This window comes from Actinopolymorpha cephalotaxi, assembly GCF_013408535.1.
Classification (GTDB): Bacteria; Actinomycetota; Actinomycetes; order Propionibacteriales; family Actinopolymorphaceae; genus Actinopolymorpha; species Actinopolymorpha cephalotaxi.
This window is the reverse complement of the sequence record NZ_JACBZA010000001.1, coordinates 2,808,604-2,866,274: the sequence shown is the minus strand read 5'-3', so window position 1 is coordinate 2,866,274 and position 57,671 is coordinate 2,808,604. Positions and strand designations below refer to the sequence as shown.

Sequence of the window (57,671 nt, the reverse complement as noted above, 5' to 3'; positions counted from 1 at the left end):
TCGCCAGGCTGATCGGGCGGTGGTCGGGCGTCCTGTCACCGAATTTGATCCGGCCGATCGCGTTGACGAAGGTCGTGATGCCACGTGGGTTCGCGGTGACCTCGCTGTGGTCCGCGGTGGAGGTGATGGCGACGTCCTCGGTGCCGCACGGCAGACCGGTCGTGCCGCCGGGATCGCACTCGGGGTCGATGCCATAGCCGTCGAGTGGACCCCGGGCTCGCCAGACCAGGGCTTCGTCGTTGTCGGGCAGGCCGCCGGGTCGGGTCGCGGTCTGCCGGGCGGTCGCGGGGCTGGCGGCAGCGAGCGCGCCGGTGCCCGACGCCAGGATCAGCCCGCCCGCGGTGAGGACGGTGCGGCGCGGGAACTGTCTGGTGTTCGGCCCTGGGTTCGACTCGGATGGACGCATCGCCGCCTCCTAACGGCCTGGCGCGACTTTCGCGCGGTGTTCCGCCGCGTCACGCTCCCACTAGCACTTCCAGCGGCCGCAGGCGGTCCGATCCTGCCGCAGGCTACTTCGGCCGGGTGGTCGGTCGAGTTCCTCGTGTCCGCGACTGCCCTACCAAGACCGGCCATCGTCGGCGCAGCCGCCGGCGTGGGTGGACTAACCGACCTGCGTGTTGGCCGTCGATCCCCGGGGCACGATCTCGCACGGCAGCCGGACGACGGTGGGTGGGACGGCCGGCTCGGCGATGCGACGGCGAAGCAGGTCGATGCCCGTCTCGACGATGGCCTGGACGGGCTGGTTCACCGTGGTCAGGTCGAAGGACTCCCAGGACGCCATGTCGGTGTTGTCGTAGCCCACCACCCACAGGTCGCCGGGAACGCCGACGCCGAGGGACCGTGCGCCGTCGAGGAGCCCGAACGCCAGGATGTCGGTGATGGCGAAGATCGCCGAGGGCGGCTTCCTCCGGGCGAGCAGCCGCTGCGCGGCGCGATGACCGTCGCTGTGGGAGAAGCCGCCGACGACGGTGTTGCGCCGGCTGACCGTGAGGCCGGCCTCGGTGAGCGCGGCGCGAAATCCCAGCTCGCGGTCCCGCGCCGTCGACACCACCAGGGGAGAGGTGACCAGCCCGACGGAGGTGTGACCGGCGTCGACGAGGTACCTGCCCACGTCGAAGGCGCCCTGCCAGTTGTCGCCGATCACCTGGTCGCAGGCGAGATCGTCGATTCCACGGTGCAGGAGGACCGTGGGCAGTCCCGACGCGACCGCGACCGAGTGCAGCGGGGAGTCGAAGGTGGCGCAGGTCAGAACCAGACCGTCGACGAGCCGCTGCTGGATGAACCGGCTGGACGCCGCGATGTCGTCGTGCTCGACGTCCCAGAGGGTCATGTGGAGCCCGAGGCTGCGCAGGCGCCGGGCGATCGCGTCGAGCAGGGTGGCGTGGAAGGGGCTGGTCACCCGGGACATGAAGACGCCGATGGAGTCCGTACGCCCGGTCTTCATCGCCCGCGCGAGCGCATGTGGGGTGTAGTTGGTCTCGGCCAGGACTTTCAGGACCCTGGCCCGCGTCTCGGCGCTGACCCGCGGATGGTTGGTGAGTACGCGGGACACCGTGGACTGGGAGACACCGGCCAGCCGGGCCAGGTCCCTGCTCGTACCCACTCGTTCCACACTCGCCATGGCAACCTCCGCCTGCGCTCGTCCTCGGAGCACAAGGAAATCACCTCACCGTCGGTGCCGTCCTAGTCCGGACGTGATCCACGCGGAACTGTTGACCACCTTGCGGGGCAAGCGTAGATACGTATTCACAACCCGATCCATCCGATGCCGAAGTCCGCCGACCACGCGGCGACAGGCACCGGCGCCAGACACCTGGCGAGGGGGACCCTTCGAGCGCGGCGCCTGCCCGCGCGACGGTCGACGATCGGAGATTCCGGTGAATCAGACGGCCTCAGCGGTGAGCCGCCGCGCCTTCGTGGCAGGGACGCTCGGCCTTGCGGGCGGGAGTCTCGTGTCCGGATGTGGCGGCAAGGCGTCGTCCTCCTCCGACGAGGTGACCTTCCTGAACTGGGACACGTTGAAGGGCACGCCCCTGGAGAAGGCGATCAGGGCGTGGGAGAAGAAGAGCGGCACCAAGGTCGTCGTCCAGCCGACGCCGACGGCGGACTACGACACCAAGATGCGGACGCTGCTGGCCGGCGGTCAGCCGCCGGACATCATGCGGATCAACGACGACTTCGTCCGGGGCTTCTCCGCACGCGGCGCCCTGCTCGACCTGAACAAGTACATCAGGAAGGACAAGCTCGACGTCACCGCGTACGCCAAGGAGTCGTTCGAGTTCGCCCGGCAGCCCAACGGGCAGCACACGGCCTGGGTCCTCGGATACCAACCCCGCTTGATGTTCTACAACGTCGACGCCTTCAAGGAGGCGAACGTCGAACTGCCGCCGACGACGTGGACCATGGACGGCTGGAAGTGGGACGACTTCGCCGACCGGGCGAAGAAGCTGACCGTGCCCGGCAAACGCTGGGGAGCGCTCGTCTACTACGACACCGGGTACGAGCAGACCTTCACCATCAACCACGGAAGCCCCACTGGCATCTTCTCCGACGACGGCACGAAGTTCACCCTCGCGGGCAGCACCGAGAGCGAGGCCCTGCAGTGGGCGACCGACCTCACCTGCAAGGAGAAGGCCCAGCCGCCCTGGTCGCAGCTGCAGCAGGACGGCATCGACAACCAGCTGTTCGCGCAGGGCAAGGTCGCGATGTACTTCGCCACCTTCGGCGCGGTGCCCTACCTGCGCAGCACCATCAAGGACTTCACCTGGGACGTCGCACCGCCGCCCGGTGACGTACAGCAGCGAACCGAGTCCAGCGTCATCGTCTTCACGATCCCGAAGGCGGCGAAGAACCCGGACAAGGCATGGGAGCTGCTGAAGTTCCTGGCGAGTGAGGAGGGCGGGAAGATCCTCCTCGAGGGCGGGCAGTTCACCCCGATCAACAACGCGGTGGCCGCCCAGCTCGGCGCGGGCGACAAGAGCCCCGCGCACCTCAACCTCTTCGGCGTGGCCGCGAAGCATCTCACCGCGCCGAACCAGACGAAGAACACGCTGGGCGCGCGGGACCTGTACCGCCCGGCCCTGGACGACGCCTACAACTGCGAGAAGCCGGTGCGCGACGTGCTGACCGGGGTCAAGGCACAGGTGGAGAAGGCCCTGCAGGGTTGAGGTTTCGCAGTATCTGCCGCGCGAACGACCGAGCCGGAACCCAGAGGTCAGGTGGAGCCCAGGATGCAGTCACTGGTGACAGCCGAGACGACACGCGAAACACCCGGCGCCACACCCGACCCTTCCCGGGTGGCGCGGCGACGGACCAACCTCACCGGCTGGCTGTTCATCAGTCCCATCGTCGTCGGCGTGGTGGCGTTCCAGTTCTTCCCGATCCTCGTGTCGATGGCGGCGTCGCTGACGAAGTGGGACGGGATCTCACCGCCGGAGTTCGTCGGGCTGTCGAACTTCACCGACATCTTCACCGACGACCCGTTGTTCTACACGACGTTGTGGAACACGACGTACTTCACGCTGGCCAGCATCCCGCTGACCGTGGGCATCGGCTTCCTCCTCGCCGTGCTCTGTGCCCAGCGGGTCCGCGGAGTCTCGTTCTTCCGGACGGCCTTCTTCGCTCCGTACGTGACGAACGTCGTCGCGATCGGCTTCGTGTGGTTCTGGTTCTTCCACCCCAGCGACGGAGTGGTCAACGGCCTGCTCCAGCAGGTCGGTATCCATGGCCCGGAGTGGCTCTCGAGTTCGACCTGGGCGATGCCGGCGGTGATCCTGGTCAGCGTCTGGCAGGGAGTCGGCTACCCGATGATCATCCTGCTGGCCGGCCTGCAGGGGATCCCGGAGATGCTGTACGAGTCGGCGAAGATCGACGGTGCGAGTTCGTTCGCCCGGGTCAGGTACGTCACCCTGCCGCTGCTGACCCCGCACTTCCTCTTCCTGCTGATCACGCAGTTCATCAGCTCGTTCCAGGTCTTCGGCCTGATCTACGTCATGACCAAGGGCGGACCCGGGCACTCCACCAGCGTCTACATCTACAACCTGTACGAGAACGCCTTTGCGTACGGGAAGATGGGCTACGCCTGTGCACTGGCGTGGATCCTCTTCGCGGTGATCGCGAGCGTGACCTACGCGCAGTGGAAGCTCCAGAACAGGTGGGTGTTCTACGCATGAGCATCGGCAGACTCAGCGTCAAGGCAGTCCTCTACGTGGTGATGCTCGTGCTCGCGGCGGCGTTCCTGCTGCCGCTGGTGTGGATGCTGTCCAGCTCCCTCAAGCCCGAGGCGCAGGTGCTGACGATCCCACCGGACTTCTTCCCGAACCACCCGCTGTGGAGCAACTACGCGGATGTCTTCGGCCGCATCCCGGTCTTCTTGTTCAACAGCGTCAAGCTCGCGGCGTACAACGTGGTCGGGATCCTGGTGGTCTCCTCGATGGCGGGGTACGCGTTCGCACGGTTGCGGTTCGCCGGCAGGGACGTGGCGTTCATGGTCCTGCTGGCCACCTCGATCATCCCCGGCATCGCCTACCTGATTCCGCAGTACATCGTCTTCCGGCAGATCGGCTGGATCGACACGCACTACCCGCTGTGGGTGCCGCGGGTGCTGACACCGGTGTTCGCGACCTTCCTGATGCGGCAGGCCTTCAAGACCGTGCCGAACGAGCTGGAGGATGCCGCGAAGATCGACGGCGCGTCGACGTTCGGGATCTACTGGCGGATCATGCTGCCCCAGACCAAGCCGGTGCTCGCGGCGATCGCAGTGTTCACCTTCCTCGACTCCTGGAACGACCTGTTCGGGCCGCTGATCTACCTGAACTCCGAGAACCTCCAGACCCTGCCGGTCGCGCTGGCGCAGTTCCAGGGCGAGTACTTCAGCCAGCTCAGCCTCCTGATGGCGGGTGCGACGGTCTCGGTCGTGCCGGTGATCATCGTGTTCCTGCTGGCCCAGCGGTACTTCATCCAGGGCATCACCATGACCGGGCTGAAATGACTTCAAGAACGAACGACGCCAACGAAGAAGGAGCAGTTCGGTGAACGATCCTGTGGTGGCAATCCAGATCGGGGCGGTGTCGTTCGTCGACGAGGGTGTCGACGCCACGCTCGACGTGCTGGCCGAACGCGGGGGTGTCAACGCGCTGTTTCTCGCGACACCGACGTGGACCCGCGGGACCGGGGGCCGCCAGGTGCCCGGCTACCCGCTGCCCGACCACGGCGTGCAGTCGTACGACCTCGGCTGGCGCGGCGGCAACTACGCCACGCCGCACCCGGAGTACTACGGCAACACCGTCCTCGGCGCGGCCGGACGGGCACCGGAGCATCCCGACCTCGACCTGCTGGCGACGCTGGTGCCTCGGGCCCGGGCACGCGGGATGAAGTCGTACGCCTGGATGGAGGAGAGTGGATCCGCCAGGGAGCTGCGCACCTACCCGAACTTCGCCAAGGTGCTCGAGGTGGACGCGTGGTCGCGGCCCGGCCTGCGGCCCTGCTTCAACAACCCCGACTACCGCAACTGGCACCTGGGTTTCGTCGAGGACTACGTGCACAGCTACGAGCTCGACGGCCTCGCCTGGTGTTCGGAACGCCCCGGACCGCTCAACCTCCTTCTGCAGGGGCCGGTCCAGGTCGGCGACGTCGGCTGCTTCTGCCCGCACTGTGCGCGGATCGGCCGGGAGCGCGGCATCGACGTGGCCCGTGCGCAGGAGGGATACCGCGCCCTGGTGGAGTGGAACGCGAAGGTCGGTGCGGGGGAGCGGCCCGCGGACGGCGCGTTCGTGACGTTCTGGCGGATCCTCCTCACCTACCCGGAGATCCTTGCCTGGCAGACGTTGTGGACCGAGAGCCAGCGCCAGCTCTACCGCGACATCTACGGTGCGGCGAAGGCGGGAGCGCCCGAGATCGAGGTCGGGTGGCACGTTTACCACAACATCTCGTTCAGCCCGTTCTACCGTGCCGACCAGAACTACGAGGAGATGGCGAAGTTCTCCGACTTCATCAAGGTGGTGATCTACAACAACTGCGCGGGCCCCCGCTTCTACACCTGGGTGAAGAACATCTGTGCGGGTCTCTTCGCCGACGCCGAGCCCGAGGACGTCTACCCGCTGATGCTCAAGCTTCTGCAGCTGGACGAGGGTGCGTACGAGAAACTACCGCAGACCGGCTTCTCGGCCGACTACGTGCGCCGGGAGACCGAGCGCGCGGTCCGGGGAGTGGCCGGCAGGGCCGCGATCTACCCTGGGATCGACATCGACATCCCGGTCGGCCAGCCCAGCGAGAACCTCGAGCCGTCCACCCATGTCGGCAAGGCCAACTGGGACACGACGCGGGGCGACCTGACGCAGTGCTCGCGGGAGTCGGTGCGAGACGCCGTGCTCGCCGCGTTCGAGGGTGGTGCGCAGGGAGTCGTGCTGTCCAGGAAGTACTCCGAGATGCGGCTGGACAACCTGTCCGGCGCGGGCGACGCGGTGCGGGCGCTGGACGCGTGATGGCCGCCTCGCAGAGGGAGCCGGCACGCAAGGACCCGTGGTATCGCCGCACCGTCCGGTGGGGGCAGACGAACCTCACCGAGAAGGATCCGGTGCGCTACGACGCACAGTGGTGGCGGGACTACTGGCGCCGGACGCGGGTGCAGGGCGTGATCGTCAACGCCGGTGGGATCGTCGCCTACTACCCGAGCACCCATCGGCTCCAGCACCGTGCGGCCTTCCTCGGGGAGAAGGACCTCTACGGCGACGTGGTGCGGGCCGCGCGGGAGGAGGGGCTCACCGTCCTCGCCCGGATGGACTCCAACCGCGCGGCCGAGGACTTCTACCTGGAGCACCCGGACTGGTTCGCCGTCGACGCCGGCAGCCGGCCGTACCGGGCCGGCGACCTCTACGTGGCGTGCGTCAACGGCCCGTACTACCGGTCGTACCTGCCGTCGGTGCTGGAGGAGATCATCGCCCGCAGTGCTCCGGACGGGATCACCGACAACAGCTGGAGCGGCCTGGACCGGGACCACATCTGCTACTGCGAGAGCTGCCGGGAAGCGTTCGGCCGCGATGTCAACCTCGCCTTGCCCGGCTCGGTGGACTGGGCCGACCACGCCTACCGGCGCTGGGTCGAGTGGAGCTACCGGCAGCGACTCGCCGTCTGGGACCTCAACAACGAGGTGACCACCCGCGCAGGGGGTCCGGACTGCCTGTGGATCGGCATGAACGGCGGCGACCTGGTGTCGCAGAGCCGCAGGTTCCGCGACCACAAGGCGATCTGTGAGCGGACCCCGATCCTCATGCTGGACTCGCAGTACAGACACGAGCAGTCCGGCTTCCAGGCCAACGGCGACAGCGGCAAGGTGCTGCACGGTCTGCTCGGCTGGGACGCGCTGGTCCCGGAGAGCACGGCGATGTACGACGCGGGAACGCCGACCTTCCGGCTGGGCAGCAAGCCCGAGCCGGAAGCCCGGATGTGGGCGGTCGAGGGCTTCGCCGCGGGCATCCAGCCGTGGTGGCACCACATCGGATCGGTGCACGAAGACCGCCGGCAGTACGCCACCGCGCCGCGGTTGTTCGGCTGGCACGAGCGGCACGAGGACGTCCTGCTCGACCGCACGCCGGTGGCCACGGTCGGGGTCGTGTGGAGCCAGCGCAGCATCGACTTCCACGGCCGCGACGATCCGGAGAGCCGCAGCCTGCTGCCCTACCGCGGGTTCACCGACGCGATGGTCCGTGCCCGGATTCCGTACCTGCCGGTGCACGCCGACCACGTGGCCAGGGACGGCGCCGGCTTCGCGGTGCTGGTCGTGCCGGACGTCGGCGTGCTCACCGAGGCACAGTGCGACGCGATCCGGGCGTACGCCGAGGCGGGCGGCGGACTGGTGGTGAGCGGGGAGTCCGGCGGATACGACGAGTGGGGAGACCGGCGCGCCGACCTCGGCCTGGCCGACCTGCTCGGTGTGCACCAGACCTGGACCCACCACGGCGACTCGGGCGTCTCGCCGGCGAACTGGGAGGCCTATCCGGCCCACACCTACCTCCGGCTTGGCCCCGGGACCTCACAGGCGGGCGATCTCGGCGACCTCGGCGCGGGCTTCGAGGACACCGAGGTGCTGCCGTTCGGCGGCAGGCTGGAGGTCGTGCGGGTGGACCCCGATGTCGCCGATGTCAACGTTGCCTTGACATGGGTTCCGCCGTTCCCGATCTACCCGCCGGAGAAGTCCTGGATGGCCACGCCGCGTACGGACCTGCCGGCGGTCGTGACCCGCTCACGCGCCAACGGGAGCAGGGTGGCCTACCTCGCGGCCGATGTCGACCGCTGCTACGCGAGGCATCACCACCCCGACCACGGAAGGTTGCTCGCCAACATCGTGCGCTGGGCGGCCCGCGACGACGTGCCGCTCGCGGTCGAGGGAGCGGGCGTACTGGACTGCCATCTCTACCGCAAGGGCGCGTCGCTGGTGCTCCACCTGGTCAACCTCGACCAGGGCGGCGCCTGGCGGGGCCGGCTCCAGGAGCTCACCCCGTCGGGCCCGTTCGAGGTGCGCGTACGGCCGCCGGAGGGTGTGTCCCTCACGCAGGCGGAGTTGCTCGTCGCCGGGGGCGAGGTCCCGCTCGGACACGACGGCGGATGGGTGTCGTTCCGAGCCGAGCGGGTCACCGATCACGAGGTGGTGGTCCTGAGCTGACGGTGCCCGAACGACGACGCCGACGGTGGCGCGTCATCCGGGCAACGCGGTCAGGCTGTCCTACTGGCCGGTGACGGCGAACCAGGCGCCGTCGGGGGAGGTGACGAAGACGATCGGGGCGAGGCAGGGGGAGGGGAGGTCGATCCTGTCCTTGATCACGGCGTCGCCGTCCGGCGTAGCCGGTGCGGTGGCTGTCGCCACGTTCACGGTGGTGGCGGCACCCTGGCTGGTGGACATGCAGCTGACGACGGCCTTGAACGCCGGGACCGGGTTGGTGCCCTGACGGCCGGAGGGTACGGGGGCGCGGCGGGCCAGGACCAGTCCTTCGACGGTGACCTGCACCCTGCCGTCGCTTCGCAGCTCGCCATGGGCGGACTCGATCTCCCACGGCAGGCCACCTCCGGGTACGGCTCGAACGGCGTTGGCGGCCCCGGTGTACGGCTCGGTGACGGGAGCCATCTCGTCGAAGGACAGAAGTTTCCGGCCGCCGCCCGCGCTCGCGGCGGCCACGGGAAGAACCAGGAACCCGGCGAGCACGCTCGCGACCAGTTGGGCCAGGCGCCGTTTCATCGTTGTCTCCGTTCCTCGGCACAGTGCTGATGTGCCCGTATCACGAGTCGCGTGGCGCAACGGTTCATACCGTTCGGGGACAGCCGGAGGAGAGCGAAGGTGCCGGATGCCGGACGTCGGCGCCCTCGGCCCGTCGGGTCCTGAGAGGGTTCGCCCATGACAACTGCGAGCACACGCCGCCGGGTGCTGGTCACCGGCGCATCAGGCAACGCCGGAAGTGCGGTCGTCCGGCTGGCCCGGGAGGCCGGTTTCGACGTACGCATGGCCGACGTCGCGCCGCCGGCGGATCACGACCTTCGTGACGTGGAGTTCGTCCGGTGTGACACACGGACGCCGGCCGACGTGGACCGGGCCGTGCGCGGCTGTGACGCGGTGGTTCACCTGGCGGCCTGGCACTGTGCGCACGAGCCGCCGGTCAGTGACGAGACGATCTTCGCCGTCAACGTGGACGGCACGTTCAACGTCGTCCAGGCCTGTCGCGACCATGGGGTCTCGTCGGTGGTCTTCGCGTCGTCGATGGCCTACGGGTGGGGCGGTGTCTACGGCGTTACGAAGGTGATCGGCGAGGACCTGTGGCGCATGCACCACGAGACCACCGGAGCGTCCGTCGCGCTGCTTCGCTACCACGACTTCGTACCCAAGCCCTACCTCGCCTGGGGTGCGATGTTGCTGCGCAACGGTGTGGACCGGCGTGACGTGGCGTCGGCCACGGTCGCCGCCCTGCACGGCGTCGTGGAGCACAAGGTGGACGTGTTCCGCACGATCGTGCACACCGCCCACGGCATGCCGGCGGCCGTCGCCGGCGACTTCGCCAACCGTGGCAGGGCATGGTGCGACGAGCAGGTCCCCGGCTCGGGTGCACTGCTGGAGCGGTACGGGATCGCGTTGCCCGCCCAGGTGGAACAGCACGACCTGACCGAGGCCGGCGAGGTGCTCGGCTGGCGGCCCGCGTACGGCATCGTCGACTTCTTGACCGACCTGCGCCAGCGCGACGCCCGCGGCGAGGACGTGACCACGTTGTGGGCACCGGGACAGACCCCCGACTGAGGGATTCAGCAGGATGGCCGCTCGGGCCGAGCAGGGCTGGCTATTGGACATCCCCGATCCGGCCCGGCCAGGCTGGGTGGCCGGCCGCGGCGCCACGGTGGATCATGCGCCGGCGACGCACCGGCAACGACCGACGACAGTGAGCGAAGGAGAGTCGATGACCGGCACGCTTGCCACTCGGAAGCTGGGCTCCACGGGCCTGGAGGTCACCAGGCTGGGGTTCGGCGCCATGGAGGTTCGCGGCGAACGGATCTGGGGTGGTCGGCCGGTCCGCGACGAGCAGGCCCGCGACATTCTCGGAGCGGTCCTGGACGCCGGGATCACGTTCGTCGACACCGCGAACGACTACGGGAAGAGCGAGGCCTACATCGGCCGCTACATCTCCGAGCGGCGTAACGAGTACGTCCTCGCGACGAAGTGCGGTTGTTCGATGATCCCGGCCGGTGACCACGACGAGACCCCGCACCAGTGGGACCGCAAGCACCTGCTGGGCAACATCGACGACAGCCTGTACAAGCTCGGCACGGACCAGGTTGACCTGCTGCAGTTGCACAATCCCTCGGTCGCGCTCGCCGAGGAACACAAGCTGGTCGACACCCTGCGCGAGATCCAGGCCTCGGGCAAGGCGAGGTTCATCGGCGCCTCGTCGACCTCGCCCGACCTTGGCACCTACATCGACTGGGGCGTCTTCGACGCCTTCCAGATCCCTTATTCCGCACTCGAACGACGCCACGAGGATCTCATCACGAAGGCGCACGCGGCAGGTGCCGGCACGATCATCCGCGGCGGTGTGGCGCGGGGCGAGCCCGGCGCCGGACTGGGCGCGGCGGACCGGTGGGACATCTGGGAGCGGGCGAAACTGGACGAGTTCCTCGACGAGGGCGAGAGCCGTACGCAGTGGCAGCTGAGGTTCACCCTCAGCCACCCCGGCGTCGACACGATCATCGTCGGCACCCTGAACCCCGCGCACCTCGCGGAGAACGTCCGGGCGGCCGCGGCGGGTGCGCTCGCCGACGACGTGTACGCAGAGGCCAAGCGCAGGCTCGACGAAGCCGGCGAATCCCCGGAGAAGGGCTGACGATGATGACCGAGAACACCGTGCCGGCACAGCGCCGGCCACTCGGGCGGTCCGGGCTCGAGGTCAGCGCGATCGGATTCGGCTGCTGGGCGATCGGCGGGCCGCACAGCCGCAACGGCGATCCGATCGGCTGGGGCGAGGTCGACGACGAGGAGTCGGTCGCCGCGATCCACGCCGCGCTCGACGAGGGCGTCACCTTCTTCGACACCGCCGACGTGTACGGCTGTGGGCACAGCGAGCGGGTGCTTGCCCGCGCCCTGCGCGGCCGGCGCGACGGTGTGGTGGTGGCCACGAAGTTCGGGTTCACCTACGACGAGGAACGCCGGGAGTCGCCGGGCACCGACGACTCTCCGGCGTACGTCCGCACCGCGTGCGAGGCGAGCCTGCGCCGGCTGGAGACGGACGTCATCGACCTGCTGCAGTTCCACCTCGGTGGTTGTGACCCGGCCGCGGCGCAGGACGTGCTGGGCGTCCTGGAGGACCTGGTCGACGAGGGCAAGATCCGTTCGTTCGGCTGGAGCACCGACGATCCCGAACGCGCCGCGATGTTCGCCGCCAGCCCGCACTGCGCGGCGATCCAGCAGGCGTTCAACGTGCTCGGCGGCAACGCCGAGACGCTCGCGATCTGCGAGGCCGCCGGGCTGGCGAGCATCGTCCGCGGCCCGCTCGGCATGGGTGTGCTGTCGGGAAAGATGAGCGGGGACACGCGATTCGCCGCCGACGACGTACGCCACGGCTGGGACTTCCGCGGAAGCCAGGCCGACACGCTCGCCGCGGTCGACCGGGTCCGTGAGGTCCTCACGTCCGACGGGCGCACCCTCGCCCAGGGCGCGCTGTGCTGGCTGCTGGCCCGCAGTCCGGCGTTCGTGCCGATCCCCGGCTGCCGTACGGTCGCGCAGGCCCGGGAGAACGCCGGCGCGCTGCGGCACGGCCCGTTGTCGGCCGACGAAATGGCGGCGGTGGAGTCCGCACTCGGACGTTAGGTCCAGGCGACAAGCCCCTGCAGGAAAGGAACCAAGCATGCGGATTCTGGTCACCGGTGCGGGCAGCAACGTCGGGAAGGGGATCGTGCCCAGGCTGCGGGCCGCCGGGCACAGCCTCGTGCTGTCCGACCTCGAGGTCCTTCCGGACACGCACCCCGGCGCGGACCTGCCGTTCGTGCAGTGCGACCTCCAGGCCGGGTTCGGGCTCGAGGGGGCCGCGCAGGGCTGCGACGTACTCCTGCACCTGCCTGCCTGGCACGGCATCCACTCACGCACCAAGACCGAGGCCGACTTCTGGCGGCTGAACGTCGACGGCACGTTCTGGGCTTTGCAGGCGGCGCGTTCGGCCGGCATTCACAGGCTGGTCTTCCTGTCCTCGCAGTCCTGGCACGCCCACTACGACAAGTACGGCTTCACCAAGCAGGTCGGTGAGGAGCTGTGCGAGTACCACCGGCGCAACCACGGGTTGCGGTACGTCGCGATCCGTCCGCACGACTTCACGCCCTGGGGAGGCGACTACCTCAACCGCTACGGCGCACGGCTGCTGTACGGCGGGGTCGACCGGGAGGACGTCCTCGGGTACGTCGAGGCGGCGGTCGAACACCTCGGGCCGGACCTCCCCGGCGGTGCGGATCCCGAAGGCCTCGTCGTGGACGCCGTACGACGGAACGCCTACGCCGAGGAGCAGGTGCGCGACTGGGAGGACGACCCGCTCGCCGCGTGTGAGCGGGTGTTCCCGGGCTCGCGTGACCTCCTCGAGCGGTACGCGATCGACGTGCGCCGCCGGCCCTCGGTCGTGGCCGGGGGCGACGAAGGCGCCGGCGCCGCGATCGGCTTCACGCCGGCGCACCACTTCGGCACGTTCCTCGACGAGCTGCGGAAGCTGGACAGCGCCGGCGGTCCGGACGCGGTGCACGCCCTCACCTGCCCCTACTGACCTCGCGAACGACCCGTCCAGGAGGTGTTGCTGCCGTCGCCGAGTCCGGCGGGACCGCCACGGCAATACCGGCCGACCTGTCCGACCTCGCCTCCACGACGGCCGCTGTGGAGCGGGTGTCGTCGGAGATCGGAGCCCCACGCGTTCTGGTGAACGCCGCGGCCACCGACGCCCCCGGACCGGCTGAGGACCTTGCCGTCGAGGACTGGGAGCGGGTCGTCCGCGTCAACCTGACCGCACCGTTCCTGCTGGCCAAGCTCGCCTTCCCGTACATGCGACAGGCCGGTGGCGGCACGATCGTCAACGTGGCCTCGGTCGCCGGGCGACGTGGATGGCCGAACGCGACCGCCTACTGCGCAACGAAGTTCGGGTTGACCGGCCTCACCCAGGCGCTGGCCGCCGAAGGTGCGCCGCACGGCATCCGGGTCATGTCCATGTATCCCGGTTCGATGGCCACGCACTGGGGCTCGTTCGAGCCGTCGGACCGTATGCGGCGCGAGCCGAGACCGGCCGAGGAGTCGCTGCCCGCACGTGAGGTCGCGGACTACATCGCGTGGCTGGTGACCGCTCCCGACCACCTCGTCGTGACCGAAGCCGTCGTGGCGCCGATCAGGGAACGAGGCTGGCCCTAGGGCTGTTGCAGCCGACCGGCCGGGTCCAAACACCGCATAGCGCACGATTACCGCCAGCTGTGTTTCTGGGCCACACTGTGAGAGATGCCGGCGGCGAGGCCGGGGTGGAACGGCCGCGCCCGCCGGTGATGTGAGGTCGCCGGGACTCCGCGGCCCAAGCAGTGTTGTCCTTCCACGGCACCTGCTCTTCCGCCCTGTGCCGGTTGAGGGATCGTCCCCCGAACGACTGTCAACGCGGGCTTGCCCGGTGAGCGACAGGACGACGGTCAGCCCGCGAGTCTGCGAGAACGCCTCGTGTGAGGTCGCGCGATTCGGGGGTGACGCCATGGCCAGGGCCAGGTCCGAGCACGTCGACGCGGTGGTGGTCGGTTCCGGATTCGGCGGGTCGGTTTCTGCTTTCAGGCTTGCCGAGGCGGGACTGCGGGTCATCGTACTCGAACGCGGCAAGGCGTATCCGCCCGGCTCGTTCCCACGCTCGCCGGCCGACTTCTCCCGCGCCTTCTGGGATCCCAGCGAGGGACTGCAGGGGCTGTTCGACGTGTGGACGTTCCGGGGGATCGAGGCGGTGGTGTCCGCGGGCCTCGGCGGCGGTTCGCTCATCTACGCGAACGTGCTGCTCCGCAAGGACGAGCGCTGGTTCGTGCACGAGTCCCCGATCCCCGGCGGCGGCTACGAGTCGTGGCCGGTCACCCGCACCGAGCTCGACCCCCACTACGACAGCGTGGAGCGGATGCTCGCGCCGCAGCGCTTCCCGCTCGACGCCCAGGGCTACGACGGGACAGGCAAGACGATCGCCATGCGCCGTGCCGCGAAACGCCTCGATCTCGACTGGCAGTTGCCGCCCCTGGCGGTGTCCTTCGCACCCGTTCCAGGCCAGGCACCTGTGGTGGGCGCGCCCATTCCCACTCCGGAGTACGGCAACCTGCACGGTCTGCCACGGCGTACCTGCCGGCTGTGCGGGGAGTGCGACATCGGCTGCAACGACGGCGCGAAGAACACTCTCGACCACACCTTCCTGTCCGCCGCGCAGCATCACGGCGCCGACCTGCGCACCCGGTGCGAGGTACGCACCCTGTCCCCGCGTGCGGAGGGAGGGTACGAGGTCCGGTACGTCGTACACGAGCCGGATCGGGAGGGGCGGCGCACCCGCACCAGCAGGCTGCCGCTGCACACCCTCACCTGCGACAAGCTCGTACTCGCCGCCGGGACGTTCGGGACCACCTACCTGCTGCTGCGCAACCGCGCGGCGTTCCCCGGGCTGAGCGGCGCGCTCGGCACCCGGTTCTCGGGCAACGGCGACCTGCTCACGTTCGTGAAGCACGCGCGCGAGGGCGGGCGTCCGGAGCGCCTGGAAGGCAGTCGTGGCCCGGTCATCACCAGCGCCATCCGGGTGCCGGACGCCGTGGACGGCGGCGGTGGCCGCGGCTACTACGTGGAGGACGCCGGCTATCCGGGCTTCGCCGACTGGCTGGTCGAGACCACCCGGGCGGATCGTTCGCTGGGACGGACGATCCGGTTCGGGCTCCAGCGGCTGCGGGCGCGGCTGGAGCACTCGCCGAAGACCGGGATCAGCGCCGAGGTCGCCGCACTGCTCGGGGCCGGTGACACCTCCGCGGCGACCCTGCCGCTGATCGGCATGGGACGGGACGTGCCCGACGGGAAACTGTTCCTGGACCGCGGCTACCTGGAGTCGACGTGGACGCTCGCCACGTCCGAGGAGTACTTCACCCGCATGCGGGACACCATGCGCGCCATCGCCGACGCCGCGGGCGGAGGCTTCGCGGACAACCCGCTGTGGTGGGGCAAGCGCGTCATCACCGTGCATCCGGTCGGAGGGGCGCCGATGGCGGACCACCCGGGCGCTGGGGTGTGCGACGCGACCGGGCAGGTGTTCGGCTATCCGGGGATGGCGGTCGCGGACGGCTCGCTGATGCCCGGTCCGGTCGGGCCCAACCCCTCCTTCACGATCGCCGCCCTCGCCGACCGTGCCTGTGACCGGCTGCTGTCCGGGCGGGTTTCGCGTGGCGTCAGCGCACCCGGCCCGGCGCCGCGGGTGCCCGCGCAACGACGTACCACCGCGGACGTCACGTCGCTGTCGTTCACCGAGGAGATGAAGGGGTTCGCCGCGCTCGGCGTGACCGATCCGGAGCAGGGCGCACGACTGGGCCGCGCCCGCGGCGACCGGCTGGCGTTCCGCCTCACCATCACCGCGGACGACGTACAACGGTTCGTCGCCGACCCCGCCCACGAGGGCCGGGCGGAGGGCTGGATCGAGTGCGACCTGCTCGGCGGGAGGCGTCCGGTGAGCCGGGGAGTGTTCAACCTGTTCACCACCGACGGCGACCACACCCGCCGGGCGATGCGCTACCGGCTGTGGTTCACCGACGGCGGCGGCAACCCGGTGACCCTCGTCGGGCGGAAGGACGTGCACGACGATGCCGGCGCCGACCTGTGGCCGGACACGACGACGTTGTACGTCCGGCTGCTCGGCGGCCACGTCGATCCGGCGGCGGACGACCGTGCCGACGTGCTCGGCGCCGCGGTCATCACCATCGCGCCGCTGGACTTCCTGCACCAGTTGACGACGTTCCGCACCCGCGGGCCGGACGGGCCGACGGCGCTGGCGGCGTTCGGCCGGTTGTTCCTCGGCGAGCTGTGGTCGGTGTACGGGTCGAGGACGCAGGCCGCCGAGCCGGAAGGCGCTGTGCACGAAGGTGCTCTGCGGGAGAACGCTGTGCGGGAAGGGTCGGAGGAGCGCCGATGAGGCCGGGCGACCTCACCGAGTCCGCGCTCGGGTTCGCCAGGAGACAACCGGTGCGGTGGCTGTCGCCGGGACAGTTGCGGCACACCGCGACCAAGCTGGTGATCTCGGAGATGTTCGGTGCGTACGCCGACAAGCGCGAGTTGCAGGGCACCTTCGACCAGCCGTTGCTGACCTGTCAACCCGAGGCTGACGAGCTGTGGCTGGACTTCGTCGCCGACCTCGGCGACGGCTTCGACGCGACGTACACGATCGCCTGGCTGCTCGCCCACGACAAGCTCGAGGTCGCACCCGCCCACCGGAACGGCAACGGCAGCGGCAGCGGCAACGGCAGGTTGACGCTGCCGCGTTCCGCGCTCCTGCTGATGGGCGGCGACGAGGTGTACCCGACGGCGTCCACCCGCGAGTACGAGGACCGTACGAAGGGCCGCTACCGCGCGGCGCTGCCCGAGCCGGCCGGCCCGGGTGAGGACTCATCGATGCTGCTCGCCCTGCCCGGCAACCACGACTGGTACGACGGGCTGACCTCGTTCCTGCGGGTGTTCTGCCAGGGCCGGGCGATCGGCGGCTGGCAGACCGGCCAGCCCCGTTCGTACTTCGCCGTCCGGCTGCCGCGGCGGTGGTGGCTGGTGGGCGTCGACATCCAGCTCGAGGGGTACGTGGACGAGCCACAGTTGCGGTTCTTCGCCGAACAGGTCCGGCCGCGGCTGCGGCCAGGCGACGGCGTCATCGTGGCCACCGGCAAGCCGAGCTGGGTGGACACCGCCACCGACCCGGACGCGTTCGGCACCCTCGACTACCTGCAGCGCCGGCTGCTCGAGGACTCGGGTGCGCAGGTGCGGCTGTGGGTGTCGGGCGACAGCCACCACTACGTGCGGTACGCCGAGCGGGACGGGTCGCGGCAGATGGTGACGTGCGGGCTGGGTGGCGCCTACCTGTCGGCGACCCACGCGATGCCCGCGTCGCTGGAGGTTCCGCCGGTGCGGTCCAGAGCGCGGGAGAAGTCCGAGCCGCTGACCGTGGACCTGGCGGACTCGGCGTACCCGGACCAGCAGACCTCGCGCCGCCTCGGCCGGCAGGTGTGGGGCATCCCGTGGCGCAACAGCGGCCTGGCCGGGCTCGCGACCCTCCTGCAGGGTGGGCTGCTGGTGCTGCTCGTCGCCGCCCTGGCCCTGACGACGCGACGGCCACCGGTGGCGGCTTTGCGTACCGGCGACGTCGGCGACGTGCTCGGTCTCGGCCTGCGGATCGGGCTCGTCGTCGCGGCCGCGGTGGTGGTCGACGTGGCGTTCGCCCTGGTACGCAGGCGGCGCCCGGTCCTCGCCCGAGCGCCGGCGACGCTCGTCGCGGCCGAGGTCGTCCTCGCCCTCGTCGTACTCGCCGGGCTCGCGGCGGTCCCGTTGCCCGCAGGGGTGCCGGGGCTGGTCGCGGCGGTGGCCGCCTTCGCCGCGGCCGTGGTGGTGGCCGGGATCGCCGGCGTCGAACTGTTCGCCGGCTGGCTGTTCGCCTACCGGGACCTGCCCGTCGTCCGTGGCTGGATCTTCTCCGGGCGGGGCATCGAGGACCACAAGGGCTTCCTGCGCATGTACATCGGCCGCGACGGCTCGCTCACCGTTCATCCGGTGGTCGTCGACACGGTCTGCCGGACGTGGAGGGCGACCCCCGACGCCGAGCCGAACGCGGCCTGGATCGCGCCCGCCGGCGAGCCGCCCGTCCCCAGGCTCGCCGAGCCGCCGTTCCGCGTTCCCCGGAGTGGCCCCCGGTGTGCTCCCGGGCAGGCTCCCCGGAAGGAACCTCGATGACGGTCACCGCGGCGACGGATGCCGCCGCGCGCCACCACACCACCATCCACCCGTTCCGGGCGCTGGACGGCGTGCCGCTGACCCTCGTGCACGTGGAGAATTCGGAGGGTACGGGGCGCACCGCACGGCGCGGGCCCGTACTCGTCGTGCACGGCTCGGGAGTGCGCGCGGAGCTCTTCCGCCCACCGCTGGAACACACCTTCGTCGACGCGCTCCTGGCCGCGGGCTGGGACGTGTGGCTGCTCAACTGGCGCGCGTCCATCGACCTTCCCCCGCTGTCCTGGACGCTGGACGACGCCGCCGCCTACGACCATCCGGCCGCGGTACGGGAGGTGTGCCGGCTCACCGGGCGGGACCGGATGAAGGCCGTCGTCCACTGCCAGGGCTCGACGTCGTTCACGATCTCGGCGGTGTCCGGTCTGGTGCCCGAGGTCGACACGATCGTCTCCAACGCGGTGTCGCTGCACCCGGTGATCCCGGACTGGTCCCGCTTCAAGATCGGGTTCGTGGCGCCGGTCGTGTCCCGGTTCGTGAGCCACGTGTCGCCGGCCTGGGGTGACCGGCCCGTCGGCCTGTTCGCCCACCTGATGCGTGATCTCGTACGCGCCACCCACCGGGAGTGCCGCAACACGGTCTGCCGGATGGTGTCCTTCGTGTACGGGGCGGGCTTTCCCGCGCTGTGGTCGCACCGGAACCTCGACGAGACGACTCACCAGTGGATCCGCGGGGAGTTCGGCGACGTGCCGCTCACCTTCTTCGCCCAGATGCGCCGATCGGTGAACGCCGGCCACCTCGTGCCGGTGCGAAACCTGCCCGGCCTTCCGGCGTCGTACGTGGCCGGGGCACCCAGGACGGAGGCGCGCTTCGTGTTCGTCGCGGGGGAGGACAACCGCTGCTTCCTGCCCGCGAGCCAGCAACGCTCCTTCGACTTCTTCGCCGGGCACCGTCCCGGCAGGGATGCCCTGCACCTCCTGCCCGGCTACGGGCACCTGGACGTGTTCATCGGTCAGAACGCGGCCCGGGACACCTACCCACTCATCCTCGAGGAGCTGGCCCGATGAACGGTTCTGCGAACGGTCGCGTGCTCGGCAACGTACTCGGCAACGCACTCGGTACTGTCAACGGCTCGTTGCTTCGCGCCGCCGGCCTGGCGTTCCGGCTCGCGCCCTCACCCGTGCCGCGCCGCCAGCGGCGCGAGGCCGGTCGGCACGCACTCGTGGACGGCGTGCCGTTCGTGATGCCGGTCGACTCCCGGGGCACCCCGGCCATGATGGCGGCGTTCAGCATCGACGGCGACGCCGCGGCGGCGAAACTGCCCGGGGACGAGCTGCACCCGTTGCGGCTGGCCAACGGCCGCGGCGTGCTCCTCGTCACGGTCCTCAGCTACCAGCACACCGACATCGGACGCTACATCGAGTACTCCATCGGCATCATGTGCACGCACGGCGTCCGCCCGGCGCCGCGGCTGCTGCCCGGTCTGCTGCGCGGGAGGTTCGGCACCGGGCTCTACCTCCTCGACCTGCCGGTGTCGACCGAGATCTCGGTCAAGGGCGGCAAGGGCATCTGGGGCATGCCCAAGCACCGGGCGCCGCTGAGCTTCGACGTCACCGACCGCAGGGTCGCCGCGCAGTACGACAGCGACGGGCTGCTCGCCGCCCGGGCGGAGATCGACCGGCCGTCGTTCGGGCCGCTTCCGCTGCGGGCGGCGGCGGTCGCCTACGCGTCGTTCCGCGGCATGCTGATGCGGTCCACGATCTACTTCACCGGCGACGCCTACGTCGCGGTGGCGCCGCGCGCGACCGGGCGCCTCGTGCTCGGGGATGCGCCGGAGGTCCGGTCGCTGCACGACCTGGATCTCGGCGAGTTCCCGATGTTCACGGCGTACCTGCCCGCGGTCAGCGGGTTGCTCGACGACCACGTGGAGTCGTGGTTCCTCACCTCGGACCGTCGCATCCGTGAGCGGCCCGAGGGACTGGAGAGCGTCGTCGACCTCGGGCTGTCGGAGGAGTGGCCGCCGGCGCCGGTGGCGAAGGTCTGACGCGCGACCCGCCCCGGGGTGACCCGCCCGAGGTGACCAGGCCCGGTCGTATCGCCCGGATCCCACCCGAACGGGGTTGACCCGGTGCGGAGGGGACGCCTAGTCTCTAATTAGGTAACCGGGTTTCATAATCCTTTCCCCTCATGTGTACGGAGTTCTCCTGACCACTCAGGATCCGGCCGGGGCGGCTGTGCGCCGCGCCAACGCCGCGGCGTGTCTGGCGGTGCTGCGCGACCAGCAGCGACCGCTGACCATCGCCGAGCTCGCCACCGCGACCGGGCTCGCCCGCCCGACCGTCGACGCGGTCGTGGGTGACCTGCTCCGGACGGGACCGATCCGCCCGGCCCAGCCGCAGCGCGGTGCGGGAGCCGGCCGGCCCGCGCGGGCCTACGCGTTCACCGCCGGCGCCGGACGGGTGGCCGGGATCGACATCGGCAGCGACAGCGTGCGGGTCCGGATCGCCGACCTGGCCGGCGACATCGTGGGCCGTACGGAGGCGGAGGTGCCCGCCGGGATCGACGGCGCCGGCCGGCTCCGGATCGTCCGAAGTGCCGTACGCCAGGCGGTCCGCGCCTCGGGTGCGGACCTCACCGACTTGCGCGCCGCCGGGCTCGGCGTACCCGGAATCCTCGACCGCGACGGCCGGATCACCCAGAGCCTCGCGGTGCCGGACTGGATCGGTGTCGACCCCGCGAGCCGGCTCTCGGCGTCCTGGGACTGCCCGGTGCTGGTCGAGAACGACATCAAGCTGGCCGCGCTCGCCGAGCAGCGGCTTCGGGCCGCGCCCGCGGGCGGCGCCGAACCGGACTCCGGCGCCGCCGAGACCGAGCCCGGCTCCGGCCACGACGACGACCTGATCTTTCTGCAGATCGGCCACCGGATCTCGACGGCGCTGATCATGAACGGCGCGATCCTGCAGGGCCGGCACCGGCTGGCCGGCGAGCTGGGAAGCCTGCGCGGGATGCGCTGGACCGAGTCCTCCCGGCGCGGCCGGCTGCAGTGGCGTTCGGGGCGTACGGGGGAGCAGGTGTTCGCCAGGGCACGGGACGGCGACCCGCAGGCGGCCGCCGAGATCGCCGGGTTCTGTGCGGAGATCGCGCCGATGATCGCCACCATCGCGCTGACCGTCGACCCCGCGCTGATCGTCATCGGCGGCGGACTGTCCCGGGCCGGCGACGACCTGCTCGCTCCGCTGACCGAGGCCGTCCACCACATGCTGATGACCGACGAGAAGCCGATGATCACCACCTCGCTGCTGAGGTCCGGTGGAACCCTCTGCGGCGCCCTCGGTTCCACCTTCGAGACCCACTCCGCCCAGATCCTCGGGGTTCCCCGCGTGCCCACCCGTTGGCATCGCTGGCCGGGCACCCTCGACGGCCCGCCGTCCGAGGCAGTCCCGCCGGCCGACGCCCTCTCCGACGTACTCCTGTCCCACCCACCGGCAGTACCCGCCATACCCGCAACACCCGAAGTACCCGCCGCCCGATCGACGAGAAGGATGTCCAGATGAAGTTCGGATTCAGCTCCTACAGCTTCCACCAGCGGCTCAGCACGGGGGAGATGACCCTCTTCGACGTCATCGACTGGATCGCCGACAGCGAGGGCGAACACCTCGAGCTCGCGTCGATCTACGCAGGGGCCGACAGCCCGATCCCCAACACCGACTCCGACCCGGCGTTCGTCGACAAGATCGTCGAGCACGCGGCCAATCGCGGCGTCACCCTGTCCAACATGGCGATCGGCGCGAGCTTCATCGGCGACGACGCCGAGACCGCGGCCGAGGTGAAGCGGGTCAAGGCCCACGTCGACCTGATCGAACGGCTGGGCATCAAGCTGATGCGCCACGACGTGGTCGCGCATGCCGGGATCCAGGGCGACGACACGCCCGCCTTCGAGGCCGCGCTGCCGAAGATCGTCAAGGCGGCAAAGGAGATCGCGCAGTACGCCGCGACGAAGGGCGTCACCACCAGCCTGGAGAACCACGGCTTCTTCGTCCAGAGCAGCGACCGCGTACGCCGGATCGTGCACGCCGTCGACGAGCCCAACTTCAAGACCACGTTGGACATCGGGAACTTCCTCTGTGTCGACGAGGACCCGACGGTCGCGGTCCCGTCCAACCTGCCGTACGCCATGATCGTGCACTTCAAGGACTTCTACGTCCGTCCGGCCGGCCGCAACCCCGGCGAGGGCTGGTTCCGCAGCAGGGGCGGCAAGTACCTCCGCGGCGCGATCGTCGGCAACGGCGACCTGGACACGTGGAGCGTCGCGAAGTCGATCAAGGAGTCCGGCTACGACGGCTTCGCCTCGATCGAGTTCGAGGGCCACGAGGACTGCCTGATCGGCTGCAGCCGGGGCATCGCCAACGCCAAGCGCATCTACGCCGAGGCCTGAGCCGGCCCGCCGGTCACGCCCAGAATCGTTCCCCACAAGGAGAGTCATGCAGAAGGTAAGGATCGGCGTCGTCGGCGTCGGTAGCATCGCGGCCCTTCACCTGAAGGCCTACCAGGCCAACCCGCGCGTCGAACTCGTCGCGGTCGCCGACATCAACGCCGACCGGGCGAAGTCGGTCGCCAAGCAGTGGGGTGCCGCCAGGGCCTACAGCGACGCGGCCGAGCTGTTCGCCGACCCCGACGTCGACGCGGTGAGCATCTGCACCTGGAACAACACCCACGCAGAGCTGGCGATCGCGGCGGTCGAGGCCGGCAAGCACGTGCTGGTGGAGAAGCCGATGAGCCGTACCTACGCCGAGGCGCAGCGGCTCGAGGACGTGACGAACGCGCACGACCGCGTTGTCCAGGTGGGTTTCGTCCGGCGGCACTCCGCGAACTGCCGGGTGCTGAAGTCGTTCATCGAGGCCGGCGACCTCGGTGACATCTACTACGCCAAGGCCAGCTGCATCCGCCGGATGGGCAACCCCGGTGGATGGTTCGCCAACAAGGCGATCTCCGGCGGCGGCCCGCTGATCGACATCGGCGTGCACGTGATCGACCTGTGCTGGTACCTCATGGGGACCCCGCGGGTGACGTCGGTCAGTGCGAACACCTACGAGAAGCTGGGCAACCGGTCCAACATCACCACCCTGCCGCGGTACCAGGTGGCCGACTACGACCCGACGAAGAACGACGTCGAGGACATGGCCAACGCCCTGATCCGGTTCGAGAACGGCGCGTCGCTGATCATGGACACGTCGTTCTCGCTGCACGCGACGAGCGACTCGCTGAACGTCTCGGTGTACGGCGACAAGGGTGGCGCGGACCTCGAGCCCAAGCTGCAGATCGCCTCGGAGAAGCACGAGACGCTGCTGAAGGTGACGCCGCAGATCGGGTTCGAGTCCTTCGACCTCGACGACGGTTTCGGCAACGAGATCGAGAACTTCGTCGCCGCCTGCCTGGGCGAGGCCGAGAGCGTCGCGCCGGCGTGGCAGGGCGCGGAGATGATGAAGATCCTGGACGGCGTCTACACCTCCGCCGCCCAGGGCAAGGAAGTCCAGCTCTAGTCACGAGATCCACCTCTGTCGCCCCCGGCCGGGGTCAGCGCCTGGCCGGGGGCGACGGCGTCAGAGGTGCTCGCCGGCGACCTCGGCGAGGATTCCGGCCGCTCGGACGAGATCGTCGGAGTGCGCGGTGAACGGCAGCCGCAACCGGGCTCCCCAGCCGTGCCCTCCGGGCGAGAAGACGTGCCCGGTGGCCAGGAGAAGCCCTCGGCTGCCCGCCGCCCTCACCAGTTGCTCGGACTTCGGGGCAGGTAGGCGGCACCAGAGGTTGAGGCCGCCGTCGACCGGATCGATCCGCCAGGTCCGAAGGCGGGTGCGCAGCTCCCGGAGCAGCAGGTCATGGTTGTCGGCCACCCGCTTCCATCGCTGGTGCGGCAGGGGGCGAGCAAGCAGGTCCGCGGCCAGCACCTGAGCGTGCAGGGGTGCCCCGAGGTCCGCGCCGAGACGCTGGTGGGAGATCAGGTCGACCACCCGTCGCGGCGCTCGTACCCAGCCGATGCGCAGCCCTGCCCAGTGGGACTTGCTCATGGACCCGACGAGCACGGTGGTCACCCCCCGGGCGGTCAGGGGGGACGGCATCTCCAGCTCGCGCCAGTTGGTCGCCACCAACGTCTCGTCTACCACCAACGCGACGCCGCGCCGGCGCGCGGCGCGCAGCACGCGGGACCGCGCCTGCTCGCCCATCAGGCGCCCGGTGGGATTCTGGAACTCGGGAATGAGGAGCGCACAGGGAGCATCCGAATTCGTCAGGGCGTGCGCCATCGCGTGTCCGGCGTCGTCGTCCTCGGTGTCGACGGGCGACGAACGAGATCCGGCGAACGCGATGGTGCGGACCGTGTTCGGGTAGCAGGGGTTCTCGACCACGACGCGGCGGCCCGGGCCGGCCAGCGCCCGGACGGCGAGGTGCACGCCGTTGACCGCGCCGGTCGTCACCAGCACCTGATCCGGCGTGGTGGGCAGTCCCCGTGATGCGTAGTGAGCGCAGATCGCCTCGCGCAGTTCGGGGATGCCGGCGGTGTGGTAGCCGCCCGGCGTCAGCCGGGCGAGCGTCGACTCGGTGGCGTGTCTCATCGCCTCGCCGATGCCGTCCACCGGTGGCATCTGACTGGAGCGCAGGTCGAGCTGATCACCTTCCGGACCGCCGAGTCCGGGCTCGAGTGGCTCGAACGCCGAGGATCGGCGCCTGGGAGACCTCACCGTGCGGCCCGCCCCACGGCGAGCCGCCACGATGCCCTGCGCCTCCGCGAGGGCCAGACCTCGTACGACCGTCGTCCGGGACAGTCCCAGTGCCGTGGCCATGGCCCGTTCGGCGGGCAGCGTGGCGCCGGGTGTCAGCCGCCCCTCCGCCACCAGCAGGTTCAGCCGGTCGGCGAGCCAGACGTACGCCGGCATCCGCGAGGCGGGAACACCCAGCTGACGGACCAGGTGATCGAGGCTCACGGGGTTCTGCACCGGTCCACGACATCAGAATTGGCCCTCTGCGGCAAGTCCAATCCGCGGCACCCTCGAAGACGTGCACCTGAAGTTGGAGAATCTTGGACCCCGCGCCCAGCTCGGGCTCGACCGGCTGCCTCTGCGCCTGATGGTGCTGTTCGCCGGGCTGTGCGGCTACGGAGCCTCGCTGGCGCTGCTCATCCGGTCAGGACTGGGGGTGAGCCCGTGGGGCGTGCTCCAGGTCGCCATCGCCCGGACGGCGGGGCTCAGCGTCGGCACGGTTGTCGTCGTCGTGTCCTTCGCCGTACTCGCTCTCTGGTGGCCGCTGCGGCAGAAACCCGGCATCGGCACGCTCGCCAACTGCGTGTGCGTCGGGGTGGCGTGCGACGTCACCCTCGCCGTCGTGACCCGGCCCGGCGACCTGATTCTGCGAGCCGTTCTGCTGCCTGCGGGAATCCTCCTCAACGGACTCAGCAGCGCCCTCTACATCGGCTCACAGCTCGGTCCCGGGCCACGTGACGGACTGATGACCGGGCTGCACCGAGTGACCGGACGGCCCATCGGTCTGCTGCGACCGGGCATCGAGGTGGTCGTACTGGGGAGCGGATGGCTGCTCGGTGGTCCGGTAGGCATCGGTACAGCTCTCTACGCACTGTGCATCGGGCCCGTAGTCCAATGGGTACTGCCCAGGGTGCAGATCACCACCCAGCGGTACCCGATCACTGCGCCACCCGACCGAAGCGACCACCGGACCACCCCGACGAAAGGCCGCCCGTGCTGACCATCGGCAAACTCACTGATGCAGACCGGCCCGCATGGCAGGAGTTGTTCGTCGCCTACAACACCTTCTACGAGCACACCTTGCCGGACGAGGCGTACGACCGCGCCTGGGACGAGTTTCGCCGCGACACCGCGCTGCACGCACTGGGCGCGAAGCTCGACGGCCGGCTCGTCGGCATCACGCACTTCCTCGTCCATCCCAGTACCACCGCGGCGGACGTCTGCTACCTGCAGGACCTGTTCACCGCACCCGACGCTCGCGGGCAGGGCGTGGCCCGGGCGCTCATCCGCGAGGTGACCGTGTGGGCCGGGTCCCGGGGGTGCAGCCGGGTGTACTGGTCGACCCACGAGTCGAACGCGCGGGCGCGTCGCCTCTACGATCGGGTGGCTGTCAACCGCGGGTTTCTTCGTTACCAGATCGATCTGTGAGGGCCGTCCCGGCCGCGGTGAGCGGCGCCCCTGGCCGGGTTATTACCTGGCCAGGGCCGGCCGCGACGATGTTTACTTCGGTCATGCCCGAGTTGCAGCTGCTGCGCGCCGACCACGCGCCGGCGATCCTGTCCTTCGAGACGGTGAACCGGGCCTACTTCGCCGGCTTCATCTCCGACCGCGGCGACGACTACTTCGAGCACTTCGCCGACCGGCTCCGGGATCTGCTGACGGATCAGGACGCGGGAGCCGGGGCGTTCTACGTTCTCGTGGCCGAGGACGGGTCGGTCCTCGGCCGGTTCAACCTCGAGTTCACCGGGAACGGTGTCGCGAAGCTGGGTTACCGGGTCGCCGAGCACGCCGCCGGCCGTGGCGTGGCGACCGCGACGGTGCTCGACCTGTGCCGCGTCGCAGCCGCCGACCACGGGATCCGCGTCATCCGGGCCGCGGCGGCCGATGCCAACGCGGCATCGCAGAAGGTTCTCGCGAAGGCCGGTTTCGCGGAGGTCGGCCCGGCCGATCCGGCCGACATCGGCGGCAAGCAGGGCAGCTGGTACCAGCGCGACACCGTCGCCGGGTGAGTTCCCAGGAGGTCGGGGCGGCTCGGCAGCTGCCCGAGCGCTCGGACCTGGCCGACTCCCCGGCCGCTACATTGTGCGGGTGGCGAACCAACGTGATCAGATCCGTGCCGAGCTGGGCGTCCGGGCGACCATCGAGCCCAGGGCAGAGATCCGCCGGCGGATCGACTTCCTCAAGGACTACCTGCGGACGACCCCGGCCAGGGGATACGTGCTGGGGATCAGCGGCGGCCAGGACAGCACCCTCACCGGCCGGCTGTGCCAGCTGGCGGGTGAGGAGCTGCGGGCCGAGGGAGGCGACGCGACGTTCGTCGCGGTGCGGCTTCCCTACGGCACCCAGGCCGACGAGGACGACGCGCAGGTCGCACTGAAGTTCGTCCGGCCGGACCATTCGATCACCGTGAACGTCAAGCCCGGTGCGGATGCCGTGGCCGCGGAGTCCGCAGCAGGCCTGCGTGAACTGCTCGGCCCCGAGCCCGGGCTGCGGGACTTCGTTCGCGGCAACATCAAGGCCCGCGAGCGGATGGTGATCCAGTACTCCCTCGCCGGGCAGCTGAACCTCCTCGTCGTCGGCACCGACCACGCGGCCGAGGCGGTCACCGGCTTCTTCACGAAGTACGGCGACGGCGGGGTCGACCTCACCCCGCTGACGGGGCTGACCAAGCGCCAGGGCGCAGCACTCCTGCAGGAGCTGGGCGCCCCGGAGAGTGTGTGGCAGAAGGTGCCGACCGCGGACCTGGAGGACGACCGGCCGGCGCTGCCCGACGAGGTGGCCCTCGGTCTGACGTACGCCCAGATCGACGACTACCTGGAAGGTGCGGATGTCACCCCCGAGGTGGCGGCGCGGGTGGAGTCGGTCTACCTCGCGACCCGGCACAAGCGGACCGTCCCGGTCACCCCCCTCGACGACTGGTGGCGCGCCTGACCATAAGGCGGAAAGGGAGACACGGATGGCGTATCGATGGAGCGGGGTCACCGTCGACTGCCTGGACCCGCGGCGGGTGGCGCGGTTCTGGAGTGCGCTGCTCGGGCGGGAGGAAGGGCCGTCCGAGCCCGGCTGGGTCTATCTCGGTGGACGATCCGAGGACCTTCCCAGGCTGGTGTTCCAGCCCGTGTCCGAACCGAAGCGGGGCAAGACCCGAATCCACCTGGATGTCACCGTCGACGACATCGAGACCGGCATCTATCACGTGGTCTCACTCGGCGGATCCTTCACCGGGGAACGCCACGACTACGACGAGGGCGTCGTGGTCGTGATGGCCGACCCGGAAGGAAACGAGTTCTGCCTGTGTCAGTACCACTGATCGCGCTGGATCGAGGCGCTGCTGGACCGGTACGGCTTCTCGCCCCGGATGCACGAGCAAGAGCGGGTTGACGCACACGGACGGGGATCGGCGCCGCGATTCACCTCGGCACGCTGTGGGCGAACATCGATCGGCAGTACGGCTCCTTCGGCGACTTCCTCGCCACCGCGTACGACCTGACACCCGAACGGATCGCGGCCCTCGAAAACATCATGACCGGCCGCTGACCGCACCTGGTCAGGACGAGGCTTGGCCGACCGGTGCGACATAGGGTTGGACGCCATGCTGCTGGAGGAGTTGCGACAGGGTTTCGCCGATCCGCCGAGCGACGCACGGCCGATGCTGCGCTGGTGGTGGTTCGGGCCCGCGGTCGAGGAGTCGTCGCTGGACCGCCAGCTCGAGACAGTGGCGGCGGCCGGGTTCGGCGGTGTCGAGGTGGCGTACGTCTATCCGCTCGGGCCTGCCACGTGCGACTTCGGTTCACCGCGGTTCCACGAACACCTTCGCCATGCCGGGCTGCGCTGCCAGGAGCTGGGGCTGCGGTTCGACCTGACGCTGGGCAGCGGCTGGTCGTTCGGCGGCCCGCACGTCACGCCGGACCTCGCCGCCCGCCGGCTGCGCTGGGAGGTCCGCGAGCTGACGCCGGGTCCCTCGCGGGTGCCGGTGATGCCGGGCGACGAGCTCGTCGCGGCGTACGTGTTTCCCGGCTCGATCCACGACCGGTCCGGGGACTACACGCTTCTGGACACGGAGGACGTTCCGTCCGGCACCGGCCCCCGCACTCTGCTGGTCGCGACGTCCCGGCCCACCGGGCAGAACGTCAAGCGGGCGGCGGCCGGTGCGGAGGGACCGGTGCTCGACCACTACTCGGCCGCGGCGACCGAGGCCCACATCCGAAGCGTCGCCGCGCCCCTGCTGGACGCCGTCGCCCCCGCACCTGTCGGGTCGGTCTTCTGCGACAGCCTGGAGGTCTACAGCTCGGACTGGACACCGGAGGTGCTCGCGGAGTTCGGCAAACGGCGCGGCTACGACGCGCTGCACCTGCTTCCGCTGCTGCACTTCGACATCGGTGACTTCCGCGCCTTCCGCGCCGACTTCCTCCGCACGTTGTCCGAGCTCTACCAGGAGAACTTCGTCGCGGTCATCGGCGACTGGGCACGCGGACGAGGTGTGCCGTTCCGCATCCAGAGTTACGGAGTGCCGCCGGCCTCGGTCAGCAGCTTCCGGTACGCCGACGTGGCCGAGGGGGAGGGCTGGGGCTGGACCGGCCTGCCGCAGACGAGGTGGGCATCCTCGGCGGCGCACCTCTACGGCCGGAAGATCGTCTCCTCCGAGGTGTGGACGTGGGTGCACTCGCCGTCCTTTCGCGCCACCCCGCTGGACCTGCAGGCCGAGGCGCACGAGCACTTCCTGTGCGGGGTCAACCAGCTGGTCGGCCACGGTCTGCCGTACACCCCGGTGGACGCGCCCGGGCTCGGCTGGTTCTTCTACGCCGCCGGCGCGCTGGACGACCGGAACCCGTGGTGGGACGACGCGGCCCCCGAACTCACGGCGTACCTCCAGCGGCTGTGCTGGCTGCTGCGGCAGGGCGACCCGGTGGCGGACGTGCAGCTCCGCGTGCCGTTCGAGGACGTCTATCCCCAGCTCGACCTGTGGAAGGCCACGGCGGAGAAGCTCGGTGACGTCGTACGCCGGATTCGAACCGGAGGCTGGGACTTCGACCTGGTCGACGACGAGGCGATCGCCCAACTGGGGCTGGAGTCCGTGCTGACGCCGGCCGAGCTGGACGACCCGGCCGACCTGTCCGGCCTGCCCGAGCCGGACTTCGTGGTGGACTCCGACGCGATCGGCGTGACCCACCGGCAGCTCGGAGACGTCGACGTCTACTTCGTCGCCAACACCGCGAACACCCACCAGGTAACGACGTTCACGCCCCGCACCCGTCGTTCGTCGTACGAACTGTGGGACGCGAAGACCGGCAAGGTCACCTTGACAGGCAGCGGTCCCACGGTCGACCTCGCTCTGGACGCGTACGAAGCAACCGTGATCGTCGCCTTCGACGGGCCGGTCCCGGCACACACGTCCGGTGCCGAGGTCGGCCGGCGACCGCTCACCGGCTTCACCTTCGGCGGGGAGCCGGTCGAGCTGCCGCATCGCTGGGAGGACACGCGTGCCGGGCACTCCGGTCAGGGTGAGTACGAGACGCAACTCCACGTTGACTCGGTGACCGGCCGCCGGTTCTTCCTGGACTTCGGCGACCCGCGCCCGATCCGGGAGGACCGGCCGCGAACCCTGCGGTCGTTCCGGGCGCTGGTACGCCCACCGGTCGGTGAGGTGGTCCGCGTCGTCGTCAACGGCTCCGACGCCGGCGTGGTGTGGTCGGCGCCGTACCGCGTCGAACTCACCCACCTGCTGCGCGCCGGCGAGAACACGCTGCGGCTGGTCGTCAGCAACACCGCGGCGAACGCACTGACCGAGGAGACGGAGATCCACCGGCTCGCCGCCGACAGCGAGGGGCGGTACGGCCGCCGGTTCGCCATGCAGGAACTCGATCGGGCCGGCGACGACCTGCACTCCGGCCTGCTCACGACGCCGGTGCTGGTGGAGTGGTCGCGCTGAGTCCCGCCCGCGGGTGAGCGTCTGGTCAGCCGAGCTGGAAGTGCCACACGGCGACGGCCGGATGGTTCCAGGCGGCGCGGGTCGCGTCGGGGACGAGGCCGAGGAGGGACCAGGGCCAGTCCCGCCAGTCGCTGATGCCCTTGGTGGGCTCGGGATTCGGCTCCGGGGTCGCCTCGGGCAGCGGCTCCTCCGGTGCCGCCGGCCGCGGCCGTTCCTCGTACCGGCGTACGCGGAACCCGGTGGCCAGCGCGGCGCGCAGGAAGTCCGCCGTGGTGTGGCGATGGGTGGTGGCAAGCTGCGCTTGCCCGGCGGCTCCCACGGCCTTGACCACCGAGCCGAGGAGGACCAGGTCGTGGTGGACGTCGGAGACGACGAGATCGCCGCCCGGCCGGAGCACCCGGGCGAACTCGGCAAAGACCGGCACCAGGTCGGCGACGTGGGTCAACGCCAGTCCCGTCACCACCAGGTCGGCCGAGCCGTCGCTTACCGGCAGCCGGGCAAGGTCTCCTGCCAGTAACTCGGTGCCGGGGAGCCGCCGGCGGGCCCGGGCGAGCATGTCGGGTGAGCCGTCCACGCCGACGACGCGGTACCCGCGATCCACCAGCGGCGCGGACAACCGGCCTGTCCCGCACGCGGCGTCGACCGCGGTCCGCACCCCGGTCCCGACCGGCAGCGAGTCGAGGATCTCCTCCACCACGGGCTGGTCGAGGTCGAACAGCCCGTTGCCGGGGTCGTCGTAGCCGGCCGCCCACTGCTGGTAGGCCGTGCCGGTCGCGTCGCGTTCGACGAGTACGCCGGGATGGGCGGACAGGGTCTCGTCGTCGAGCAGCCGCCGGATCTCGGCCAGCCGAGCTGTCACGAACCGCTGGTCGAGGCCGTTGTCGCCGGCCCACGCGTGCAGGAGCGCGAGACCCTCGACGCCGAGCAGATACGCCAACGGTTGCTGATAGATCACCGGAGGACCCTAGGCCGGTCGCGGCGAATCAGCCACCGATTTCCGGACCCTGCAACCGGGGGATGGCCTGGGGCGTTTGACCGCCGGAAGGAGCCGCATGGGGACGGCTCCCGCGCTCCCGGAGGTGCCGGCGGCACCTCGACGGCGAATCTTGGGGGATTCACGTATGACCGATCAGCTGCACCAGCCGGCCAGTGGTTCGGCACCGGCGCATTCGCGGGCGAGGTGGCGCCGCGGGGGACTTGCCCGTACGGCCGTCGCGGCCGTCGGCCTGGTTCTGGGCGTCCTGCTCACCTCGTGCGCGGCCGGAGGCTCGGACGACCCGGGTGCGACGACGGCCGGCACGGCCAAGCCCGTGCCCACGGTCACTGTGACGGCGACGCCCGAACCCGCGCCGACCGTCACCGTGACGACGACGCCGGAGCCCGCGCCGACCGTCACGGTCACCGTGGCCGCTAAGGCAAGCGTCCACCGGACGGCTCCGCGGGCGAAGTCGGCTCCGAAGCCGGTGCCGGTACGGCCGAAGGTGACCCACCGGCCGACGAAGCCGAAGCCCCATCGACCCGCGCCCGCACCCAAGCCGGCCTGCTACCCGCGCAGCAACAGCGGCAACTGCTACAAGCCGGGTCAGTTCTGCCGGAAGTCCGACCACGGTGCGACCGGTGTCGACGCCGACGGCGATGCCATCAGGTGCGAGGACGACAACGGCTGGCGCTGGGAGTCGATCTAGCCAAGGGATGTCCCGCGGGCGACCTTCGGGCGCGGATGTGAGGAAGGTCTCCGCCCGGAACGCCGATCGGGCGTCACGTTCTCACCGGCCGCCCTGTCCTAGGGGTGACGAACGTCGATCACCATGGGAGGCACCCGATGCGCCGGTTGCTCAGGGCCTGGGACCAGCCGCGGACGGGCCGGATCGCGGCCGGTTTGCGGAGAAGGGCCTTTCCGGACGACTTGTCCGTTCTGCTCGCCCAGATCGGGGTCTTCAGCTTCGTCCTGGTCGCGATCAGCGGCGTCGCGTTGATGTTCTTCTACGACCCGTCGATGGAGCAGGTGACGTACGCCGGGCCGTACACACCGCTCACGGGTGTGGAGATGTCGCGGGCGTTCGCGTCCACCCTGGACCTGTCGGTCGGGGTACGCGGCGGCCTGCTGATGCGCCAGGTGCACCACTGGAGTTCCCTGGTGATGACGGCTGCGCTGATGGTGTACCTGCTGCGGCTGTTCTTCACCGGCGCGTTCCGCAGGCCTCGGCAGTGGACCTGGCTGCTCGGGGTCGCGGCGCTGCTGCTGGCGATGGGCGGCGGCCTGACGGGTTCGGCGTTGCCCGACGACCTGCTGTCCGGAAGCAGCATGGCGGTCCTCGACGGCGTGCTCGCGGCGACGCCGTTCGTCGGTGGGCTGGCGTCGCAGGTGCTGTTCGGCGGCCGGACCCCCGGCGACGTCACCGCGGTCTTCTATCCCGTACACGTGGTGGCTCTTCCCGCGGCCCTGGTGATCGTCTTCGTGGCGATGGCGGTTCTCGGCCTCCGCCGTAAGCCCGCGCAGTGGGCCGGACGGGAGCGGCCGGGCACGAACCTCGCGACGTTCCTGGTCCGGAGCGCGGGGCTGTTCCTGATCGTGAGCGGCGTGGTCGTCACGATGGGCGCGGCGCTGACCGTCAACCCGGTCTGGCGGTACGGCCCGGCTGACCCGGCCAGCGCAACCGCCGGGTCGACCCCGACCTGGTACCTCGCCTTCCTCGACGGCGCCCTTCGCCTCGCCCCCGGTTGGGAGTTCGGCTGGCTGGGACGAACCTGGTCCGTCGCCATCCTGCTTCCGCTGCTCGTCGGCACGCTTTTCTTCGCGGTGCTGGCCGCCTATCCGTACCTCGAACAACGAGTGACGCGGGACAGGTCGGAGCACCAGCAGCTCCAGCGCCCGCGCGAGCACCCCGTCCGTACCGGCGTCGGCGTGGCCGGGATCGTCTTCTACGGCGTGCTGTGGGCCGCCGCGGGCGCCAACACGATCGCCCTGGTCTTCCACGGTTCGGTGGAGTGGCTGATGTACATCCTGCAGGCGCTCGTCGTGCTCGGCCCGGTGATCGGGTTCGACGTCACCCGGCGGATCTGCCTCGGACTGCAGCGAGCCGAGCGGGAGGTCCTCCAGCACGGACGGGAGACCGGCCGGATCGTACGGACGCCGAGCGGCGGGTACGTCGAGATCCACGAGCCGGTCCGCGTGGCCGGGCCACGCAACCCGGCCGCGCAGGTCGGGCCGGCCGCGCAGGTCGGGCCGGGCGAGCGGGAGCCGGCGGCGATCACCCCGCCCGCGAACCACGAACTGTCGCCATTGCCCTGACGCCGCGGCGGTCACAGCCGTGGCGCAACGCGACGCGCTCCGACCGGCGTTCGGACCGAGCGCCGGCCCGGAGCTGACCGGACCCCGCGGCAACGGCGTGACCTTTCTCGCATCGGGCTGCTACACGGGCTGTTGTTCACTCGCGGTCGCCGCTTCGGAACCTCGGTCCCAGGGCTCGTGGAGCGCCTGCGATCTGCCGGTGACCGAGTGGTTACTCGGCACAGTCGGTGCGGAGCATGGACCGACCTGGCCAGGCGGCCATCATGCGCGTGACATCCGAACCGGAGAAGGGGTTTCATGCCTCGTCCGGCCATCGGCTGCGGCCCTTCGGCGGTGAGGCGTACAGTCCCAGGACGGCGCGCCAAGCGTCTGCGGCAGCACCGGAGTAGGGTCGGCGGGCCGCCCGACCAGAAGGGAACACCCGTGGACAACTCACTGGAGATCGGCGCCGGGTTCGTCGACTACGCGTTGATCTTCGTCTACTTCGCCGTTGTCCTGCTGGTCGGGCTCGCCGCACGCCGCGGAGTCTCCAGCAGCCTCGACTTCTTCCTGTCGGGCCGTTCGCTGCCCGCCTGGATCACCGGCCTGGCGTTCATCTCGGCCAACCTCGGTGCCGTGGAGATCATCGGCATGTCGGCCAACGGCGCGCAGTACGGCATGCCGACCATGCACTACTACTGGATCGGCGCCGTTCCCGCCATGCTGTTCCTCGGCGTGGTGATGATGCCCTTCTACTACGGGTCGAAGGTACGCAGCGTTCCGGAGTTCATGCGCCGCCGCTTCGGCACCGGCGCCCACCTGGTCAACGCGCTCACGTTCGCCCTGGCCCAGGTGCTCATCGCCGGCATCAACCTCTTCCTGCTGGCCACCGTGGTGCACGGCCTCCTCGGCTGGCCGCTGTGGGTGGCACTCGTCCTCGCGGCCGCGATCGTGCTCAGCTACATCACCCTCGGCGGACTGTCCGCGGCCATCTACAACGAGGTCCTGCAGTTCTTCGTGATCGTGGCCGCACTGCTGCCGCTGACCCTGGTGGGGCTGCACCGCATCGGCGGGGTGGACGGGCTGACCAAGAAGGTGACCGCCGCGATGGGCGGCGGTGCCGAGCAGCTCAACTCCTGGCCGGGCAACGACCTCGCCGGGTTCAGCAGCTCCTTCCTGTCGGTCGTGGGCATCGTGTTCGGCCTGGGTTTCGTACTCTCCTTCGGCTACTGGACCACCAACTTCGTCGAGGTCCAGCGCGCGATGGCCACCAACTCGATGTCGGCCGCGCGCAGTGCGCCGATCATCGCCACGTTCCCGAAGATGTTCATCCCGTTCCTGGTCGTCATCCCGGGCATGATCGCCGGTGTGCTGGTGCCCGAGGTGATCAAGATGAAGTCGGGCGACGCGGCCAGTGGGATCACCTACAACGACTCGATCCTGTTGCTGATGCGCGACGTGCTGCCCACCGGGTTGCTGGGTATCGCGCTGACTGGTCTGCTGGCAGCCTTCATGGCCGGCATGGCGGCCAACATCTCGGCTTTCAACACCGTCTTCAGCTACGACCTGTGGCAGCAGTACGTCAAGAAGGACCGCCCCGACGGCTACTACCTCAAGGTCGGCCGGTGGGCGACGGTCGGTGCGACGATCCTGGCGATCGGCACCGCGTTCATCGCCTCGCAGTACGACAACCTGATGAACTACCTCCAGACGCTGTTCGGCTTCTTCAACGCACCGCTGTTCGCCACCTTCCTGCTCGGCATTCTGTGGAAGCGGATGACGGCGACCGCCGGCTGGGTCGGACTGGTGTCCGGAACGCTGGGGGCCGTCTTCGTGTGGGGACTGAACGAGCTGGGCGTGATCAGCCTGCCCGGCCAGGGGGCGGCGTTCCTGTCCGCAGGGGCGGCGTTCGTCGTGGACATCGTGGTGAGCGTCCTGGTCAGCCTGGTGACCCAGCCCAAGCCGGAAGGCGAACTACGTGGTTTCGTCCTGTCCCTGACACCCAAGGAACAGCGCACCGACCCGGCCGCCGGCCGCCAGCCCTGGTACCAAGCACCGGTGAAGCTCGCGGGCGTCTCCCTGGTGCTCGTCATCGCGCTCAACGTGGTCTTCCGATGAGCATCGGTCTTCAGTGGAAGGGAATCGGCACATGAACGACCGCCAGCGCAGCGCGAGCCGGAGCGGCAGCGCGCAAGGAGAGGCGAAGAAGACGAAGGCCGGCGCCTTCGACGTCCGCATCGTGATCGCGGGACTGATCGGGTTCTACGGCGTCGTGCTGGTCGTCATGGGACTGGTCGCGGACGACGCCGCGGCCCGGGCCAAGACCGGCGACGTGAACGCCAACCTGTGGGCCGGCATCGGGATGGTGGTCTTCGCCGCGGCGTTCGTGGTCTGGGCACGCCTGCGGCCCGTGGTCGTCACCTCCCCGGAGAGTCCCGCCGAGGACGCCGGTCCCGCGGGCGGGCGTCCTGCCGGCAAGAAGACCTCGAGCGCCAAGAAGGCGTCCGGCGCGAAGAAGACCTCGAGCGCGAAGAAGAAGTCCCGGCGCTGACCTCCGGCTGATTGCGAGGTCCCGCCACGAAGGGGGCTGCTCCTGAGGGAGCAGCCCCCTTCTTCTTTTGCTTCGGTCTCACGGTCTCGCGGAGAAATGCACTAGGTTCGCGGCATGGTGGATCCGCAGGCCCTGGACCTTCACGACCCGACGCGGACGGCATGGCATGGCGGTGGGCCGCGGCCGGTACCCACTCTGGTGTGGCGACCGGCGTCGGATGATCGGCGAGCTCGCCCGCTGGTCGTCGTCTCGCACGGCTCCGGAGGTTCCCCGCAAGACCTTGCCTGGCTGGCGGAGTCGCTGTCCGCACAGGGTTTCCTGGTCGCCGCGGTGCGACACCACGGGAACAACAACGACGAGAACCTCCCTGAGGGAATGTCGTTCTGGTGGGAGCGGGCACCTGATCTGTCGGTCGTGGTCGACCACCTCGAGCGGACCGAAAGCCTCGCGAGTGTGGGAGTCGTCGGCTACTCACTCGGCGGCTACGCCGCGGCAGCCGTGCTCGGCGCGCGGATCGACACCCGAAAGCTGGAACGGTTGTACGCCGGGGAGCCGGTGCTTCCGATCCCGCCGGGCCGCCCGGACATCGCCGCGGAGGTCGCGGGCCTGCTGGCCGAGCACGGCGGCCGGGACGCCGTGACGGCGAGAGCCGTGGCCGACTATCGGGACAGCAGGTTCGGAGCAGGTGTGCTGCTCGCGCCGGCGATCTGCCCAATCCTCGACGACACGAGCCTTGCCGCCGTACGGCGACCGGTGCTCGTGCGCTGGGGCGACGCCGACGAGGTGGAGGCACCGGAGGACAACGGCCGACGTTACACCCGGCTGATTCCGGGTGCGGACGGCAGGTCGATGGGGGAGCAGGTCGGCCACTTCGCCTTCGGTGATGGAGACCAGGGTGGCACACCCGTGCGGGAGACCGTCGCCGCCGAGGCACTGGCGTTCTTCGGTTCCCACCTGGTGTAGGGCACCTTCTCGGCAGGTGACAAGCCGCAGTTGACACCGTGAGACCGGCCCGGGTCACCGTTCGGCGGCCCGGGCCGATTCCGCCTCTACGGTTGTCGTGAGCGGTCGAGGAGCGGAGCCAGGTTGTACGGATAGGGGAGTCGTTCGGGTTCGCTGGCGGCGTCGAGCCGGCTCACCTGTCCCGGCGACAGCGACCAGCCCACGGCGCCGAGGGCGTCATCGAGATGAGCGTGCGTACGCGCGCCGATGATGGGGGCGGTGACGCCGGGTCGTTGCAGCAGCCAACGGATGGCGACCCGCGCCGGGGTGCAGCCGACCTCGGTGGCGACCGCGACCAGTTCGTCGACCACCCGCCAGGTGTGCTCGTTGCCGTACCTCTCCCAGGAGTGCGTGCCGGGAGAGCTGACCTTGCTGTTCGCCGGCGGCGCCGTCATGCCGCGCCGGTAGGCACCGGACAACCAGCCGGACCGCAGCGGGGACCAGGTGATCACGCCGACACCCTCGTTGCGGCACACGGGCAGCAGCTCCCACTCGGCCTCGCGGTCGAGCAGGTTGTAGAGCGGCTGCAGACTGGCCGGGGACTCCCAACTGTGCTGACGGCACAGGTCGATCGCCTTCTGCAGTTGCCATCCGCTGAAGTTGCTGACGCCGACGTAGCGCACCTTGCCGGTGCGGACGAGCAGGTCGAGAGTGGAGAGGGTCTCGGCCATCGGCGTGGCGGGATCGCACCGGTGAAGTTGGTAGAGGTCGATGTGGTCCGTGCCGAGACGGCGCAGGCTCGCCTCCACCGCGTCGAGAATGTGCTTACGGGAAAGCCCGCGGTCGTTGCGTCCCGCCCCCATCGGCCCCCACACCTTGGTCGCCACGACGAGATCCTCGCGCCGCCTGCCCTTGAGCCACCGGCCGAGAACCTCCTCCGACCTGCCGTCGCCGTAGACGTCGGCGGTGTCGACGAAGTTTCCGCCCGCTTCGGTGAACGTGTCCAGGATCTGCGTGCTGGTCTGCTCGTCGGTCTGGCTGCCGAACATCATCGCGCCCAGGCACAGCTCACTGACCTCGAGGCCGGTCGCTCCGAGAAGTCTGTAGTCCATGCCCGGCAGGCTAGAACCTGGAGCGCGCTCCAACTCAAGTCCGCACACCGCCTGTGCTTCTCGACTTGACCTGGAGTGCACTCCGGGTCCGATGATGGTGGCCATGACCTCGTACGCACCGGCCGAGGCGTCGCAGCGCACCGGCCTCAGCCAGGACACCCTGCGCTACTACGAACGCCTCGGGTTGTTCGGTCCGGTCGAGCGGACCGCCGGCGGCAAACGGATCTACAGCGACCGCGACGTCGCCTGGCTCAAGCTGCTGATCTGCCTGCGCAACGCGGGCCTGGGAATCACCGATCTGCAGCAGCTGATCGGAAACCTGCGCACCCGCCCGAACGGCACGGCCGACGTGGTGGACCTGCTGGAGGAACACCGCGCCAAGCTGCTCGACCAGATGGACAAACTGCGGATCGCACTCGGCGTACTCGACGGGAAGCTCGACCACTACCGCCGACTGGACAGGGCTCGGCCGGGGCGCTAGACGAACTGCTGACCGCCGTCGATGTCGTACGTCGCGCCGGTCAGGGCCGTGTTGGCCATCAGGTGAACCGCCAGGGCGGCCACGTCGGCTGGGCCTACGACGCGGCCGATCGGCAGTTTCGCCCGGAGTTCGCTCCGGCGCTCCTCCAGCCGGTCTCCGAGGAGCGTCGCCGACAACGGTGTGTCCACGAACCCGGCGGCGATCAGGTTGACCCGCACCGGGGCGATCTCGAGTGCGAGCGCCGCGGTGAACGCGGGCAGCGCGACCGTCGCAGCCGAGGCGATGCCGAGGCCGGGGGCGACCCGGCGGGCTCCGGTGCCGCCCATGAGCACCAGCGAGCCCCCGGGCCGCATCTTCGCCAGCGCGTTGCGGGCGACCACCAGGGCGAGCACCGCGTGGTCGGCGATCCCCTCGCGCACCTGGGTGGAGTCCAGGTCGAGCATCGGTCCGTACCGCGGTCCACCGGCGGTGATCATCACATGGTCGATCGGTGCGGACAGCTCACCGAAGAAACTCTCTACAGCGTCCTCGTCGTTGACGTCGAAGGCAGCCGTCCGCCGCGCGCCGACGTCGAGCGCGGCCTGTTCGAGCCGATCGGCCCGCCGCCCGGTGAGGATCACGTCCGCGCCCTGGGCCCGTGCACGTCGAGCCGTCTCCAGCCCGATGCCGGCGCTGCCGCCGATGAGAACGACGTTCTGTCCGGCAAGCTCCGGCTCGGGTGGGGCGAGGGCCGGCGAGTCGCTGCCCGGCATGCTTCCTCCGGCAGGTGGGGGAGTCGGCGGACGAACCCGCCATCAGGCGCGTACCCCTTTTCCGGGCCCGTCACCCGCAGAACGCCTCGTCCAGGAACGCGTCCACCGCCTCGTCGGGGTCCCCTGCTGTCAGGAGTTCGTGAGCACCATCCGGAAGCGGGCCTTGCCGTTCATCATCTTTTGGTACGCCTCACCCGCGCGGTCCAGCGGGACCTTCTCCGTCATCGGGCGGATGCCGTGCAGCGCGCTGAACGCCATCGTGTCCTCCACGTCCTGCGAGGTGCCGGACGGGTGTCCTCGTACGACGCGGGCGCTCATCAGCAGCTGTACCGGGCTGATGCCGAGCGGCTCGAGGTCGGCGCCGATGGCGACCAGCTCCCCGCGAGGGGCCAGGCCGTCCACGGTCGCGGTGATCGCCGCTGAGTTGCCGGCGGTGGCCAGGACGACCTTCGCGCCGCCGAGCGACTGCAGTGCCTCGGCGACCGGGGTGCCGGAGGTGCTGTCGACGTAGTGGTGGGCGCCGAGCCGCTCGGCGAACTCCGCCTTCTCCGGACCACGGGCGATCCCGACGGTCTCGAAGCCCATCGCCGCGGCGTACTGCACGCCGAGGTGCCCGAGACCACCGAGCCCGAGCACGGCGACCAGGTCACCCGGCCGGGCGGAGCTGCGCCGCAGGCCGTTGTACGTCGTCACGCCCGCGCAGGCCATCGGTCCCGCGTCACTCGCGTCCAGCCCGTCGGGGATGCGGGCCAGCGCGTCGGCGGGTGCGACCACCTTCTCGCCGAACCCTCCGTCGTACGCCCAGCCGGGGACCTTCAGGCGCTCGCACACGATGAAGTCGCCCTGCCGGCAGGACCGGCAGTGACCGCAGCTGCCGCCGAACCAGCCGACCGCCACCCGGTCACCGACCTGCCAACCTCGGTCTGCCACGCCGTCGCCGAGCTCCTCGATCCGCCCGGCGATCTCGTGCCCGGGCACCACGGGGAACGACACGCCGGGGACTCCGGCGTTCACGAACATCGCGTCGCTGTGGCAGACCCCGCATGCCTCCACGGCGATCCGCACGTGACCCGGACCCGGCTGCGGGACGTCCCGCTCGACCAGCTCGAAGCTTCCACCCGGTTCGGTGACCTGGGCGACGCGGTAGGCGCTCATGCGTTCCTCCGGAAAAACTCAGGGGTCGGTCCCGGTCAGCCTAGCCGCGCGCCGCCAGCGCCTCTGGCAGCTGCCGCCTCGGCGCTTCGGCGAGTCCTGGCTCGTCGGTGTTTCAGAATTGCCGCGCCGCACAGTCGATGTCCTCGACGGCCAGTTCCCGTACGGTCATCGGCTGATCTCATCGGCGGCGCCCCCGGGGTCGTAACCCCCTTGTGCACAACGCTGATCGGAGTCCTCGACCAGTCGTACGGGTTCGCCCGGAGGCCCGTTCGCGAGGACGTCTGCCGTCAGTTCGCCCAGCCCGACAGGCAGAATCACGTCTTCCCGAGTGGGTGACAGCTCTGCCACCGGCCACCACCGGTGCATGCTCAGTGCGTCCTCTTCACCGGCGACCATGCCGGAGGTGTCCGGGGTGAACGATGTCGTACGGAGTAGCCAGAACTCGTCCCGCACGTCGTAGCGAACGCCGTCCGGCGTGTCCCACAAGGTCTCGAAGTACGCGACCACGCTGCCGAGCTCGTCTGCGGTGACGACGAGCCCGGTCTCCTCCGCCAGCTCGCGAACCGCGGCGTCGCGGGGAGTCTCGCCGGGCTCGAGCCGGCCGCCCGGAGTGATCCACTGCCGACCCGGACCTTCCGGATTGTCCATGCCGAACAGGAGAACCCGTTCACCGTCGTCCACCACGATCACCCGGCCGGTGTGCCGGGGAACTCTTCCGGCGCTCGCCGTGCCTGCTCCGACTGTCGTGCCAGGCCGTTCCATGGGCGTCAACCTACCGTTTCGCTGTGAGCACTGATCTTTCAGAACGGCGGCAGGTCGCCGTCGGCCGACCGTGTGCCTGCGGTGGCGGGTGCTGGTTCGTCGACCGGGTCGGTGAGGGCCGGCGCTGTGCCTTTGTACTGGCGGCCGAAGGGGTCGGTGAGGGTGTGTTCGCCGGGTCCGGTCTGCTTCAGTTTCCAGTCCCTCTGGGTTTTCGCCTTGTGGTGGCGCGGGCACAGGGGCGCGATGTTGTCGACGGAGGTTTCGCCGCCGTTGGCGTACTCGGTGTTGTGGTCCAGGTGACAGGTCGCGGCGGGGCGTCTGCAGGTGGTCCACACGCAGCGCTGGTCGCGGGCATGGACGAGCTCTGCTTGCAGTCCGCGCAGGAACCTCGCCGGTATCGGATGCAGGTGAAGTAACCGTCCGGTGACCGGGTGGGTGACCCCGACGCTGAATCTGGCTTCGGGGTTGTCGAGGTGGTTCGCCACGATCCGGCGAGCCACCTCGGTGATGATCGGTCCGACTCCGCCGAGTTCCCCGGGTCGGGTGGACAGCCCCATGAGCGTGGTCAGCGGCATGTTCAGCTGCACCTTGGCGCGCGTCTTGATCGGACCCCAGCTCGGCTGCGAAGAGGTCCACGGCGGTGGCGGCGTTGGCGGTGGCGGTGTGGAGTTGTCTGTCGGCCGATCAGGCCGACCCGGTGGATCAGGCCGACCCGGCGGATCGGGTGGGTCGGGCTGTCCCGGCGGCTCGACATTGCGGGCGGCCTCGTGGGCGGCGGTGTCGTGGACTCGGACGCCGTTCATCGCGGCCGCACCACACACAGTGCAGCTGGCCACCGGTACCGGAGAACAGTTCCCACACTCACACCAGCTGTCGTGCAGGTCGTGGTCGGGGAACCGGTGAACGGCACAGTGCCCCTCCCCACCCTGCTCGGTCTCTCCCTGCGCCAGCTCGTTCTCGGGCTCGGCCTCGGTCCGCTCGGTCTCGCTTTGCGCCCGCTCGTTCTCGGGCTGGACGTCGCCTCGGGCTCGCGGCTCGTCTTCGACCTGCTCGGTGTCGACCTGCTCGCCGTCGGCCTGCTCCTGCGGAGCTTCGGCTTCCGCCGGGCGCTGCTCAGAGTCGTCATGCCCAGGGTCGTCCTGCCCAGAGTCGTCCTTGGCCCGCTCCTCGGGCTGCTGCTCGGACGCACCTTCGGCCGGGGTCTGGTCGTCGGCCTCGGTGCCGGCCCGCCCGTGTGGGGCGGTGTCCTGGGCGGCCTGGTTGTCGCCCTGGTCGGCAGTGGCTGTGGGAGCGGAACAGTCAACGAGGTCGGCGGAACCACTGAGCAGGGAGAAGGCGACGTCCGCGCGTAGTTGGCTCAGCTTGCGCGGGTCACCGGCGGACTTCACGGCACGGGCGATCGCGTCGATGTACCCGTACGCCTCCGCGGCCTGGTCAGCGGACAGGCCACGGATCGCGAGGTCGGCGACACCGTCGACGGCGGGCCAGATCGCGACGTTCCGCCCCGTCCGCGCGGCGCGGTGCCGTTTGCCGGCAGCTTCGGGGTCGGCCTTCACGACCTCGGCTTCGACCTTGGCTCGCAACAGTCCGCCGCGCAGTTCGAGGACCTTGGGGAAGATGGCGTCCTCGATCGCATCCCACAGGTCGGGTTTCGCGTCGGTGATCCGGTCCACGATCGCCCGCACGTCGGGCAGCTCCAGCCCACCGGACGCCAGCGCCGCACGTGTGCGCGGCAGGCGGGGCAGGGTGAGGGCCAGTGCGAGGTACCAGCTGGCGCGGTAGCCCGACCACCGCAGCAAAGGTTCCAGGACGGCCTGGGTCATCGGGTCCATCTCGGCACTGCGCTGCGCCGGCTCGTCGGGCATACCGGGTTCGGCGTAGGCCAGCTCGTTCACCTCCGCCAGGCACTCCGCCTCCGCCCAGCCGATCACCCGCCGCCACGCCCTGGCCCGCTCCTCCATCTCAAACCCGTTACACACCCCGCGATCCACCGAAGCCAGCAGCACCGCAAGCCGCGGCCCACCCCGCACATCAGCGAACCCGTCCGGCAGCACCCGGCGACGACCCGGGCCCTCACCCAGGTCGCCGCCGAAGAACTCACCGCCGTCGCTCATGTGTTCGAGTCTACCGGACATGATCGACTCTTGCCCGCGGGAAACCCCTTACCCACAAGAAGAATCGACGTCAATCTCACCTTGCCGGAGCACGCACCCGTGCTGCTCAGCTGAACAGCGAAGTGACCAGCAGCGCGTCGTGGTCGGAGTACGTCATCGGCGGCGTGGTGGCGACGGGACGGTGGAACCAGCGGTAGGTGCCGTACGCGTGCTGGATTCCCGGGCTCTGCGAAGCCGCGCTGTCCTGGCGGCTCCAGAAGCCGACCGGCGCACAGCTCGTCTGCCGGTTCATGTCGCCGGCGGCGATCACGGGCCTGCCGGTGGACGCGTAGCCGGCAAGCAGTGCGCCGAACTCCGCGCACTGGCCGTCGTTCGCCACCGAGTTCGGACCGGCGGGGTCGGCGTCGCGGACCGCCAGGTGGGTGACGCAGGCGGTCGCCCCGTCGACAGTGGTGGCGCAGACGCGCCGGCGCTGCTCGTTTCCGTTCTGGGCCTGGTAGGCCGCGTCGTCCACCGAGGCGATCGGCCGGCGGGTGAGGACCGTGATCCCGAAGACGCCGCGGCCGGTCGGCTTCACGCACGGCAACTCCGCGCCCTTGTAGATCACGGCACCGAACGCCAGGTGGTAGCCCGTCTCATCGGCGATCCGCTGCGCGTCGCCGCTGCACGTCTCCACCAGGGTGGCGACGTCCGGAGCGTTCGTCCGGATCTTGTCGATGGCCTCGTCCACGACCGCCGGATACTGCGTACCCGCATAGCAGCCGGCGATCCCGGACAGGCACAGGTTCAACTGCAGCAGCTTGTACGACTGCGGCCGGACCGCGGCTGTGGCGGGGGTCGTGGTGGTCGTGGTCGTCGTGGTCTCCGCGTTCGCGACAGGTGAGGCGAGCGCGAAGACCACAGCGAGCAGGAATGTCAGCCAGGCGCATCGGCGTACGCGCCACCTCGTCAAGATCATCGTTCAGTCGTACCAGCACCCGGAGAGCCTCGGCGGCGACCTTTCCTGGATCGGTCACAGCGGCGCGTTGCCCAGTCAGGCGAGTCGTACGACCGCGCGTCGCGAGGGTGCGTCGGCCGCCACCAGGCCGGCGGGTAGGTTCTGCCGGATGGACGAGTGGGTGCTGGAGTCACAGCGGCCGGTCTACGACGGCTGGCTGAAGATCTCTCGCAGGACGTACGTCCTCCCGGACGGACACCGGTCGGAGTGGGACGTCCTGACCGGAGGGCACGCCGTCGCCGTGGTCGCGCGGACGACCGACGGGCGGTTCGTCATCGCGCGGCAGTACCGCGCCGGGCCGGGCAGGACACTGCTGGAGATCCCCGGCGGGCACGTCGACCCGGGTGAGGACGTCGTCGAGGCGGGTGTACGGGAACTGCTGGAGGAGACCGGCTACGCACCCGCGTCCACGACCTACCTCGGCTCCACCTGGCTGGCCGCGAACTTCCAGGTCCAGCGCCACTTCCTGGTCGCGGACGGTTGCCGGTGGGTGACCGAACCCGACCCCGGCCCCGAGGAGTTCACCGAGGTCGTCCTGCTGGACGAGAAGGATTTCGTCGAGCACGTCCGCGGGGGACAGCTCACCGACCAGGACTGCGGTTACCGGGCGCTGGACCACCTCGGCCTCCTCGGCGGGAGTCGCTGACCCGTTGCGGTGACGGGCGAATGATGCTCCGATTCACCCGATGTCCGGTTCCGGACGCTTGTCTTGCGGGTTCGTGTGATGTCGTTAATCTTCTCGACACGTTGCTGCAAACGTTTACCGCAACTGCCGCATTCATGACGGGACCGCAATGGGCAAAGGGTCGACCCTGCACGAGATCGCGCGAGACGCGGGCGTCTCCATCGCGACCGTGTCCCGCGTGGCGCGGGGGGTCGGCCAGGTCTCGCCGGCCACCCGGATGAAGGTGCAGGAAGCGATCGACCGGCACAACTTCCGTCCGAGCCACTTCGGCCGTGCCCTGGTAAACCGGCGGCACGGGGCCCTCGGAATCGTCTTTCCCGGTCTGTCGGGGCCCTACTACTCCGACGTGATCAACGGCTTCGAGGAAGAGGCCGTGAACGCGCAGGTGAGTGTGCACATCATGGGCACGCATTTCCTGCGCCAGTCGGTCGACATGGTTCTGGACATGGCGGATCGGGTCGACGGCATCGCGGTGATGGGTGACGTCATCCCCGAGGACGCGGTCCGCCGGCTCACCGACCGAGGTGAGCGGGTGGTGCTGCTCGCGGGTGGCCCCCTGGTGGGTGTTCCGACGATCCGTACGGAAAACCTCGCCGCGATGGCGCGGCTCACCACCCACCTGTTGTCCGACCACGGGTACGAACGTCTGGTCTTCGTCGGCAATCCCGACGGCTCCTCGGACACGACGTACCGCTGGCAGGGCTTCCTGCAGGCACATCGGCGGCTCGGTGCCGACCCACCGGGTGAGCCGATCCGCGTCGGTCTCGCACAGTCGAACGGGTTCATCGCCGTGAGCCGGCTGCTCGACCAGAAGGAACTCCCGGACGCGATCGTCTGTGCCAACGACGAGATCGCACTGGGCGCCGTCGTCGCACTCATGGACCGTGGGCTGCGGGTGCCGCAGGACCTCGCGGTCACCGGATTCGACGACATCTCCATGGCCGGGCTCGCGGCGTCGGGCCTCACCACCGTTCACCAGCCCATGCGCGAGCTCGGCGCCGAGACCGCGCGTCAACTGTTGCGGCACGTCGAGGGCGACCTCGACGTGTCCCTGGATCGTGTACTCGAGACGCAGGTCGTCATACGCGGCAGCTGCGGCTGCGGCGTGGAAAGCCCTGCCACGAAGTAGAAGGACCGGAGGTCAGTTCGCTGGCCGGCCGGGTCGAGTCGGCTGCCGCGGGGGCGCAGTTGGACGAAAAAAGGTGATCTGCAAGACCGGAGACTGCCCGGACCCGAGGGTTCGCCGGCATTCATGAGGAGCGGTGTTACATGCTGTTGAGGAAGATACTGGTCACCGGAGCGGCTGCCTCGCTGCTGCTACTGCCGGGCTGCGCCGGAAGCGCCAAGGACGCCGCGTCCGGAGGCGGCGGCAAGGGCAGCGGCGGCGGGGACGGAATGGTCCCGGTGCTCAACCTGCCGGCCGAGGTCGACGCCTCGGTGGGGAGTCTCGTCAACTACAACCCCTACTCCGCCAAGCCGGCGACCATGACCTGGTTGTACGAGCCGCTGATGATGCAGAACTCCCTCGACTGCAAGGTCGCGCCGTGGCTGGCGACCGCCTACAAGTGGGAGGGCTCGGACAAGCTCGTCTTCACGATCCGCAAGGGCGTGAAGTTCGCCGACGGTTCCGAGCTGACCGCCAAGGACGTGGCGTTCACCTTCAACCTCACCAAGAAGTACCCCGCGATGGACACCGCGGCAGTCTGGAACGACACGTTCGGCGCGCACGCGACCTCGGTGACCGCGCAGGGCGACTCCGTCGTCTTCCAGTTCAGCGGGCCGGCGGTGCCGAAGTTCCAGGGGATCATCGCCCAGAAGATCGTTTCCGAGAAGCAGTACGGCTCGGTCGGTGACCCCACGAAGTACATCGACAAGCAGCCGAACGGAACCGGTCCGTTCAAGGTCGGCAGCTTCAACGGCCGCCGGCTCGAGCTCGTACGCCGCACGGACTACTGGCAGGCCAAGAAGATCAAGGTCTCCAAGCTCGTCCTGGAGGGCCAGCCCGACGCCACCCAGGCCCTGCTGCAGCTGCGGTCCGGCAAGCTGGACTTCTACAGCGGCGAGATTCCCAACCCGCGCAAGGCGTTCGTCTCCTCCGACCCGAAGCTGAACCACGTGTGGTACGCCCCGAACGGCATCACCGCGCTGGCGCCCAACCTGAAGAAGGCGCCGTTCGACGACGTGAAGTTCCGCGAGGCGATGGCGTACGGCATCAACAAGCAGGACGCCACGCTCAAGGCGACCTACAACATGATGCACGTGGCCAGCCAGTCCGGGCTCGTCATGCCGCTGCGTGAGTCGATGTTGCCCGAGCCCTACACCGCCGAGAACACCACGCTCCCGTTCGACCTCGCCAAGGCCGGACAGCTCCTCGACGCGGCGGGCTACAAGAAGGGCGCGGACGGTTTCCGTACCAACAAGGACGGCTCTCCGCTGACCATCAAGTTCGCCGTGCAGGCGGGCTGGATCGACTACGAGGCGATGGCCGACTCGATCACCGCCGGCTTCCGCAAGCTCGGCCTGAACGTCAAGCAGGTCAAGTCGCCTCCGGACTCGGTGGACCTGCAGAAGAAGACCGGGCAGTTCGACATGATGATCAACTTCGTCGGCTCCGGCTGTGACTACGCCAACGGGCTCGGCGCGAGCCTGGAGACCGCGCAGTTCCCGACCAAGAGCGAGGTCAAGGGCAACGTCGAGCGGTTCTCCGACCCGGCCGTCGACCAGGCTGTGAAGGCCCTTCAGGGCTCGACCGACCAGGCCGCCGTCAAGGAGAACGTCGGGGTGCTGGCCAAGACGATGATGACGGAATACCCCGTCATGCCGATCCTCTACGCACCGGCCCGGGGCATCTACCGGACCGACAAGGCGGTCGGCTGGCCGACGGAGAAGGACCCGTACGCCAACCCGCAGGACGCCATCCTGCTCATCATGACCCACCTCAAGTCGGCCAAGTAGTGGTCGTACCCACGAGGCCGGCGACGCGGAGGGTGATGCGGAGATGAAGTACTTCCTTCGGAAGATCGGCTTCTTCCTGCTCACGCTCTGGGCCGTCATCACGCTCAACTTCCTGATCCCCCGGCTTCAGCCGGGGGATCCGGCGGAGCTCATGGTCCAGAAGTTGGCGGGCAAGGACGCCCAGCTCAACCTGGCCCAGGTGCGGGCGATGCGCGCGATGCTGGGTACGCCGCATGGTTCGCTGTGGAGCCAGTACTGGGAGTACATGGGCCACCTGGCCCACGGTGACTTCGGCCTGTCGTACACGTACTTCCCGTACAAGGTCACCGACGTCATCGGGCAGGGGCTGTGGTGGACGCTCGTCCTCGTGGCGTGCACCCAGATCCTGTCGTTCGTCATCGGTGTCATGCTCGGCGCCTATGCGGCCTGGCGGCGCAACTCCCGGTTCGACTCGATCGTCACGTTGGGGTCGACGTTCGTCGGGACGCTGCAGCCGTTCTGGATCGCGCTGCTGCTGCTGTACGTGTTCGCGTACTCCCTGGGGTGGTTCCCCACCTCGGGTGGATACTCCCAGTCCACACCGGGGTGGAACCTCGGGTTCCTGTACGACGCGGTGTCGCACGCGGCCCTGCCCGCGGTCGCGCTGATGATCGTCACGCCGATCGGGTGGATCCTCGGCATGCGCAACACGATGATCATGAACCTCGGCGAGGACTACATCCGGCTCGCCAAGGCGAAGGGGCTGCCGGACCGCACGGTCGCCCTGCGGTACGCCGCGCGCAACGCGTTGCTGCCGAGTGTCACCGGGTTCGCCCTCGCCCTGGGCGGTCTGCTGGGCGGGGCGATCCTGGTGGAGACGGCGTTCGACTACCCCGGTCTCGGCCGGCTGATGGGTGAGGCGGTCGCGAACAAGGACTATCCGCTGCTGCAGACCCTGATGCTCCTGACGACGACCGGGGTTCTGATCGCCAACCTCATCGCAGACCTGCTCTACGGAGTTCTCGATCCGCGGGCCAGGAGGGCCGAACGATGACGACATCGGGATTCACCCCCGCCGGCGCTCCGGACCAGGCGAAGAACATCGAGGTCGACCCCGAGGGCACCGCCAAGGAGGCCTCCACCGAGCGGCCCGAGGCGTGGTACTCGGTCATCTGGAGCAGCAAGAAGGCCCGAGTCGGCGTCATCACGGTCGGGGTCTTCATCCTGATCGCGATCTTCGCCCCGTGGATCGCACCGCACGATCCGACCGACTCCTCGTTCGCCCCGCTGATGGGCCCGAGCGGGTCGAACTGGCTCGGCACCACCACCAACGGTCAGGACGTCGCCTCCCAGCTCGTCTTCGGCACCAGGGTGTCGCTGATCGTGGGGCTCTTCGGCGGCCTGATCGCCACGGTGATCGCGCTGGTGATCGGCATGATCTCCGGGTACGCCGAGGGAACGTGGCTGGACGACGTGCTGACCTTCGTCACCAACGTCGCTCTGGTCATCCCCGTGCTTCCGTTGATCATCACCCTCGTCGCGTACTCGTCGACCCGTGGGGTGACGCTGATCATCTTCGTCATCGCGATCACGTCGTGGGCGGGCGCCGCACGAGCCAAACGGGCGCAGATCATCACGTTGCGAAACCGCGACTTCGTCACGGCGGCGAAGTTCTCCGGTGAAGGAACGTTGCGGATCGTCTTCCGCGAGATCATGCCGAACATGACGTCGCTGGTCGCGGCGAGCTTCGTCGGCGCGGCGACCGGGGCGATCGGAGCCGAAGCGGGGCTGGCGGTTCTCGGTCTCGGCGACAACAACCAGGTGTCGTGGGGAACGATGCTGTACCAGAGCAACGCCCAGGGCGCGATCGCGCAGGGGCTGTTCATCTGGGTCTTCGCGCCCGGCCTGTTGCTGGCGATCCTCATCACCGCGATGTGTTTCGTCAACTTCGGCGTCGACCTGCTCAGCAACCCCCACCTGAGGGAGGACTGACATGCCCCTGCTGGACATGCAGCACCTGTCGGTCCGCTACGAGCCGAAGCGCAGCCAGGCCCTGACGGCGGTCCAGGACGTGACGTTCTCGATCGGGGACGGTGAGTTCGTCGGCCTGATCGGGGAGTCGGGCAGTGGCAAGACGACGCTGGGGATGGCGCTGCTGCGGTTGCTGGAACGGCCGGGGAGGATCTCCGACGGGAAGATTCTCTTCAACGGCAACGACATCACCCACCTGAGCCAGGACGAGCTCCGGCCGACGCGGTGGCGGGACGTCTCCACGGTGTTCCAGTCGTCGATGAACTCCCTCAACCCCGTCACCCGGGTCGAGGCGCAGTTCCGCGACGTCATCGAGTACCACACGAAGCTTCGCGGTGAGGCGGTCACCAGGCGCGTCCGCGAACTCTTCGAGATGGTCATCATCGACCCGAAGTTCGCGAACGCCTACCCGCACGAGCTGTCCGGCGGGATGAAGCAACGTGTCAACCTCGCGATGGCACTGGCGATCGAGCCGAGGTTCGTCCTGCTGGACGAACCCACCACCGGCCTGGACGTCGTGGTCCAGCACGAGATCCTGGAGAACGTACGCCGGCTCCAACGGGAGCAGGGCTTCGCGGTGCTGTTCATCAGCCACGACATCGGCACCGTGCTCAACCTGTCGGACCGGATCCTGGTGATGTACGCGGGCCGGATCGTCGAGGAGCAGGGTGCGGACTCGATCCTGCGGGATCCGCTGCACCCTTATTCCAAAGGCCTGCTGGGCTCCTACGGCGACCCGCGCGCGGAGACGGTGCAGATCACCTACGTCCCGGGGCGGCCACCGGACCTCAGTCAGCGGCCGGTCGGCTGCAACTTCGCCCCGCGGTGTCCGGAGCGGATCGAGCGGTGCGTGACCGACGACCCGCCGCTGTTCCAGATCGGTTCGGCACGGGCCGCGTGCCACGTGGCCGCGCTGCAGCGCCTCGGCGGGGACGGCGCGGAGGAGGCCGGCTCGCCAATCCGGACCTTCGCCGGCCCGAAGTTCGTCAAGACCTCCGAGGAGTCGAAGGCGGCCCTGCGCGGGGAGGTGCTGCTGTCGGTGGAGAACGTCTCGAAGGTGTTCGAGCGCCGGCGCGGCCTGAAGGTGCACCGGGTGCAGGCCGTGCAGGACGTGTCGTTCGAGCTGCGCCGCGGTGAGGTCGCCGCGCTGGTCGGCCAGAGCGGCAGCGGAAAGTCCACCCTGGCCTCGATGATCACCGGCGTCGACACCCCGACGGCCGGCCGGATCCTCTTCCACGGCGACGGGGGAGCGCAGGAGGTCGCCGCGTTCCGCGGCAAGAATCTGCGCGACTACCGCAGTCACGTGCAGATGGTCTTCCAGGACCCGTACTCCTCGCTCAACCCGGCCAAGACGCTCGGCTACACCCTCAGCCGGCCGCTGGCGAACTACAAGGGAATCAAGGGCGACGCGGCCCGCGCGAAGGTCCTCGAACTGCTGGAGACCGTGGCGCTCAACCCGCCGGAGCGCTACATCAACCGCTTCGCGTACGAACTGTCCGGCGGGCAGCGCCAGCGCGTGGTCATCGCGCGCGCGCTCGCGGTGGAACCTGAGCTGATCGTGGCCGACGAGCCCATCTCCAGCCTCGACGTCTCCATCCGGGCGGAGATCCTCGAGCTGCTGAACAAGCTCGTCCACGACAGCAACGTCGGCATCCTCTACATCACCCACGACCTGCTGAGCGCCCGGATGCTCTCCGATGAGGTCATCGTCCTCAACCAGGGCCAGGTAGTGGAGTCCGGGCCGTCGCTGGAGGTCATCCGTAACCCCAAGGACGCCTACACGAGGCGGCTGCTGGAGGCGATCCCCTCGCCCGACACCCGGTCGGCCCGCACCAAGTAGTACAGGCAATTCATTCAAGCGTGGCAGCAAGGAGCAATTGACGTGAGCAAGCCCATGGCCGGCGCCCGTGCAGACTGGGAAGCGCGGATCTCCACCCGGTCGGACAACAGTCGCGCGACCGAGCCGCCCCAGCTTCCTCCTCCCGCCGGGCTGGTCGCCGAGCCGGGCGTCGGCCAGGTGACCCTGCGCTGGGAGCCCGTCGACGGTGCCGTCGGCTACCTCGTCCACCGCGCCGACGCCCCCGAGGGTCCGTTCACCCCGGTCGACCACCTCGGCGGTGACGTGCTCTCGGTGCCCGACCTGTGGTACGTCGACACCTCCGGTGAACCCGGCAGGACCTACCACTACGCGGTCGCGTCGGTCCCGGAAGTCACCGTCACCGGCGAGGTCGGCCCCGCCGTGGAGGCCACCCCGGTCGCGCCGGGCGGCGCGCTGCCCACGGTCACGCTGGCCACGGACGCCGGCGCCGAGGGATTCACGTTGCACAAGCCGTGGCAGCCGATGATCGGCAGTGAGCGGCTCAGCCAGCTGCTGTGCACAGAGACCTCCGGTGGCCGCGAGATCGGCACCGAGCTGTTCGCGGCGCTGCGCCGGGTGGCCGACGAGATCGGGGTGACGTCGGTCCGCGCGCACGCCATCCTGCACGACGATCTGGGCGTCTACCGCGAGGTCGACGGCGAGCCGGTGTACGACTTCGCCGAGGTCGACGAGGTGTACGACGCGATCCTCGGGATCGGCCTGCGCCCGGTGGTGGAGATCGGTTTCATGCCCCGCGACCTGGCCAGCGACCCGGACAAGACGGTGTTCGAGTACGGCGCGATCATCTCCCCGCCGAAGGACTGGCAGCGCTGGGGCGACCTGGTGTACGCCCTGGTGTCGCACCTGGTCGAGCGTTACGGCATCGACCAGGTTCGCCACTGGGAGTTCGAGGTGTGGAACGAGGCCAACCTCGAGGTCTTCTGGTCCGGGACCCGGCAGGAGTGGATGCACCTGTACGACGTGACGGCGTTCGCCGTGAAGGCGGTCGACCCGCAGCTGATCGTGGGCGGGCCGTCCTCGGCGGCCGCCGGGTGGGTGGACGAACTCCTGGCCCACGTCGCCGGCTCCGGCGCGCCGCTGGACTTCGTCTCGACCCACACCTACGGCAGCCCGCCGCTCGACCTGCGCCCGACACTGAAGCGGTTCGGGCGGGAGGACGCGAAGATCCTCTGGACCGAGTGGGGCGTCACCCCGACGCACTTCAACCCGGTGAACGACTCCGCGTCCTCGGCGATGTTCCTGTTGCAGGGCATGCGGTCCTCGGCCGGGCGCCTGGACGCACTGTCGTACTGGGTCGCCTCCGACCACTTCGAGGAGCTGGGCCGTCCGCCCCGGTTGCTGCACGGCGGCTTCGGACTGATCACCGTCGGCGGCCTGGCGAAGTCCCGCTACCACGCGCTTTACCTGCTGTCCCGGCTCGGCGACACCGAGCTCCCCACCACGGTGGACGGGGACGGTGCCGGTGCGCTGGTGCAGCACTGGGTCAGCCGGCGGGCCGACGGCTCGCTGTCCGTCCTGGTGTGGAACCACACGCTGGACCAGCGCAAGGCCGACGGTGGCGCGGGCCTGGACCGGCGCGTCCGGCTGGAGGTGGCAGGTCTGGAGGGCGTGACCGGTGAGCAAGCCGCGCGCCCGGCCACCCTCACCCGGCTGGACCGCGAGCACGGCGACATCTCGGTGCTGGCCGAACGCCTCGGCGTGCACGACTGGCCCACCGACACCCAGTGGAAGCAGCTCGCCGAGGTCGACACGCTGGTCGCGGACAAGGTGGCCGGACACTTCGAGGACGGCGTACTCGTGCTCGAGTTCGACCTGCCGCAGCCCGGCGCCGCCCTGATCGAGGTCTCGCGGTGACGGCGGTGGAGAGCGTCCGGCTGAGCCGGCGAAGACTGCTGGTGAACGGCAGGCCCGAACTCGTCTTCGCCGGTGAGGTGCACTACTTCCGGCTGCACCGCCGCGACTGGGCCGATCGCCTGGACCGGCTCGTCGAGGCCGGCTGCACCGCGGTGGCGAGCTACATGCCGTGGCTGGTGCACGAACGCCCGGACGGCGAGATCGACCTGCGCGGGAACACCAGCGAATACCGTGACCTGGTTGGGTTTCTGGACCTCGCGGCCGAGCGGGACCTGCTGGTGATCGCCCGGCCCGGGCCGTTCGTGATGGCCGAGCTGAAGAACGAGGGCATCCCGTACCGCGTCTACCGCGAGCACCCGGAGATCCTTCCGGTCGGCTGGGACGGCCGGCCCGGCACCACCCGTACGGTCGACTACCTCGCGGACGGATTCCTCACCGAGGTCGACCGCTGGTACGCGCAGATCATGCCGGTGCTCGCCGAACGCCAGGTGAGCCGCGGCGGCCCGGTCGCGGCGGTCCAGCTGGACAACGAGATCGGCATGCTGTCCTGGGTCAGCAACACCCCCGAGCTCACCGACCAGATGCTGTCGGACTTCGCCGTCTGGTCGGTGAAGCGCTGGGGGAGCGACGGGGTGCAGGCTCGCCACGGCCTGGACCCCGACGACGTGCCGGCCTGGCGACACGGTGTGCGGTCGCCGGCGCCGGGTTCGCTCGCGCTGCACCACGACCTGTCGGAGTACCACCGCGACCGCTACGACCGCTACGTCACCCACCTGCGGGCGAACGCGGAGTCGCACGGCCTCACCGACGTGCCGTTCCTGATCAACATCCACGGCACCGGCGGCGGGCGTGGCCGGACATACCCGATCGGGATCAGCCAGCTCTACCCCTCCTACCGGGGCAAGCCGCAGTTGACGTCCGGGTCCGACCACTACCTCGGCGACCTGACCGTGGAGAACGTCGCCGACCTCTACGTCATGAACGCCTTCATGGCGGCCGTGCACGACGAGGACCAGCCGCTGACCTCGCTGGAGTTCGAGGCCGGGCTCGGCGACTACGGCGAGGACCTCAGCCGGCAGGTACCCCCGGAGGCGCTGGCGCTGAAGACCCGGCTGTGTGTCGCCCAGGCCAACCGGCTGGTGAACTACTACCTCTTCGCCGGCGGCCACAACCCGCCGCTGGAGGAGAAGGTCGGGGACGGCAACGACCGGATCGCCTTCACCGGTGAGCGGCACGGGTTCACCGCGCCGATCGGGCCGGAGGGCGCACCCAACGCGTCCTACCCCGTGCTGCGCGACACCGTGACCGCGGTGAGCGGGGCCGGGCACCTGCTCGCCGACATGGACGAGGAGTACGACGACCTGGCGCTGGCGTTCGTACCCGACCACTACCTCACGGAGTACGCCCATCCCGGCGACGACGCCCGCGGTGCGGTGGTCGCCGAGCTGGAACAGTTCCGTGGCATGGGTTCGCGCGACGTCGTCGCCCGGGCGATGCTGCTGGGCGGGTTCTCCTTCCCTGCCGTCGATGTGCAGAGCGACCTGCAAGCAGACCTTGACACCGACCCTGCCGGTGGTGCTGCCGCCGGACGGGCGATCGTACTGACGAGCGCGTCGACGCTGGCTGCCCCTGTCCAGCAACGGCTCGCGGACTTCGTGCTCGCCGGCGGCCGCCTGCTGCTGGCCGGGATGGTGCCGACCCGGGACACCGACGGCTCCGCCTGCACGATCCTCGGCGACGCCCTCGGGGTGAGGGGCGGTGCGACGGTCGCCGGGAACGAGCGGGTGTTCCCGTCCGTCCGGGCCGAGGGCTGGACCACCGCACACGCGGAGGTGCGGGTCGGAGTCCTGCAGCACCTGGAGCTGGGCGAGGATGCGCAGGACGCCGAGGTGTTCGCCCGGGAGACCGCGACCGGCAACGCGGTCGCGGTGGAGGTGCACCCGGGTCGCGGGCACGCGCTGGTGCTGGCCTGTGACTACATCTGCGACCTGGACTTCTGGCGCGCACTGCTGGCACGCCTCGGGGTCCGGCCGCGGTACACCCACGACGCGACCGCGCCGGGGATCGTGGTGACGTCCACCGTGGACGGGGACGGCCAGCGGCTGCTGCACCTGATCAACGTCGGCCCGGTGGACCAGTCGTTCGTCGTGAGCGACGGGACCGGCCCGCTGTTCGACGGTGCGCGGGTGCACCTGCCGGCCCGCTCCGGGCGGATACTGCCGTTGAACGTACGCACCGAGGACGGCGTCCTGGCCTGGTCGACCTGCGAACTCGCGGGGGTCGGCGACGGTGCCCTGCTGCTCCGCCGCAACGGCGCCGGCGACGCGTTCCGCTTCCAGGGCAGGGATCCCCGCACCTGGCCGGACGCCCCGGACGCCGCGGGCCAGGTCGTCGCGGTGGAGTAGGTCTTAAAATCGGCGGGTGATCACCGTCGAGGAGTACGACCCTGCCTGGCCGGAGCGCTTCGCGGCGCTGCGGGACGAGTACGACGCGGCGATGGCGGCGGCCGGGATTCCGGTCGTCGCCATCGAGCATGTCGGCAGCACGTCCGCCCCCGGCCTGGCCGCCAAGCCCGTCATCGACTGCGACATCGTCGTCGGCGAGGCGCACGTCGCGGCGGCGAGCGAGGTCCTGGTGTCGCTGGGGTTCGAGCCGCTGGGGGAGCTGGGGATCCCGCTGCGGTGGGCGTTCAGGTCACCTCCACGGCTGGCCGGCACCCACACCTACGTGATCGTGGACGGCTGCCTGTCGCTGCGTAACCACCTGGCCCTGCGCGAGGTGCTGCGGTCGGACGCCGCGCTGCGGGAGGAGTACTCCGCGGTCAAGCGGCGGGCCGGTGCGCTCGCCGCCGACATCGACGAGTACGGCCGGCTGAAGACCGACATGGTGCAGCGGATCCTCGCGGCAGCGGGGCTGACCGAGGCCGAGCGGGCGTCCATCGCCGGCAACCAGGTGCCCTCCCACGCCGACCTACCTCGGTAGGAGTCCGCCGGTCGAGGAATGCGCT

The 57,671-nt window shown here is 69.8% G+C and carries 49 protein-coding genes (1 of these 49 running past the window's edge); 38 read left to right on the top strand and 11 right to left on the bottom strand.

Annotated elements, in window-relative coordinates:
- Both FHR37_RS12845 and FHR37_RS12840 read right to left on the bottom strand, forming a co-directional pair.
- A protein-coding gene (locus FHR37_RS12845; RefSeq protein ID WP_092882522.1) for a hypothetical protein crosses the window boundary here: on the bottom strand, positions 1-406 show its beginning. 530 nt of this gene lie to the left of the window's left edge; only the first 406 of its 936 coding nucleotides appear in the window; the start codon lies at positions 404-406; its stop codon lies off the left edge, out of view.
- A 195-nt stretch (positions 407-601) separates the two neighbouring features.
- Positions 602-1,621 carry a LacI family DNA-binding transcriptional regulator gene (locus FHR37_RS12840; RefSeq protein ID WP_092882523.1) on the bottom strand — a complete coding sequence of 340 codons (1,020 nt, stop codon included), beginning with the start codon at positions 1,619-1,621 and terminating at the stop codon, positions 602-604.
- A gap of 277 nt (positions 1,622-1,898) precedes the next feature.
- Between FHR37_RS12840 and FHR37_RS12835 the strand changes: the two genes are divergently transcribed.
- The 5 genes from FHR37_RS12835 to FHR37_RS12815 all read left to right on the top strand — a co-directional run bounded on the left by FHR37_RS12835 (position 1,899) and on the right by FHR37_RS12815 (position 8,659).
- Positions 1,899-3,167, top strand: coding sequence for an ABC transporter substrate-binding protein (locus FHR37_RS12835; RefSeq protein WP_175542426.1), 1,269 nt, complete (start codon positions 1,899-1,901; stop codon positions 3,165-3,167).
- A gap of 129 nt (positions 3,168-3,296) precedes the next feature.
- Positions 3,297-4,172, top strand: coding sequence for a carbohydrate ABC transporter permease (locus FHR37_RS12830; protein WP_237768680.1), 876 nt, complete (start codon positions 3,297-3,299; stop codon positions 4,170-4,172).
- Entirely contained in the window at positions 4,169-4,990 is an 822-nt protein-coding gene (locus FHR37_RS12825; protein WP_092882525.1) for a carbohydrate ABC transporter permease, read from the top strand. Before FHR37_RS12830 ends, FHR37_RS12825 begins: the two co-directional genes overlap by 4 nt.
- A gap of 40 nt (positions 4,991-5,030) precedes the next feature.
- Entirely contained in the window at positions 5,031-6,482 is a 1,452-nt protein-coding gene (locus FHR37_RS12820; RefSeq protein ID WP_139238873.1) for a hypothetical protein, read from the top strand.
- Complete coding sequence (locus FHR37_RS12815; RefSeq protein ID WP_092882527.1) at positions 6,482-8,659, top strand: alpha-amylase family protein; 2,178 nt, start codon at positions 6,482-6,484, stop codon at positions 8,657-8,659. Before FHR37_RS12820 ends, FHR37_RS12815 begins: the two co-directional genes overlap by 1 nt.
- Positions 8,660-8,719: 60 nt before the next feature.
- Here the strand turns inward: FHR37_RS12815 and FHR37_RS12810 are convergent, their stop codons facing one another.
- On the bottom strand, positions 8,720-9,229 hold the full coding sequence (locus FHR37_RS12810; RefSeq protein ID WP_092882528.1) for a hypothetical protein: 510 nt from the start codon (positions 9,227-9,229) through the stop codon (positions 8,720-8,722).
- Positions 9,230-9,385: 156 nt separating this feature from the next.
- On the opposite strand from FHR37_RS12810, the gene FHR37_RS12805 reads away from it, so the two are divergent.
- From FHR37_RS12805 to FHR37_RS12750, 12 genes are all read left to right on the top strand, one after another.
- The gene (locus tag FHR37_RS12805; protein ID WP_202884519.1) at positions 9,386-10,276 is read left to right on the top strand and encodes an NAD-dependent epimerase/dehydratase family protein; all 891 of its coding nucleotides are present in this window, start codon (positions 9,386-9,388) and stop codon (positions 10,274-10,276) included.
- A 157-nt stretch (positions 10,277-10,433) separates the two neighbouring features.
- On the top strand, positions 10,434-11,354 hold the full coding sequence (locus tag FHR37_RS12800; RefSeq protein WP_092882530.1) for an aldo/keto reductase: 921 nt from the start codon (positions 10,434-10,436) through the stop codon (positions 11,352-11,354).
- Between the two features lie 2 nt (positions 11,355-11,356).
- The gene (locus FHR37_RS12795; protein WP_237768681.1) at positions 11,357-12,337 is read left to right on the top strand and encodes an aldo/keto reductase; all 981 of its coding nucleotides are present in this window, start codon (positions 11,357-11,359) and stop codon (positions 12,335-12,337) included.
- Between the two features lie 37 nt (positions 12,338-12,374).
- The gene (locus FHR37_RS12790; RefSeq protein ID WP_092882531.1) at positions 12,375-13,274 is read left to right on the top strand and encodes an NAD-dependent epimerase/dehydratase family protein; all 900 of its coding nucleotides are present in this window, start codon (positions 12,375-12,377) and stop codon (positions 13,272-13,274) included.
- Complete coding sequence (locus tag FHR37_RS12785; RefSeq protein WP_092882532.1) at positions 13,262-13,906, top strand: SDR family oxidoreductase; 645 nt, start codon at positions 13,262-13,264, stop codon at positions 13,904-13,906. Before FHR37_RS12790 ends, FHR37_RS12785 begins: the two co-directional genes overlap by 13 nt.
- A 325-nt stretch (positions 13,907-14,231) precedes the next feature.
- Complete coding sequence (locus FHR37_RS12780) at positions 14,232-16,670, top strand: GMC oxidoreductase (protein ID WP_092882533.1); 2,439 nt, start codon at positions 14,232-14,234, stop codon at positions 16,668-16,670.
- The gene (locus tag FHR37_RS12775) at positions 16,667-18,469 is read left to right on the top strand and encodes a metallophosphoesterase family protein (RefSeq protein ID WP_092882534.1); all 1,803 of its coding nucleotides are present in this window, start codon (positions 16,667-16,669) and stop codon (positions 18,467-18,469) included. The genes FHR37_RS12780 and FHR37_RS12775 overlap by 4 nt, the downstream gene beginning before the upstream one ends.
- The gene (locus tag FHR37_RS12770; protein WP_092882535.1) at positions 18,466-19,530 is read left to right on the top strand and encodes an alpha/beta fold hydrolase; all 1,065 of its coding nucleotides are present in this window, start codon (positions 18,466-18,468) and stop codon (positions 19,528-19,530) included. The genes FHR37_RS12775 and FHR37_RS12770 overlap by 4 nt, the downstream gene beginning before the upstream one ends.
- Entirely contained in the window at positions 19,527-20,507 is a 981-nt protein-coding gene (locus FHR37_RS12765; RefSeq protein WP_092882536.1) for an acetoacetate decarboxylase family protein, read from the top strand. Before FHR37_RS12770 ends, FHR37_RS12765 begins: the two co-directional genes overlap by 4 nt.
- A gap of 145 nt (positions 20,508-20,652) precedes the next feature.
- Positions 20,653-22,017: an ROK family protein gene (locus FHR37_RS12760; RefSeq protein WP_202817992.1), complete on the top strand. Its 1,365-nt coding sequence runs from the start codon at positions 20,653-20,655 to the stop codon at positions 22,015-22,017.
- Positions 22,014-22,898: a sugar phosphate isomerase/epimerase family protein gene (locus tag FHR37_RS12755; protein WP_092882537.1), complete on the top strand. Its 885-nt coding sequence runs from the start codon at positions 22,014-22,016 to the stop codon at positions 22,896-22,898. Before FHR37_RS12760 ends, FHR37_RS12755 begins: the two co-directional genes overlap by 4 nt.
- A 46-nt stretch (positions 22,899-22,944) precedes the next feature.
- Positions 22,945-24,003 carry a Gfo/Idh/MocA family protein gene (locus FHR37_RS12750; protein ID WP_092882538.1) on the top strand — a complete coding sequence of 353 codons (1,059 nt, stop codon included), beginning with the start codon at positions 22,945-22,947 and terminating at the stop codon, positions 24,001-24,003.
- 60 nt (positions 24,004-24,063) lie between these two features.
- Here the strand turns inward: FHR37_RS12750 and FHR37_RS12745 are convergent, their stop codons facing one another.
- Complete coding sequence (locus tag FHR37_RS12745; RefSeq protein WP_092882539.1) at positions 24,064-25,452, bottom strand: aminotransferase-like domain-containing protein; 1,389 nt, start codon at positions 25,450-25,452, stop codon at positions 24,064-24,066.
- Positions 25,453-25,513: 61 nt separating this feature from the next.
- Between FHR37_RS12745 and yczE the strand changes: the two genes are divergently transcribed.
- From yczE to FHR37_RS12715, 6 genes are all read left to right on the top strand, one after another.
- Complete coding sequence (gene yczE / locus FHR37_RS12740; RefSeq protein ID WP_092882540.1) at positions 25,514-26,215, top strand: membrane protein YczE; 702 nt, start codon at positions 25,514-25,516, stop codon at positions 26,213-26,215.
- The gene (locus FHR37_RS12735; protein WP_092882541.1) at positions 26,209-26,643 is read left to right on the top strand and encodes a GNAT family N-acetyltransferase; all 435 of its coding nucleotides are present in this window, start codon (positions 26,209-26,211) and stop codon (positions 26,641-26,643) included. The genes yczE and FHR37_RS12735 overlap by 7 nt, the downstream gene beginning before the upstream one ends.
- 83 nt (positions 26,644-26,726) lie before the next feature.
- Positions 26,727-27,224: a GNAT family N-acetyltransferase gene (locus FHR37_RS12730; protein ID WP_092882542.1), complete on the top strand. Its 498-nt coding sequence runs from the start codon at positions 26,727-26,729 to the stop codon at positions 27,222-27,224.
- Positions 27,225-27,303: 79 nt separating this feature from the next.
- On the top strand, positions 27,304-28,146 hold the full coding sequence (gene nadE, locus FHR37_RS12725) for an ammonia-dependent NAD(+) synthetase (protein WP_092882543.1): 843 nt from the start codon (positions 27,304-27,306) through the stop codon (positions 28,144-28,146).
- A gap of 25 nt (positions 28,147-28,171) precedes the next feature.
- Positions 28,172-28,525: a VOC family protein gene (locus FHR37_RS12720; protein WP_092882544.1), complete on the top strand. Its 354-nt coding sequence runs from the start codon at positions 28,172-28,174 to the stop codon at positions 28,523-28,525.
- A gap of 282 nt (positions 28,526-28,807) precedes the next feature.
- Positions 28,808-31,144 carry a glycosyl hydrolase gene (locus FHR37_RS12715; protein ID WP_092882545.1) on the top strand — a complete coding sequence of 779 codons (2,337 nt, stop codon included), beginning with the start codon at positions 28,808-28,810 and terminating at the stop codon, positions 31,142-31,144.
- Between the two features lie 25 nt (positions 31,145-31,169).
- Here the strand turns inward: FHR37_RS12715 and FHR37_RS32430 are convergent, their stop codons facing one another.
- A complete protein-coding gene (locus FHR37_RS32430) occupies positions 31,170-32,099 on the bottom strand; it encodes a class I SAM-dependent DNA methyltransferase (RefSeq protein ID WP_092882546.1) in 930 nt (309 codons plus the stop codon).
- Between the two features lie 166 nt (positions 32,100-32,265).
- Here FHR37_RS32430 and FHR37_RS12705 point away from each other — a divergent pair, with 166 nt between their 5' ends.
- The 5 genes from FHR37_RS12705 to FHR37_RS12685 all read left to right on the top strand — a co-directional run bounded on the left by FHR37_RS12705 (position 32,266) and on the right by FHR37_RS12685 (position 37,929).
- A complete protein-coding gene (locus tag FHR37_RS12705; RefSeq protein WP_092882547.1) occupies positions 32,266-32,829 on the top strand; it encodes a hypothetical protein in 564 nt (187 codons plus the stop codon).
- 137 nt (positions 32,830-32,966) lie between these two features.
- Positions 32,967-34,436: a cytochrome b gene (locus FHR37_RS12700; RefSeq protein ID WP_092882548.1), complete on the top strand. Its 1,470-nt coding sequence runs from the start codon at positions 32,967-32,969 to the stop codon at positions 34,434-34,436.
- A gap of 423 nt (positions 34,437-34,859) precedes the next feature.
- Positions 34,860-36,533, top strand: coding sequence for a sodium:solute symporter family protein (locus FHR37_RS12695; RefSeq protein ID WP_237768682.1), 1,674 nt, complete (start codon positions 34,860-34,862; stop codon positions 36,531-36,533).
- A gap of 31 nt (positions 36,534-36,564) precedes the next feature.
- Positions 36,565-36,966: a hypothetical protein gene (locus FHR37_RS12690; protein WP_237768683.1), complete on the top strand. Its 402-nt coding sequence runs from the start codon at positions 36,565-36,567 to the stop codon at positions 36,964-36,966.
- 114 nt (positions 36,967-37,080) lie between these two features.
- Positions 37,081-37,929 (top strand): alpha/beta hydrolase family protein, encoded by an 849-nt coding sequence (locus FHR37_RS12685; protein WP_092882550.1) that lies wholly within the window; start codon positions 37,081-37,083, stop codon positions 37,927-37,929.
- Between the two features lie 86 nt (positions 37,930-38,015).
- On the opposite strand, the gene FHR37_RS12680 is transcribed toward FHR37_RS12685, so the two are convergent.
- Positions 38,016-39,020 carry an aldo/keto reductase gene (locus FHR37_RS12680; RefSeq protein ID WP_092882551.1) on the bottom strand — a complete coding sequence of 335 codons (1,005 nt, stop codon included), beginning with the start codon at positions 39,018-39,020 and terminating at the stop codon, positions 38,016-38,018.
- A gap of 103 nt (positions 39,021-39,123) precedes the next feature.
- Between FHR37_RS12680 and FHR37_RS12675 the strand changes: the two genes are divergently transcribed.
- The gene (locus tag FHR37_RS12675; RefSeq protein ID WP_202817994.1) at positions 39,124-39,501 is read left to right on the top strand and encodes a MerR family transcriptional regulator; all 378 of its coding nucleotides are present in this window, start codon (positions 39,124-39,126) and stop codon (positions 39,499-39,501) included.
- On the opposite strand, the gene FHR37_RS12670 is transcribed toward FHR37_RS12675, so the two are convergent.
- From FHR37_RS12670 to FHR37_RS12650, 5 genes are all read right to left on the bottom strand, one after another.
- A complete protein-coding gene (locus FHR37_RS12670) occupies positions 39,498-40,253 on the bottom strand; it encodes an SDR family oxidoreductase (protein WP_092882552.1) in 756 nt (251 codons plus the stop codon). The two genes, FHR37_RS12675 and FHR37_RS12670, sit on opposite strands and share 4 nt — an antisense overlap.
- Before the next feature lie 129 nt (positions 40,254-40,382).
- Positions 40,383-41,408, bottom strand: a complete 1,026-nt coding sequence (locus FHR37_RS12665) for an alcohol dehydrogenase (protein WP_092882553.1) — start codon at positions 41,406-41,408, stop codon at positions 40,383-40,385.
- Positions 41,409-41,573: 165 nt separating this feature from the next.
- Positions 41,574-42,170, bottom strand: coding sequence for an NUDIX hydrolase (locus FHR37_RS12660; RefSeq protein WP_092882554.1), 597 nt, complete (start codon positions 42,168-42,170; stop codon positions 41,574-41,576).
- A 38-nt stretch (positions 42,171-42,208) separates the two neighbouring features.
- Positions 42,209-44,284 carry an HNH endonuclease gene (locus FHR37_RS12655; protein ID WP_092882555.1) on the bottom strand — a complete coding sequence of 692 codons (2,076 nt, stop codon included), beginning with the start codon at positions 44,282-44,284 and terminating at the stop codon, positions 42,209-42,211.
- 106 nt (positions 44,285-44,390) lie between these two features.
- Positions 44,391-45,242, bottom strand: a complete 852-nt coding sequence (locus FHR37_RS12650; RefSeq protein WP_139238879.1) for an endonuclease/exonuclease/phosphatase family protein — start codon at positions 45,240-45,242, stop codon at positions 44,391-44,393.
- 148 nt (positions 45,243-45,390) lie between these two features.
- Here FHR37_RS12650 and FHR37_RS12645 point away from each other — a divergent pair, with 148 nt between their 5' ends.
- The 9 genes from FHR37_RS12645 to FHR37_RS12605 all read left to right on the top strand — a co-directional run bounded on the left by FHR37_RS12645 (position 45,391) and on the right by FHR37_RS12605 (position 57,646).
- Positions 45,391-45,927, top strand: coding sequence for an NUDIX hydrolase (locus tag FHR37_RS12645; RefSeq protein ID WP_092882557.1), 537 nt, complete (start codon positions 45,391-45,393; stop codon positions 45,925-45,927).
- Positions 45,928-46,075: 148 nt separating this feature from the next.
- Positions 46,076-47,095, top strand: a complete 1,020-nt coding sequence (locus tag FHR37_RS12640; RefSeq protein ID WP_092882558.1) for a LacI family DNA-binding transcriptional regulator — start codon at positions 46,076-46,078, stop codon at positions 47,093-47,095.
- A 140-nt stretch (positions 47,096-47,235) separates the two neighbouring features.
- Positions 47,236-48,921, top strand: a complete 1,686-nt coding sequence (locus FHR37_RS12635; protein ID WP_092882559.1) for an ABC transporter substrate-binding protein — start codon at positions 47,236-47,238, stop codon at positions 48,919-48,921.
- 43 nt (positions 48,922-48,964) lie between these two features.
- On the top strand, positions 48,965-49,954 hold the full coding sequence (locus tag FHR37_RS12630; RefSeq protein ID WP_092882560.1) for an ABC transporter permease: 990 nt from the start codon (positions 48,965-48,967) through the stop codon (positions 49,952-49,954).
- Complete coding sequence (locus FHR37_RS12625; protein ID WP_092882561.1) at positions 49,951-50,892, top strand: ABC transporter permease; 942 nt, start codon at positions 49,951-49,953, stop codon at positions 50,890-50,892. Before FHR37_RS12630 ends, FHR37_RS12625 begins: the two co-directional genes overlap by 4 nt.
- A 1-nt stretch (position 50,893) precedes the next feature.
- Complete coding sequence (locus tag FHR37_RS12620) at positions 50,894-52,771, top strand: ABC transporter ATP-binding protein (RefSeq protein WP_092882562.1); 1,878 nt, start codon at positions 50,894-50,896, stop codon at positions 52,769-52,771.
- A 42-nt stretch (positions 52,772-52,813) separates the two neighbouring features.
- Positions 52,814-54,664: a GH39 family glycosyl hydrolase gene (locus FHR37_RS12615; RefSeq protein WP_237768684.1), complete on the top strand. Its 1,851-nt coding sequence runs from the start codon at positions 52,814-52,816 to the stop codon at positions 54,662-54,664.
- Positions 54,661-57,069 carry a beta-galactosidase gene (locus FHR37_RS12610; protein WP_202817995.1) on the top strand — a complete coding sequence of 803 codons (2,409 nt, stop codon included), beginning with the start codon at positions 54,661-54,663 and terminating at the stop codon, positions 57,067-57,069. Before FHR37_RS12615 ends, FHR37_RS12610 begins: the two co-directional genes overlap by 4 nt.
- Before the next feature lie 16 nt (positions 57,070-57,085).
- Complete coding sequence (locus tag FHR37_RS12605; RefSeq protein WP_092882564.1) at positions 57,086-57,646, top strand: GrpB family protein; 561 nt, start codon at positions 57,086-57,088, stop codon at positions 57,644-57,646.
- The last annotated feature ends 25 nt before the right edge of the window (positions 57,647-57,671 follow it).

Bases quoted from the DNA above. Each gene is read 5' to 3' on its own strand.
- FHR37_RS12625 (WP_092882561.1), top strand. From the start codon at position 49,951: ATGACGACATCGGGATTCACCCCCGCCGGCGCTCCGGACCAGGCGAAG.
- FHR37_RS12705 (WP_092882547.1), top strand. From the start codon at position 32,266: ATGACCGATCAGCTGCACCAGCCGGCCAGTGGTTCGGCACCGGCGCAT.
- FHR37_RS12675 (WP_202817994.1), top strand. From the start codon at position 39,124: ATGACCTCGTACGCACCGGCCGAGGCGTCGCAGCGCACCGGCCTCAGC.
- FHR37_RS12685 (WP_092882550.1), top strand. From the start codon at position 37,081: ATGGTGGATCCGCAGGCCCTGGACCTTCACGACCCGACGCGGACGGCA.
- FHR37_RS12815 (WP_092882527.1), top strand. From the start codon at position 6,482: ATGGCCGCCTCGCAGAGGGAGCCGGCACGCAAGGACCCGTGGTATCGC.
- FHR37_RS12665 (WP_092882553.1), bottom strand. From the start codon at position 41,408: ATGAGCGCCTACCGCGTCGCCCAGGTCACCGAACCGGGTGGAAGCTTC.
- FHR37_RS12720 (WP_092882544.1), top strand. From the start codon at position 28,172: ATGGCGTATCGATGGAGCGGGGTCACCGTCGACTGCCTGGACCCGCGG.
- FHR37_RS12715 (WP_092882545.1), top strand. From the start codon at position 28,808: ATGCTGCTGGAGGAGTTGCGACAGGGTTTCGCCGATCCGCCGAGCGAC.
- FHR37_RS12640 (WP_092882558.1), top strand. From the start codon at position 46,076: ATGGGCAAAGGGTCGACCCTGCACGAGATCGCGCGAGACGCGGGCGTC.
- FHR37_RS12795 (WP_237768681.1), top strand. From the start codon at position 11,357: ATGATGACCGAGAACACCGTGCCGGCACAGCGCCGGCCACTCGGGCGG.
- FHR37_RS12630 (WP_092882560.1), top strand. From the start codon at position 48,965: ATGAAGTACTTCCTTCGGAAGATCGGCTTCTTCCTGCTCACGCTCTGG.
- FHR37_RS12750 (WP_092882538.1), top strand. From the start codon at position 22,945: ATGCAGAAGGTAAGGATCGGCGTCGTCGGCGTCGGTAGCATCGCGGCC.
- FHR37_RS12635 (WP_092882559.1), top strand. From the start codon at position 47,236: ATGCTGTTGAGGAAGATACTGGTCACCGGAGCGGCTGCCTCGCTGCTG.
- FHR37_RS12810 (WP_092882528.1), bottom strand. From the start codon at position 9,229: ATGAAACGGCGCCTGGCCCAACTGGTCGCGAGCGTGCTCGCCGGGTTC.
- FHR37_RS12770 (WP_092882535.1), top strand. From the start codon at position 18,466: ATGACGGTCACCGCGGCGACGGATGCCGCCGCGCGCCACCACACCACC.
- FHR37_RS12655 (WP_092882555.1), bottom strand. From the start codon at position 44,284: ATGAGCGACGGCGGTGAGTTCTTCGGCGGCGACCTGGGTGAGGGCCCG.
- FHR37_RS12670 (WP_092882552.1), bottom strand. From the start codon at position 40,253: ATGCCGGGCAGCGACTCGCCGGCCCTCGCCCCACCCGAGCCGGAGCTT.
- FHR37_RS12660 (WP_092882554.1), bottom strand. From the start codon at position 42,170: ATGGAACGGCCTGGCACGACAGTCGGAGCAGGCACGGCGAGCGCCGGA.
- FHR37_RS12730 (WP_092882542.1), top strand. From the start codon at position 26,727: ATGCCCGAGTTGCAGCTGCTGCGCGCCGACCACGCGCCGGCGATCCTG.
- FHR37_RS12825 (WP_092882525.1), top strand. From the start codon at position 4,169: ATGAGCATCGGCAGACTCAGCGTCAAGGCAGTCCTCTACGTGGTGATG.
- FHR37_RS12840 (WP_092882523.1), bottom strand. From the start codon at position 1,621: ATGGCGAGTGTGGAACGAGTGGGTACGAGCAGGGACCTGGCCCGGCTG.
- FHR37_RS12800 (WP_092882530.1), top strand. From the start codon at position 10,434: ATGACCGGCACGCTTGCCACTCGGAAGCTGGGCTCCACGGGCCTGGAG.
- FHR37_RS12805 (WP_202884519.1), top strand. From the start codon at position 9,386: ATGACAACTGCGAGCACACGCCGCCGGGTGCTGGTCACCGGCGCATCA.
- FHR37_RS12645 (WP_092882557.1), top strand. From the start codon at position 45,391: ATGGACGAGTGGGTGCTGGAGTCACAGCGGCCGGTCTACGACGGCTGG.
- FHR37_RS12700 (WP_092882548.1), top strand. From the start codon at position 32,967: ATGCGCCGGTTGCTCAGGGCCTGGGACCAGCCGCGGACGGGCCGGATC.
- FHR37_RS12780 (WP_092882533.1), top strand. From the start codon at position 14,232: ATGGCCAGGGCCAGGTCCGAGCACGTCGACGCGGTGGTGGTCGGTTCC.
- FHR37_RS12765 (WP_092882536.1), top strand. From the start codon at position 19,527: ATGAACGGTTCTGCGAACGGTCGCGTGCTCGGCAACGTACTCGGCAAC.
- FHR37_RS12680 (WP_092882551.1), bottom strand. From the start codon at position 39,020: ATGGACTACAGACTTCTCGGAGCGACCGGCCTCGAGGTCAGTGAGCTG.
- FHR37_RS12775 (WP_092882534.1), top strand. From the start codon at position 16,667: ATGAGGCCGGGCGACCTCACCGAGTCCGCGCTCGGGTTCGCCAGGAGA.
- FHR37_RS12755 (WP_092882537.1), top strand. From the start codon at position 22,014: ATGAAGTTCGGATTCAGCTCCTACAGCTTCCACCAGCGGCTCAGCACG.
- FHR37_RS12690 (WP_237768683.1), top strand. From the start codon at position 36,565: ATGAACGACCGCCAGCGCAGCGCGAGCCGGAGCGGCAGCGCGCAAGGA.
- FHR37_RS12620 (WP_092882562.1), top strand. From the start codon at position 50,894: ATGCCCCTGCTGGACATGCAGCACCTGTCGGTCCGCTACGAGCCGAAG.
- FHR37_RS12790 (WP_092882531.1), top strand. From the start codon at position 12,375: ATGCGGATTCTGGTCACCGGTGCGGGCAGCAACGTCGGGAAGGGGATC.
- FHR37_RS12650 (WP_139238879.1), bottom strand. From the start codon at position 45,242: ATGATCTTGACGAGGTGGCGCGTACGCCGATGCGCCTGGCTGACATTC.